At 58.5% G+C, this 57671-nt stretch carries 50 protein-coding genes and 2 tRNA genes (1 of these 52 running past the window's edge); 34 read left to right on the forward strand and 18 right to left on the reverse strand.

The genetic code is table 11. From position 1 onward, the window contains the following. Positions 1-104 precede the first annotated feature (104 nt). Positions 105-962 (reverse strand): SDR family oxidoreductase, encoded by an 858-nt coding sequence (locus AC1RQB_RS10065; protein WP_063343698.1) that lies wholly within the window; start codon positions 960-962, stop codon positions 105-107. 180 nt (positions 963-1142) lie between these two features. Here AC1RQB_RS10065 and trbK point away from each other — a divergent pair, with 180 nt between their 5' ends. After that, on the forward strand, positions 1143-1316 hold the full coding sequence (trbK, locus tag AC1RQB_RS10070; protein ID WP_063343699.1) for an entry exclusion lipoprotein TrbK: 174 nt from the start codon (positions 1143-1145) through the stop codon (positions 1314-1316). Positions 1317-1394: 78 nt separating this feature from the next. Here the strand turns inward: trbK and AC1RQB_RS10075 are convergent, their stop codons facing one another. Beyond that, positions 1395-2549, reverse strand: coding sequence for a MalY/PatB family protein (locus AC1RQB_RS10075; RefSeq protein WP_063343700.1), 1155 nt, complete (start codon positions 2547-2549; stop codon positions 1395-1397). Between the two features lie 306 nt (positions 2550-2855). Between AC1RQB_RS10075 and fdnG the strand changes: the two genes are divergently transcribed. Genes fdnG through fdhE form a run of 4 tightly spaced genes read left to right on the forward strand, consistent with a single transcriptional unit; the run spans position 2856 to position 8447 of the window. Then, positions 2856-5921 carry a formate dehydrogenase-N subunit alpha gene (fdnG, locus tag AC1RQB_RS10080; protein WP_157893832.1) on the forward strand — a complete coding sequence of 1022 codons (3066 nt, stop codon included), beginning with the start codon at positions 2856-2858 and terminating at the stop codon, positions 5919-5921. After that, positions 5922-6866 (forward strand): formate dehydrogenase subunit beta, encoded by a 945-nt coding sequence (fdxH, locus tag AC1RQB_RS10085; RefSeq protein WP_007902318.1) that lies wholly within the window; start codon positions 5922-5924, stop codon positions 6864-6866. It begins immediately after the preceding gene. Next, complete coding sequence (locus AC1RQB_RS10090) at positions 6863-7516, forward strand: formate dehydrogenase subunit gamma (RefSeq protein ID WP_008072171.1); 654 nt, start codon at positions 6863-6865, stop codon at positions 7514-7516. The genes fdxH and AC1RQB_RS10090 overlap by 4 nt, the downstream gene beginning before the upstream one ends. 4 nt (positions 7517-7520) lie before the next feature. Continuing rightward, complete coding sequence (fdhE, locus tag AC1RQB_RS10095) at positions 7521-8447, forward strand: formate dehydrogenase accessory protein FdhE (RefSeq protein WP_063343702.1); 927 nt, start codon at positions 7521-7523, stop codon at positions 8445-8447. A gap of 140 nt (positions 8448-8587) precedes the next feature. On the opposite strand, the gene AC1RQB_RS10100 is transcribed toward fdhE, so the two are convergent. Further along, positions 8588-8950 (reverse strand): DUF6124 family protein, encoded by a 363-nt coding sequence (locus AC1RQB_RS10100; RefSeq protein WP_063343703.1) that lies wholly within the window; start codon positions 8948-8950, stop codon positions 8588-8590. Positions 8951-9516: 566 nt separating this feature from the next. Here AC1RQB_RS10100 and selA point away from each other — a divergent pair. From selA to AC1RQB_RS10115, 3 genes are all read left to right on the forward strand, one after another. Next, the gene (gene selA, locus AC1RQB_RS10105) at positions 9517-10947 is read left to right on the forward strand and encodes an L-seryl-tRNA(Sec) selenium transferase (RefSeq protein WP_063343704.1); all 1431 of its coding nucleotides are present in this window, start codon (positions 9517-9519) and stop codon (positions 10945-10947) included. Beyond that, positions 10944-12863 (forward strand): selenocysteine-specific translation elongation factor, encoded by a 1920-nt coding sequence (gene selB, locus AC1RQB_RS10110; RefSeq protein WP_063343705.1) that lies wholly within the window; start codon positions 10944-10946, stop codon positions 12861-12863. Before selA ends, selB begins: the two co-directional genes overlap by 4 nt. 6 nt (positions 12864-12869) lie before the next feature. Further along, positions 12870-12965: transfer RNA gene (locus tag AC1RQB_RS10115), tRNA-Sec, on the forward strand. Positions 12966-12998: 33 nt separating this feature from the next. On the opposite strand, the gene AC1RQB_RS10120 is transcribed toward AC1RQB_RS10115, so the two are convergent. Continuing rightward, positions 12999-13685, reverse strand: a complete 687-nt coding sequence (locus AC1RQB_RS10120; RefSeq protein ID WP_238543573.1) for a glutathione S-transferase family protein — start codon at positions 13683-13685, stop codon at positions 12999-13001. A gap of 69 nt (positions 13686-13754) precedes the next feature. Next, positions 13755-14501: an SDR family oxidoreductase gene (locus AC1RQB_RS10125; RefSeq protein WP_008072177.1), complete on the reverse strand. Its 747-nt coding sequence runs from the start codon at positions 14499-14501 to the stop codon at positions 13755-13757. Positions 14502-14635: 134 nt separating this feature from the next. Between AC1RQB_RS10125 and AC1RQB_RS10130 the strand changes: the two genes are divergently transcribed. Next, positions 14636-15523, forward strand: a complete 888-nt coding sequence (locus tag AC1RQB_RS10130) for a LysR family transcriptional regulator (protein ID WP_008072178.1) — start codon at positions 14636-14638, stop codon at positions 15521-15523. 225 nt (positions 15524-15748) lie between these two features. Here the strand turns inward: AC1RQB_RS10130 and AC1RQB_RS10135 are convergent, their stop codons facing one another. Then, positions 15749-16621 carry a class I SAM-dependent methyltransferase gene (locus tag AC1RQB_RS10135; RefSeq protein WP_063343706.1) on the reverse strand — a complete coding sequence of 291 codons (873 nt, stop codon included), beginning with the start codon at positions 16619-16621 and terminating at the stop codon, positions 15749-15751. A gap of 159 nt (positions 16622-16780) precedes the next feature. Then, positions 16781-17674 (reverse strand): NAD(P)/FAD-dependent oxidoreductase, encoded by an 894-nt coding sequence (locus AC1RQB_RS10140; protein ID WP_008072180.1) that lies wholly within the window; start codon positions 17672-17674, stop codon positions 16781-16783. A 106-nt stretch (positions 17675-17780) separates the two neighbouring features. Between AC1RQB_RS10140 and AC1RQB_RS10145 the strand changes: the two genes are divergently transcribed. The 9 genes from AC1RQB_RS10145 (at position 17781) to AC1RQB_RS10185 (ending at position 28157) form a co-directional block, all read left to right on the forward strand. Next, positions 17781-18410, forward strand: a complete 630-nt coding sequence (locus tag AC1RQB_RS10145; RefSeq protein WP_008011833.1) for a TetR/AcrR family transcriptional regulator — start codon at positions 17781-17783, stop codon at positions 18408-18410. A gap of 1045 nt (positions 18411-19455) precedes the next feature. After that, the gene (locus AC1RQB_RS10150) at positions 19456-20865 is read left to right on the forward strand and encodes a circularly permuted type 2 ATP-grasp protein (RefSeq protein ID WP_007902297.1); all 1410 of its coding nucleotides are present in this window, start codon (positions 19456-19458) and stop codon (positions 20863-20865) included. A gap of 3 nt (positions 20866-20868) precedes the next feature. After that, positions 20869-21819: an alpha-E domain-containing protein gene (locus tag AC1RQB_RS10155; protein WP_007902296.1), complete on the forward strand. Its 951-nt coding sequence runs from the start codon at positions 20869-20871 to the stop codon at positions 21817-21819. Beyond that, positions 21816-22613, forward strand: coding sequence for a transglutaminase family protein (locus tag AC1RQB_RS10160; RefSeq protein WP_063343707.1), 798 nt, complete (start codon positions 21816-21818; stop codon positions 22611-22613). Before AC1RQB_RS10155 ends, AC1RQB_RS10160 begins: the two co-directional genes overlap by 4 nt. Positions 22614-22693: 80 nt before the next feature. Then, a complete protein-coding gene (locus AC1RQB_RS10165; protein WP_008072182.1) occupies positions 22694-23431 on the forward strand; it encodes a proteasome-type protease in 738 nt (245 codons plus the stop codon). A gap of 193 nt (positions 23432-23624) precedes the next feature. Next, positions 23625-24932: a dicarboxylate/amino acid:cation symporter gene (locus tag AC1RQB_RS10170; RefSeq protein WP_063343708.1), complete on the forward strand. Its 1308-nt coding sequence runs from the start codon at positions 23625-23627 to the stop codon at positions 24930-24932. A 233-nt stretch (positions 24933-25165) separates the two neighbouring features. Beyond that, positions 25166-26131, forward strand: coding sequence for a tripartite tricarboxylate transporter substrate binding protein (locus tag AC1RQB_RS10175; protein WP_008072183.1), 966 nt, complete (start codon positions 25166-25168; stop codon positions 26129-26131). A 1-nt stretch (position 26132) separates the two neighbouring features. Further along, a complete protein-coding gene (locus tag AC1RQB_RS10180) occupies positions 26133-26624 on the forward strand; it encodes a tripartite tricarboxylate transporter TctB family protein (protein WP_063343709.1) in 492 nt (163 codons plus the stop codon). 24 nt (positions 26625-26648) lie between these two features. Then, positions 26649-28157 (forward strand): tripartite tricarboxylate transporter permease, encoded by a 1509-nt coding sequence (locus AC1RQB_RS10185; protein ID WP_063343710.1) that lies wholly within the window; start codon positions 26649-26651, stop codon positions 28155-28157. A gap of 280 nt (positions 28158-28437) precedes the next feature. Here the strand turns inward: AC1RQB_RS10185 and AC1RQB_RS10190 are convergent, their stop codons facing one another. Further along, positions 28438-29331: a LysR family transcriptional regulator gene (locus tag AC1RQB_RS10190; RefSeq protein ID WP_008072187.1), complete on the reverse strand. Its 894-nt coding sequence runs from the start codon at positions 29329-29331 to the stop codon at positions 28438-28440. Positions 29332-29488: 157 nt separating this feature from the next. Between AC1RQB_RS10190 and AC1RQB_RS10195 the strand changes: the two genes are divergently transcribed. Further along, a complete protein-coding gene (locus tag AC1RQB_RS10195) occupies positions 29489-29965 on the forward strand; it encodes a (R)-mandelonitrile lyase (RefSeq protein WP_081235333.1) in 477 nt (158 codons plus the stop codon). A gap of 170 nt (positions 29966-30135) precedes the next feature. Here AC1RQB_RS10195 and AC1RQB_RS10200 read toward each other — a convergent pair whose 3' ends face one another. After that, a complete protein-coding gene (locus tag AC1RQB_RS10200; RefSeq protein ID WP_063343712.1) occupies positions 30136-30915 on the reverse strand; it encodes a carboxymuconolactone decarboxylase family protein in 780 nt (259 codons plus the stop codon). Between the two features lie 259 nt (positions 30916-31174). After that, entirely contained in the window at positions 31175-31606 is a 432-nt protein-coding gene (locus AC1RQB_RS10205) for a nuclear transport factor 2 family protein (RefSeq protein WP_063343713.1), read from the reverse strand. 347 nt (positions 31607-31953) lie between these two features. Here AC1RQB_RS10205 and AC1RQB_RS10210 point away from each other — a divergent pair, with 347 nt between their 5' ends. The 4 genes from AC1RQB_RS10210 (at position 31954) to AC1RQB_RS10225 (ending at position 34264) form a co-directional block, all read left to right on the forward strand. Further along, positions 31954-32595: a hypothetical protein gene (locus AC1RQB_RS10210; RefSeq protein WP_063343714.1), complete on the forward strand. Its 642-nt coding sequence runs from the start codon at positions 31954-31956 to the stop codon at positions 32593-32595. Then, entirely contained in the window at positions 32595-33038 is a 444-nt protein-coding gene (locus AC1RQB_RS10215) for a phage holin family protein (RefSeq protein WP_081235334.1), read from the forward strand. Before AC1RQB_RS10210 ends, AC1RQB_RS10215 begins: the two co-directional genes overlap by 1 nt. Continuing rightward, entirely contained in the window at positions 33035-33865 is an 831-nt protein-coding gene (locus AC1RQB_RS10220; protein WP_063343715.1) for a DUF3618 domain-containing protein, read from the forward strand. The genes AC1RQB_RS10215 and AC1RQB_RS10220 overlap by 4 nt, the downstream gene beginning before the upstream one ends. Before the next feature lie 114 nt (positions 33866-33979). After that, positions 33980-34264, forward strand: a complete 285-nt coding sequence (locus tag AC1RQB_RS10225) for a hypothetical protein (RefSeq protein ID WP_063343716.1) — start codon at positions 33980-33982, stop codon at positions 34262-34264. Positions 34265-34296: 32 nt separating this feature from the next. On the opposite strand, the gene AC1RQB_RS10230 is transcribed toward AC1RQB_RS10225, so the two are convergent. Continuing rightward, positions 34297-34854 carry an ATP-dependent Clp protease proteolytic subunit gene (locus tag AC1RQB_RS10230; RefSeq protein ID WP_007900348.1) on the reverse strand — a complete coding sequence of 186 codons (558 nt, stop codon included), beginning with the start codon at positions 34852-34854 and terminating at the stop codon, positions 34297-34299. Between the two features lie 290 nt (positions 34855-35144). Between AC1RQB_RS10230 and AC1RQB_RS10235 the strand changes: the two genes are divergently transcribed. Both AC1RQB_RS10235 and AC1RQB_RS10240 read left to right on the forward strand, forming a co-directional pair. Beyond that, the gene (locus AC1RQB_RS10235) at positions 35145-35444 is read left to right on the forward strand and encodes a con-10 family general stress protein (protein ID WP_081235335.1); all 300 of its coding nucleotides are present in this window, start codon (positions 35145-35147) and stop codon (positions 35442-35444) included. A 236-nt stretch (positions 35445-35680) separates the two neighbouring features. Further along, positions 35681-36022, forward strand: coding sequence for a hypothetical protein (locus tag AC1RQB_RS10240; protein WP_008072206.1), 342 nt, complete (start codon positions 35681-35683; stop codon positions 36020-36022). 145 nt (positions 36023-36167) lie between these two features. Here AC1RQB_RS10240 and AC1RQB_RS10245 read toward each other — a convergent pair whose 3' ends face one another. From AC1RQB_RS10245 to AC1RQB_RS10255, 3 genes are all read right to left on the reverse strand, one after another. Further along, on the reverse strand, positions 36168-37589 hold the full coding sequence (locus AC1RQB_RS10245; RefSeq protein WP_063343718.1) for an amino acid permease: 1422 nt from the start codon (positions 37587-37589) through the stop codon (positions 36168-36170). Positions 37590-37700: 111 nt separating this feature from the next. Then, the gene (gene ocd, locus AC1RQB_RS10250; protein ID WP_063343719.1) at positions 37701-38726 is read right to left on the reverse strand and encodes an ornithine cyclodeaminase; all 1026 of its coding nucleotides are present in this window, start codon (positions 38724-38726) and stop codon (positions 37701-37703) included. A 51-nt stretch (positions 38727-38777) separates the two neighbouring features. Then, positions 38778-39812 (reverse strand): histone deacetylase family protein, encoded by a 1035-nt coding sequence (locus AC1RQB_RS10255; protein WP_008072209.1) that lies wholly within the window; start codon positions 39810-39812, stop codon positions 38778-38780. Positions 39813-39932: 120 nt separating this feature from the next. Between AC1RQB_RS10255 and AC1RQB_RS10260 the strand changes: the two genes are divergently transcribed. After that, positions 39933-40433, forward strand: coding sequence for an Lrp/AsnC family transcriptional regulator (locus AC1RQB_RS10260; protein ID WP_008072210.1), 501 nt, complete (start codon positions 39933-39935; stop codon positions 40431-40433). A gap of 155 nt (positions 40434-40588) precedes the next feature. After that, positions 40589-41773 carry a patatin-like phospholipase family protein gene (locus AC1RQB_RS10265; RefSeq protein WP_063343969.1) on the forward strand — a complete coding sequence of 395 codons (1185 nt, stop codon included), beginning with the start codon at positions 40589-40591 and terminating at the stop codon, positions 41771-41773. A gap of 9 nt (positions 41774-41782) precedes the next feature. On the opposite strand, the gene AC1RQB_RS10270 is transcribed toward AC1RQB_RS10265, so the two are convergent. Together AC1RQB_RS10270 and AC1RQB_RS10275 are read right to left on the reverse strand one after the other, a co-directional pair. After that, entirely contained in the window at positions 41783-42421 is a 639-nt protein-coding gene (locus AC1RQB_RS10270) for an MliC family protein (RefSeq protein WP_063343720.1), read from the reverse strand. Between the two features lie 101 nt (positions 42422-42522). Continuing rightward, entirely contained in the window at positions 42523-43500 is a 978-nt protein-coding gene (locus tag AC1RQB_RS10275) for an AraC family transcriptional regulator (protein ID WP_241824493.1), read from the reverse strand. Between the two features lie 205 nt (positions 43501-43705). Here AC1RQB_RS10275 and AC1RQB_RS10280 point away from each other — a divergent pair, with 205 nt between their 5' ends. The 4 genes from AC1RQB_RS10280 to AC1RQB_RS10295 all read left to right on the forward strand — a co-directional run bounded on the left by AC1RQB_RS10280 (position 43706) and on the right by AC1RQB_RS10295 (position 48598). After that, entirely contained in the window at positions 43706-45463 is a 1758-nt protein-coding gene (locus AC1RQB_RS10280; protein WP_063343722.1) for an alpha/beta fold hydrolase, read from the forward strand. 174 nt (positions 45464-45637) lie between these two features. Further along, the gene (locus AC1RQB_RS10285; protein ID WP_063343723.1) at positions 45638-46093 is read left to right on the forward strand and encodes a hypothetical protein; all 456 of its coding nucleotides are present in this window, start codon (positions 45638-45640) and stop codon (positions 46091-46093) included. A 118-nt stretch (positions 46094-46211) separates the two neighbouring features. Then, a complete protein-coding gene (locus tag AC1RQB_RS10290) occupies positions 46212-47684 on the forward strand; it encodes a DUF3300 domain-containing protein (RefSeq protein ID WP_063343724.1) in 1473 nt (490 codons plus the stop codon). Positions 47685-47710: 26 nt separating this feature from the next. Continuing rightward, a complete protein-coding gene (locus AC1RQB_RS10295) occupies positions 47711-48598 on the forward strand; it encodes a DUF2950 domain-containing protein (RefSeq protein WP_063343725.1) in 888 nt (295 codons plus the stop codon). Between the two features lie 61 nt (positions 48599-48659). Here the strand turns inward: AC1RQB_RS10295 and AC1RQB_RS10300 are convergent, their stop codons facing one another. Beyond that, positions 48660-53492, reverse strand: coding sequence for a M10 family metallopeptidase C-terminal domain-containing protein (locus AC1RQB_RS10300; RefSeq protein WP_063343726.1), 4833 nt, complete (start codon positions 53490-53492; stop codon positions 48660-48662). Between the two features lie 396 nt (positions 53493-53888). Between AC1RQB_RS10300 and AC1RQB_RS10305 the strand changes: the two genes are divergently transcribed. The 3 genes from AC1RQB_RS10305 to AC1RQB_RS10315 all read left to right on the forward strand — a co-directional run bounded on the left by AC1RQB_RS10305 (position 53889) and on the right by AC1RQB_RS10315 (position 57230). Then, positions 53889-53963: transfer RNA gene (locus tag AC1RQB_RS10305), tRNA-Lys, on the forward strand. 56 nt (positions 53964-54019) lie between these two features. Next, entirely contained in the window at positions 54020-56296 is a 2277-nt protein-coding gene (locus AC1RQB_RS10310) for a hypothetical protein (RefSeq protein ID WP_063343727.1), read from the forward strand. 289 nt (positions 56297-56585) lie between these two features. Next, the gene (locus tag AC1RQB_RS10315; RefSeq protein ID WP_063343728.1) at positions 56586-57230 is read left to right on the forward strand and encodes a dTMP kinase; all 645 of its coding nucleotides are present in this window, start codon (positions 56586-56588) and stop codon (positions 57228-57230) included. Between the two features lie 333 nt (positions 57231-57563). Here AC1RQB_RS10315 and AC1RQB_RS10320 read toward each other — a convergent pair whose 3' ends face one another. Then, positions 57564-57671: the 3' end of a cupin domain-containing protein gene (locus tag AC1RQB_RS10320; RefSeq protein ID WP_063343729.1), read on the reverse strand. It continues 417 nt past the right edge of the window; only the last 108 of its 525 coding nucleotides appear in the window; its start codon lies beyond the right edge, outside the window; the stop codon is at positions 57564-57566.

The raw sequence follows: 57671 nt of genomic DNA on the forward strand, positions 1-57671 counted from the left end.
CCCCCCCCCCCCCCCCCCCCCCCCCCCCCCCCCCCCCCCCCCCCCCCCCCCCCCCCCCCACCCCTGGCTCCTACAGGGGCCGAATGCAGTCTGTGCCAGTTGCGTCAAAGCATCGGTTTGCCGCCGGTGACGCCATACCGTTGCCCGGTGATGTAGCTGGCTTCATCCGAGGCCAGCAGCACATAGATCGGCGCGACTTCCACCGGTTGACCGGGACGGCCGAGCGGGGTTTGCGCGCCGAAGTTTTGCACGTCTTCCTCGGGCATGGTCGAGACGATCAGCGGCGTCCAGATCGGCCCCGGCGCCACGCTGTTCACCCGGATGTTCTTTGGTCCCAGCATCTGCGCCAGGCCGGCGGAAAAGTTGGCAATCGCGCCCTTGGTGGTCGCGTAGGCCAGCAATGTCGGCTTGGGCATGTCGGAGTTGACCGAACTGGTGTTGATGATCGAACTGCCGGGCTTCATGTGTTTCAGCGCCGCCTGACAGAGCCTGAACATGGCCGTGATGTTCACATCGAAGGTCATCACCCATTCTTCGTCCGGGATGTCTTCGAGGTTTTCGTGGGTCATCTGGAATGCAGCGTTGTTGACCAGAATGTCGATTCGGCCAAAGCGCTCGATCGTTTTGTCCACCAGCGCCTGGCAGTGTGCTTTCTGCGCCACATCGCCCGGAAGCAGCAGGCTTTGACGACCTGCCTGTTCGACCCAGCGTGCGGTTTCCTGCGCGTCTTCGGTTTCATTCAGGTAGGCAATCGCTACATCCGCGCCTTCCCGGGCGAAAGCAATCGCCACTGCACGGCCGATGCCGCTGTCGGCTCCGGTGATCAGGGCGATCTTGCCCTCCAGCCGACCCGAACCTTTGTAGCTTTGCTCGCCACAATCCGGGTAAGGGTCCATTTTCGTTTGAACCCCGGGGACTGGCTGGCTTTGTTTCGGGAAGGGTGGTTTTGGATAGTCAGTCATCGGGAAATCTCCTCTGTTCAAGGCAAAAGACCATGGCATTGGGTTGACCCCGGTCTTTTGTCTTGAGTTCGGTTGGACTTGCGACGGGTTTAGCGCCGAGGAAAGTTCGCTGTTCCTGCATACACTCAACTCATGAGTTAGGCTCAATGCGATGCAAGAAAACTCGGTGAGGAGTTGCTCATGAACACTCAATCGCTAATTGCACTGGCACTGTCGTTGGCATGTCTCGCTGGCTGCGAAAACAAATACGATGTGAACGAGAAAAATTGCGAGCCGAAAAACTTCATGAAGCTGCCGGACGATCAGAAGCGGGAAGCCTTCATCAAGGCTTGCCTGGAGCGCATAACGCCTTGAACAGTATTCGATGCTGCGCCTATCGCCCATAAAAAACCCGATGCGCAGGCATCGGGTTTTCGGTGTCAACCTGGGGCGTCAGGCTTGGCGGTTACGCAAACTACGCTCCATCCGCGCGATCCCTTCTTCCAGCAGCGCCCGTGGGCAGCCGAAGTTCAGACGCACGAACTGCCGGGCGTGATCGCCGAAGTCCAGCCCGGCGCTCAGCCCGACCTTGGCCTGTTCAAGGAAAAACTGCTGCGGGTTATCCAGCCCCAGCGCCGTGCAGTCGAGCCACGCCAGGTAAGTGCCCTGAGGGATGTTCATGGTCACACCCGGCAACCGCGTACGAACCGCTTCCACCAGATAATCCCGATTGCTTTGCAGGTAGGCCATGAGCTCGGTCAGCCACGGGCCGCCTTCGCGGTAGGCGACGCGGGTGGCTTCCAGGCCCAGCGGGTTGACGCTGTCGACCATGCCGCAGCGGGCGTTGTTGACCCGATGACGCAGTGCCGCGTCCTGAATGATCATGAACGCAGTCTTCAAACCGGCGATGTTGTAAGCCTTGCTCGCCGACATCAGGGTGATGGTGCGCTTGGCGATCTGCGGGCTGAGCGAGGCGGTCGGAATGTGTACGCGCCCATCGAAGCACAGCTCGGAGTGGATCTCGTCGGAGATGATCCAGGCGTCCTGCTCCAGGCAAATGTCGGCGACCGTTTGCAGTTCCTCACGCGGGAAGACCTTGCCCAGCGGGTTATGCGGGTTGCTCAGCAGCAGCGCGCCGCCCCCTTGCAGCGCTTCGCGCAAGGCATCGAGTGGCGTGGCATACGTGCCATCGGCCAACGCGTCGAAATCCAGTTCGACCTTGTTCAGCTGCCAGTGGCCCGGCGCATGGCGCAGTGGCGGGTAGTTTGGTGTTTGCACGACCACGTTCTGCTGCGGCTGAACCAGCGCGTTCAGGGCCATGTTGAACCCCGACTCGATACCCGGCAGGAATATCAGCTCCTGAGGTTGCACGCGCCAGGCGTACTTGCTCCACAGGTCGGCGACGATGGCGTCACGCAAGTCATCCTTAGCCACGCTGTAACCGAGCATCGGGTGTTCCAGGCGTTTTTGCAGCGCCTGAATGATCGCTGGCGGCGCGGCAAAGTCCATGTCGGCGACCCACATCGGCAACACGTCGGCCGGGTAGCGGCTCCATTTGGTACTGCCGGTGCCATGGCGGTCGAACACCTGATCAAAATCGAAAGTCATGCTCAGTCTCATAAAAGGCAGGGGTTAATCCGGGGGCCATGATAGCGCCAAACCCTGTGGGAGCGAGCCTGCTCGCGATGAGGGCTCACATTCAATATCGATGTCGCCTGACACTCCGCCATCGCGAGCAGGCTCGCTCCCACAACTGTGTGCCTGCTGGCTTGCGGCTACCCGGCTGTCGGTTTTCACACAGCACAAAACAGCATTGTCTACAGTTTAAAGTGGCGGTAGTTTCGTTGCCGTCACCGTGATCGTCCAGAAAAACCCGGCCAATGCACCGGGTTTCCACCTGATCAGGAGTGCACGATGGACCTCAACCGTCGTCAGTTCTTCAAGGTCGCTGGTCTCGGCCTTGCGGGCTCAAGCCTGGGCGCGCTGGGCATGGCCCCGACGCCCGCTTTCGCCGAACAAGTGCGTCATTTCAAGCTCGCCCATACCCATGAAACCCGCAACACCTGCCCGTACTGCTCGGTCGGTTGCGGCTTGATCATGTACAGCCAGGGCGACAACGCGAAGAATGTCGCCCAGAGCATCATCCACATCGAAGGCGATGCCGACCACCCCGTCAATCGCGGCACCCTCTGCCCCAAAGGCGCAGGCCTGCTCGATTTCATTCACAGCCCCAGCCGTCTCCAGTACCCGCAGGTGCGCAAGCCCGGCACCACGGAATGGACGCGAATCTCCTGGGATGAAGCGCTGGATCGCATCGCCGACCTGATGAAGGCCGACCGCGACGCCCACTTCATCGAGAAGAACGCCCAGGGGCAAACGGTGAACCGCTGGCTGACCACCGGGTTCCTCGCGGCGTCGGCGTCGTCCAACGAAGCGGGTTACATCACCCACAAGGTGATTCGCAGTCTCGGCATGCTGGGGTTTGATAACCAGGCACGTGTCTGACATGGCCCGACGGTGGCAAGTCTTGCCCCGACGTATGGCCGTGGTGCCATGACCAACCACTGGACCGATATCGCCAACGCGAATCTGGTTCTGGTGATGGGTGGCAACGCCGCAGAAGCGCACCCATGCGGTTTCAAATGGGTGACCGAAGCCAAAGCCCACAACAAGGCGCGGCTGATTGTGGTCGACCCTCGTTTCACCCGTACCGCCTCGGTGGCCGACTATTACGCGCCGATCCGCACCGGCACCGACATTGCCTTCATGGGCGGGCTGATCAATTACCTGCTGACCGAAGACAAGATCCAGCACGAATACGTGCGCGCCTATACGGACGTGTCGTTCATCGTCAAGGCCAACTACGGTTTCGAGGACGGCTTGTTCAGCGGTTACGACGCGAGCAAGCGCATCTATACCGACAAGTCTGGCTGGGGCTATGAAATCGGCGAGGACGGTTTCGCCAAAGTCGACCCGACCCTGCAAGACCCACGCTGCGTCTACCAATTAATGAAGCAGCATTACAGCCGCTACACCCTGGAGCTGGCCAGTCAGGTCTGCGGCATGCCCGTGGACGCGATGAAGAAAATCTGGGAGGAGATCGCCACCTGCTCGCAACCGGGCAAAACCATGACGATTCTCTACGCCCTGGGTTGGACCCAACACTCGATTGGCTCGCAGATGATCCGCAGCGCGGCCATGGTCCAACTGCTGTTGGGCAACGTCGGCATGCCGGGCGGGGGCGTCAATGCCTTGCGCGGGCACTCCAACATCCAGGGCCTGACCGACCTGGGCTTGCTGTCCAACCTGCTGCCCGGTTACCTGACCCTGCCGGCCGAGGCCGAACAGGATTACAACGCCTACATCGCCAAACGTGCACTCAAGCCGTTGCGCCCTGGGCAGATGTCTTACTGGCAGAACTACGGCAAGTTCCACGTCAGCCTGATGAAAGCCTGGTACGGCGCCAATGCCACCGCCGAGAATCACTGGGGCTACGACTGGCTGCCCAAGCTGGACATCCCCGGCTACGACATCCTGAAAATGTTCGACATGATGGGTAAGGGCGAGGTCAATGGCTACATGTGCCAGGGCTTCAACCCGATCGCCGCGTTGCCGGACAAGAACCGTGTAATGAAGGCGCTGGCCAAGCTCAAGTGGCTGGTGGTGATGGACCCACTGGCCACCGAAACCTCGGAGTTCTGGCGCAATGTCGGGCCTTATAACGATGTGCAAACGGCCGAGATCCAGACCGAAGTCATCCGTCTGCCCACCACCTGTTTCGCCGAAGAAAACGGTTCGCTGGTCAACAGCGGTCGCTGGCTGCAATGGCATTGGAAGGGTGCCGATGGCCCGGGGCAGGCGCGCACGGACGTGAAGATCATGGCCGAGTTGTTCTTGCGCCTGCGCAAGCGTTATCAGGCCAACGGCGGTGCCTGGGCCGAGCCGATCCTCAAGCTCGACTGGCCCTACAAGATCCCCGATGACCCGACGCCGGAAGAGCTGGCCCGGGAATTCAACGGCTACGCTGTCGCCGATGTCACCGACGCCTCGGGCGCGGTGGTCAAGGCCGGTCAGCAGCTGTCCGGCTTCGGCCAACTCAAGGACGATGGCAGCACGGCATCCGGGTGCTGGATCTTCTGCGGCAGTTGGACCGAGCAGGGCAACAACATGGCCCGGCGTGACAACAGCGATCCTTTCGGTATGAAGCAGAACCTGGGCTGGGCCTGGGCCTGGCCGATGAACCGGCGGATTCTCTACAACCGCGCTTCTTGCGACCCTCAAGGCAAACCGTGGGACGCCAACAAGCGGCTGGTGTGGTGGAACGGCAAGGTCTGGACCGGCACCGACGTGCCTGACTACAAGGCCGATGTGCCGCCGGAAGCCGGGATGAACCCGTTCATCATGAACCCCGAAGGCGTGGCGCGTTTCTTCGCCCTCGACAAGATGAACGAAGGGCCGTTCCCGGAACACTATGAACCGTTCGAGACGCCCATCGGCATCAACCCGATGCACCCCAACAACAAGCAGGCGACCAGCAACCCGGCCGGGCGGATCTTCGATTCCGTCTGGGACACCCTCGGGCAGGCCAAGGACTTCCCTTATGCGGCGACCAGCTACCGGCTGACCGAACACTTCCACTTCTGGACCAAGCATTGCCCGATCAACGCCGTGACCCAGCCCGAGCAATTTGTCGAAATCGGCGAGGTGCTGGCCAAGGAAAAAGGCATTGCTGCCGGTGACCGGGTCCGGGTCAGCTCCAAGCGCGGGCATATCGAAGCGGTGGCGGTGGTGACCAAGCGGATTCGTCCGCTGCAGGTCAACAATCAGGTGGTGCACCAGATCGGAATCCCGTTGCACTGGGGCTTCACTGGCGCTACCCGTCACGGTTACCTGACCAACACCCTGGTGCCGTTCCTCGGCGATGGCAACACACAGACCCCGGAATCCAAGTCATTCCTGGTCAACGTGGAGAAAATCTAAATGGCCAGCCAAGACATCATCGCCCGCTCGGCCACCACCACAGTGCCACCCTCGGTGCGCACGCAAGAGGAAGTGGCCAAGCTGATCGACACCACCAAATGCATCGGCTGCAAGGCCTGCCAGGTCGCCTGCTCGGAATGGAACGAGCTGCGCGACGACGTCGGTCACAACCTCGGCACCTACGACAACCCTCAAGACCTCAGCGCAGATACGTGGACCCTGATGCGCTTCACCGAGCATGAAACCGACGCCGGTAACCTCGAATGGCTGATTCGCAAGGACGGCTGCATGCACTGCGCCGAGCCCGGCTGCCTGGCGGCGTGCCCGAGCCCGGGGGCGATCATCAAGCATGCCAACGGCATCGTCGATTTCGATCAGGACCATTGCATCGGCTGCGGCTATTGCATCACCGGCTGCCCGTTCAACATTCCGCGCATCTCGCAAAAGGACCACAAGGCTTATAAATGCACGTTGTGTTCGGATCGGGTGGCGGTGGGGCTGGAGCCGGCCTGTGTGAAAACCTGCCCGACCGGCGCCATCGTTTTCGGCAGTAAGGAAGACATGAAAGAACACGCCGCCGAACGTATCGTCGACCTCAAGAGTCGCGGTTTCGAAAATGCCGGTTTATATGACCCCGCAGGCGTCGGTGGCACCCACGTCATGTATGTGCTGCACCATGCCGACACGCCCAGGTTGTATGCCGGGTTGCCGGATCACCCGGCGATCAGTCCGCTGGTGGACTTGTGGAAAGGCCTGAGCAAACCCCTGGCGTTGCTGGCCATGGGCGCGGCGGTGCTGGCCGGGTTCTTCCACTACGTGCGCGTCGGGCCACAACTGGTCGAGGAAGACGAACATCCAGTCACCCTCGACCCAGCGGTGCATGAGTTCGATCCATCGGTGCACACCTTTGATCCGACGAAACCCGGCGGGGAGGACAGGCCATGAACGACAAACCAATCCTGCGCTACACCGCCAACCAGCGCACCAATCACTGGCTGGTGGCGATTCTGTTTCTCGCGGCCGCGCTGTCGGGGCTGGCCTTGTTCCACCCGGGACTGTTCTGGCTCAGCAACTTGTTTGGCGGCGGTTCGTGGACGCGCATTCTGCATCCGTACATGGGCGTGGCGATGTTTGTGCTGTTCCTCGGCTTGGTGTTCAGCTTCTGGCGGGCGAATTACTTCAGCGCCAACGACCGGTTGTGGCTCAGGCGCGTCGGAACTGTCATGCGTAACGAAGAGGAGGGCGTGCCGCCGATCGGCAAGTACAACCCGGCGCAGAAGCTGCTGTTCTGGGTGTTGCTGATCTGCATGCTGGTGCTGTTGTTCAGCGGCTTGGTGATCTGGCGTGCCTGGTTCAGCGCGTACTTCGGCATCACCGGTATTCGCTGGGCGATGCTGCTGCATGCGCTGGCGGGTTTCATCCTGGTGCTGAGCATCATCGTCCACGTCTATGCCGGTATCTGGATTCGTGGCTCGGTCCACGCCATGGTGCGTGGCCGGGTCAGCCGCGCTTGGGCGAGAAGACACCATGAGCTCTGGTACCGGGAAGTGACCCGAGACGAGACGCCTGAGCGACCGATCACAAAAAAAGGATGACCCCTTGGCGACGATCCTCGAGCCTGGGCAGATAGAAGCGGCGGCGAGTTCACCGCCGTTTCTGTACCTGCCACCGAACAACCTGTTCACCTTGCGTGCGCTGCGTCTGGAACGCTTGGCCGACGGGCATCCCATGGCGGACTATCTGCGCTTGATCGCGGGGCTGTGCCACGTTCAGCAGAACCTGATGGACGATCCGCCCGTGACGACCCTGCCCGATCCCGAACGCCTGCGGGTGTGCATGGAACATGGCTTGCCACCATTCGCCGCCGACAGTCTGGTGCGCGAAACCGTTTGGCTGCCGTATCTCGAAGCCTTGTTGCAACGCTATCAGCCACCGCCACAATCGGCGGTAGAAAACGCCGTGACGACGTTGCGCAGTGCCAACCCGGGGCTGCTCAAAGCGTGGGCGATTGCCTTGGTCAGCGGCCAGTATTCAATGCTGCCGGCAGAGTTGGTGCCGTTCCTCGGTGCAGCGCTGCAAGCGGCCTGGAGCCATTGGCTGTTGAGCACACCCAACCTTGAACTCAAGCGCGGCGACAGCCTCAGCCAATGCCCGGCCTGCGGTTCGCCGGCGATGGCCGGGGTGATTCGTCATCGCGGCAAATACAACGGTTTGCGTTATCTGGTGTGTTCGTTGTGCGCCTGCGAATGGCATGCGGTGCGGGTCAAATGCGTGTACTGCGAACAGAGCAAGGGGCTTCAGTACGTCAGCTTCGAGGATGACCGTCACGCCGCCAATCAGGCACCGTTGCGGGCGGAAGTCTGCCCCGGCTGCAACAGCTACCTGAAATTGATCTACCTGGAAAACGATGCCGAAGCCGAAGCGCTCTCGGCAGACCTGTCCAGCCTGATGCTGGACATGCGCCTGGAGCAGGAAGGCTACCAGCGTCTGTCGCCGAATCTGATGCTGGCACCGGGAGGCGACTGAGCCTGTCCCTACATGATGCCGAGCGCGTAAAGCGATCGCAAAACCGGTGCCTGCGGTAGGTCAGCCTTACCGCGATTACCGGTTTTACGACGGTTGCGCAGCCGAACGAGGGCAAGCCCCTGGCGACAGGACGCCTGTGATTACTTAGGTGGTTCGTGTTTGTCCAGCGCTCGGTTCACCGCCAACTCGCCCTGCATGATGATTTGCGCGATGCCTAGAATGGTATTGCGGTGTGGCCCCTGTATAAGCGCAGCAACATCGTTGAGCATGACGCTGGCCGAAGCCAGTGACTCGCAGGCGTGGGCCAGCAGAGATTCGGTGCCGATCTCTGGGTTGATGATGAACATTTGGCTGGGTTTGTACGGCGTGGCCATGATGTGGGCACTCGGATTGAGGTAGTAATCGAGAGCGCGCTCGGCCGCTTCGTGGAGTTTTTTTGAATCGAGTGATTCATACGGGGATGCCGAATCTGCGGTCGGCGGATTGGGTGTTATTTTGAACATAGTACGGTCTCCATAAAAGGTGGAGCCGTCACCAACTTGCGACTAAACAAGGGGTGGCAGCTGTACGCAGGTTAGTCGACCGGGGAGACGCGAAACCGGCGCACCCGAAGGCGCCCTGCGCACAGCTGCCATCAAGCGCAGGTATAGAAAATACCTGACCATCTGGAGCGCAAATGCGCTTCACGTAACCGCGGGCGACTAAACCCGATCACTGATGAGCAGTGACAGGAACAAAGTTACCGACGGGTCCCAAAGCGCACAAGCCAGCGGATTCTGGCGCACGCGTAGGTAACGACGCAAGGTGTTGTAGCCTTTAGGACGTAACACTGAGTGTCATTAAACACGCCCTCTGCAATGGGTGGATGCACCTCAAAAAAACGAGGAAACCTCTGACAGTTTTTTTGTAGTAGTCGCTGGGAGCGCGGCGTTTAGCAGGGTGTTGCAGTGGGGGCGCTCGCCATCAGCGAGATCATTGCGCGGTGATGGTGATAGTGGGCGGAGAGCATGCCTTTAAAGCTCAGAGGCTACACTCAGACGCGACGGTCACTCGTTTCCGGGAGCCTCTGATGTCCGCAATCTCAGTCAGCCAAGCCTTGCGGCTGCCTTCCATCGACAGCTTGCTGCGCCATCCTGCCTGCCAGGCGTTGGCCGAGCGTTACGGGCGCGATGCGCTGCTGGCCGGTTTGCGGCAACTGCTCGATGATCTGCGCGAGCCGGTTAAAAAGGGTGAACTCAATGCGGTTGAAATCGCCCCCGACGTATTGGCGGGCAGGGCTGGCGAACGTCTGGCGATCCAGCATCGCAGCCAGGTGCGGCGGGTGTTCAACCTGACCGGCACAGTGCTGCACACCAACCTCGGTCGAGCGTTATTGCCAGAGACGGCTATCGAAGCTGTTCAACTCGCCGCCCGCTACCCACTCAATCTGGAATTCGACCTGCACAGCGGCAAGCGCGGTGATCGAGACGACCTGATCGAAGGCCTGATCCGTGAGCTGACTGGCGCCGAAGCGGTGACCGTGGTCAACAACAATGCCGCTGCCGTGTTGCTGACACTCAACAGCCTGGGCGCGCGCAAGGAAGGCATCATTTCCCGTGGCGAGCTGATCGAAATCGGCGGCGCCTTCCGCATTCCCGACATCATGGCCCGCGCCGGAGTGCGGCTCCACGAAGTGGGCACCACCAACCGCACCCATGCCCGCGATTACGAGGCCGCCATCGGTCCGCGCAGTGGTCTGCTGATGCGCGTGCACGCGAGCAATTATTCCATCGAAGGCTTCACCGCCCGGGTGCCGACGGCAGAACTGGCGGAGTTGGCTCACCGCCACGGGCTGCCGCTGCTGGAAGACCTCGGCAGCGGCAGCCTGCTGGACCTGACTCGCTGGGGCCTACCCGCCGAACCGACAGTGCGTCAGGCGCTGCTCGATGGCGCGGACATCGTCACCTTCAGCGGCGACAAACTGCTCGGCGGTCCCCAGGCCGGGTTGATAGTCGGCCGCAAAGACCTGATCGCCAAGATCAAGAAGAACCCGCTCAAGCGTGCACTGCGGGTCGACAAGCTGACCCTCGCCGCGCTCGAAGCGGTGTTGATGCTCTACCGCGATCCGGATCGATTGGCCGAGCGCCTGCCGAGTCTGCGCCTGCTGACCCGCCCCCAAGCCGACATCCTCGCCCTGGCCGAACGCCTGCAACCGTCCCTGGCGCAGGTATTGGGTGACGGCTGGAGCGTCAGCGCGGTGCCGGCGTTAGGCATGATCGGCAGCGGCAGCCAACCGGTGGCTCGTTTACCGAGCGCCGCGTTATGCCTGCGGCCCAACGTTTCCAAACGTCTGCGTGGGCGGCGATTGCTGGGGCTGGAGGCCGCGTTTCGTCGGCTGCCGATTCCCGTGCTCGGTCGCATCGACGATGACGCGCTATGGCTGGATTTGCGCCAACTGGATGACGAAGCCGCATGGCTGGCGCAACTCGATCAACTGCAGGAGGAGGGCCAGGACGAGTGATTGTCGGCACGGCGGGGCACATCGATCACGGTAAAACCTCCTTGCTCCAGGCACTGACCGGCCAGGCAGGCGACCGTCGCCGGGAAGAACGCGAACGCGGCATGACCATCGACCTCGGCTATATCTACGCGGCGCTGGAACCAGGCGCCGCCCTGACCGGTTTTATCGACGTGCCCGGTCATGAGCGCTTCACCCACAACATGCTGGCCGGGGCGCAGGGCATTGATCTGGTGTTGTTGGTGGTAGCGGCTGATGACGGCGTCATGCCGCAGACCCGCGAACATTTGGCGATCGTCGAGTTGCTGGGCATCCCTCGGGCACTTATTGCAATCACCAAATGCGACCGCGTCGACCCTGCTCGTGTGCAAGCCGTCCGTGAACAGATCGAAGCATTGCTCGCATCCGGCCCCTATGCCGACGCACCGCAAATCGCGCTGTCGAGTGTGACCGGCGAGGGTGTCGAGACACTGCGTCAGGCCTTGCTGGATGCGCAACATGAGGTGCTTCAACGCAGCGCCAGCGGCGGTTTCCGCCTGGCGATTGATCGGGCGTTCAGCGTGGCCGGTGCCGGTATCGTGGTGACCGGCACCGCGTTGTCCGGCCAGGTGGCCATGGGCGATACGCTGATGTTGAGTCCGCTGGGTAAACCCGTGCGGGTGCGAGGCCTGCATGCGCAGAATCAGGCGGCCGACATCGCCACGGCCGGGCAGCGAGTCGCGCTGAACCTGAGTGCCGAGCGTCTGGCCCTGGAGCAAATTCACCGGGGCCACTGGCTGTTGGCCGAATGGCTGCATGCGCCGACCCAGCGCCTGGATATCGAGATGACCTTGCTGGCCAGCGAAGCGCGAAGCTTCGAACACTTTCAACCGGTGCACGTGCATCTCGGCACTCAGGACGTAACGGCGCGGGTGGCCTTGCTGGAGGACGCCAGCCTGGCACCGGGGCAGCGAATGTTCGCGCAACTGCTGGTGAACGCGCCGGTGCTGGCGGTGAAGGGCGACCGCTTGATCCTGCGTGATCAAAGCGCCCAACGCACCCTCGGCGGTGGCCGGGTACTCGACCCGTTCGCCCCGGCCCGACACCGCCGCAGCCCCGAACGATTGGCGCAGCTACAAACGCTGGCCACCACCCACAGCCTGGAAGACGCACTGCCGGCGCTGCTGGCCAACAGCGACACCGGGCTTGATCCCCTGCGTCTGGAGCGCCAGTTCAATCGTCTGCGCGATAGCTGGGCATTGCCCGATGATGTGCGCTTGATCGATACGCGGCAGGGGCCGTTGCTGTTCAGCGCTGCCCGCTGGGAAGCCCTGAAAGCGCCGCTGCTGGAACACCTCGCACGCTTTCATCAACTCGAACCGGATCAAATGGGACCGGACAGGGACCGCCTGCGACGCTTCGCCGGCACCGCGCTGGACCGGCCGACCTTTATCAGCCTGCTCGACGAATTACTGGCCAGCGGCGCGATCGTCGCCAGCGGCCCATGGCTGCATTTACCCGATCATCAAGTGCGCTTGAGCGAGGACGACGAGACCCTGTGGCAACAGCTACAACCGCTGTTTGAACAAGCGGGTTTCGATCCGCCATGGGTGCGTGACTTGGCCAAAGTCGCTGGCCGTGAAGAAGCCGCCGTGCGCCTGCTGCTGCGCAAGATGGCGCGACTGGGGTTGCTGCATCAAGTTGTTCGTGACCTGTTCTACACCGACACGCTGCTGCGTCGATTGGCGGCTATGCTGGTGCAACTGGCCAGCGATGACCCGGTGATTCAGGTCGCCGCGTTTCGCGATGCCGTGGGCCTGGGGCGCAAACGCAGCATTCAGATTCTTGAGTACTTCGACCGAATCGGCCTGACCCGACGCTTTGGCGACCGGCGCCACATCCGGCTCGACAATGCACTGGCCCAACAAACAGAAGACTGAGTTCAAGGAAGGCAATCGCGCCCGGTGGCGCGGCCGGGCTTCAAACCCGGTTGGGGACGGCATCCGTTCCCGGGCAGGTTCGACTCCGGCTGCCTTCCGCCATTTCCAACCTTAACGGCGACTGATATTTATGACTCATCTGACTAAAATGGCCTTCACCTCCAGCAGATGTTTGCGTAACCGGTCTGCATAATCCTCGGCGACAGCAGCCTGAACGCTAGCGCGATTGGCCAGTGCATGACGCCACTCGGCAATGCGACCAAGTCCATCAAACAATGAATGACTTTGTTCGAATCCCAGTATGTCGAAGTAGCGAAAAACTGGGGCTACAGCAATATCCACCATACTGAACGTTTCGCCAGCGAAGTACGGCCCCTCCATCTTTTCACCGCCAAGTCTCTCCAGCTTTCCCCTCAGCGCTGAAGACTTACCAAGCGCTGTCTGCTGATCCGTTGCGTTCAAATATCCCCATGCATCAGCAAGCATACCAGTGGCGAATTCGATCCAAGCACGGTGTTGAGCACGGGAAATTGCATCTTTCGGGTGCAAAGCGGGCTCCGGATACACCTGTTCGATGTATTCACAGATAGCCACGCTCTCGAAAAGTACGGTCGCTTCCTCATCGCCTTTTTGCACCATTAGAAGCGGGACTTTGCCCGTTGGCGACATGACCCGAAACCAGTTGGGCCTGTCCTTCAAATCCACATCAACCCGTTGAAATGGAGCCTCTTTTTCGAGGAGTAAAATTGCTACTCGCTGAACAAACGGACAAAGCCCGTGGCTAACAAGCGTGAGCCGTGATTGTGACATTTGAATACCCACTGTTATTTCGACTACACCCGCTTCCGAGCGGGAAGCGGGCTGTATAGAAGTGAAGTTGCGACTAGCCCATTAAAGCGAGCGCCCACCATCAACAATAATTTCCGTTCCGACCGTCCAACGAGACTCGTCCGACGCCAGATACAGAACCGCCTTAGCTACTTCTTCAGGCGTACCGAAACGGCCAAAGGGTATAGTCGCGGCGATATCTTTGTTGACCTGCTCGCGGTAGGCATCGGGGATACCCGCCTTGTCGTACAGCGGCGTGTCGATCGGACCAGGGCTGACCGCATTTACTCGAACACCACGCGGGAGAAGCTCGCTAGAGAGCGTTTTCGACATGTTCAGAAACGCCGCCTTTGTTGCGGCGTAAATGGATGAACGCGCGGCGCCCAGGTGCGCACTGACCGAGGTGTTAAGAACCACCGATGCAGGGTTGGAGAAGACCGGCAGCAGTGCTTGCAGGAGGAAGTAAGGGCCTTTGACATTGATGTCAAAGGAGCGGTCAAACATCTCCTCGTTCCAGTCTTCGATTGGCATCCAGACGGATACGCCAGCATTGAGGAAGGCAACGTCGAGCTGCCCGTAATGAGACTGAACAGCCTGCGCCAGCTCCTTCTGGGCTGCGACACTGGCGGAGTCGGCTCGCAGCACCAGGACTTCGCTACCTAAAATAGCTTGAGCATTTGCCATGGACTCAGGATTAACACCTGTGACGATCACGCGTGCGCCTTCGGCGAGAAATTGCTTGGCGGTCTCCAGACCGATGCCGCTTGTACCGCCAGTGATGAGGGTACGCTTGCCTTGTAAACGGGACATGTAAATTTCCTCTCTTTTGGGGCGGCCAGCCGGACGACTGACCTTCTGAGAGCAACTATGTATTCATGCCAGCGCGCTGATAAGATTGGTAAATAGAATAGATCTCATGCAAAATTTGCATGAAAAGGGGCGTGATGGACCGGTTGTTACTGATGAGCTGTTTTGTACGCGCTGTCGAGACAGGTAGTTTTACTGCTGCGGGACGTGATCTAGGACTAGGGCAACCGAACGTCAGTCGTTACGTCGCGGCTCTTGAAGACCATTTGCAAACCAGGCTGCTTCACCGATCCACACGAAAGCTGATGCTCACGCCCGAGGGTGAACGGTACTACGCAGATGCGCGGCGTATTCTGGACTCAGTGGAACAGTCAGAGTCCTCACTGAGAGGGAACGTAGCGCCGTCTGGGTTACTGCGCGTCGCTTGCCCGACCGCATTGGCTCACACCTTCATCGTACCGCACGTCGCGAGCTTTCTAGGGCGCTATCCCGAACTGTCGCTCGATCTTCAAATCAATGATCGCTACGTCAATTTAGTCGACGAGGGGGCAGAACTCGCGATTCGTATTGGGCACCTGGAGGACAGTGCAATGCGAGCCCGGCCACTAGCGAGGTTCGAGCGTGTGTGCGTTGCCAGCCGTGCGTACCTAGAGAAACGTGGCTCTCCCTCTTCGCCTGATGACCTGAAGGAACACGACTGCCTCATTTATACCCTCCTATCCACTGGAACCAACTGGCGGTTTAAGGATACTGATGTCCCGATCTCCGGACGACTGCGTGTCAACTCGCCTGAGGCGATACGTGAGTACGTCAATGCAGGATTGGGAATCGCGCAGGGGCCTCAATGGCTTTATGAGGAAGGGCTGAGAAGTGGCAATCTTCAATTGCTGCTTAACGAATACGTGGCGCCACCCGTCCCGATCCAAATCGTATACTTAGCGAATCGGCTGCTGCCCCAGCGAGCCATCGTTTTCATGGATTTTATGGCGGATGTTTTTGCTGCATTCCATGAGCGCCCTAAATAGCCTCCTAGCCCACGGCCAGGGTGCGAACGGAGAATCACAGCATGGCGGCCCCTTGGGCGAAAATCGCTGCACACTCACCATTCTTGCTCGTCAACGGGGCTTTAAGTAGTCACACCGGACTGCGGGGCTTGCCTCTCAAAAGTGTCCTGATTTATTGCCAACGCCGATTTGATACATCTCTAAATCAAAGTTGCCCCGCTCTACTGAGCGGGGGCGTCATCCCTGTTAACAGGCGCTAGCTGCCGGATTGCGTGCCATGACGATCCACGCAGCGCCGTCGATCATCACCGACCGCTCGCCGGGGAGGCCTGCGAAGGCGGCGCGAACCGCGGCCGAGGCGTGGGCGCGGATGTCGTCGGGCTGATTAGCGAGCATAAGTGACAGCGGGCCGCCCTCGAACGCCATCCTCACCGCGTCGTCGATCGCCGTGTCCCGCGTCTCGCCTTCGCCGAACGGGATGGAAACATCGAAGGGCGCAATAGTGATATCGGTAAAGCCAGCCTCCGTCAGGATACGTGTCACGCGTCCCCGGTCGCCGAACGAGAATGGTCCGGGCGCTTCGGGATCGGGCGGTGCGGTCGGCGGGACAATGTCCTTGATCGCGCTCATCGGCAGGCGGACCCAATCGTTCTCGGCCACGCCGCGCCAGCAGACAAATGCGACCCGTCCGCCCGGCCGGAGCGCGCGTCGCATATGGGCGAACGCCCCTGTCGGATCGTCGAAAAACATCACTCCGAAACGCGAGAACAGTATGTCGAACGAGCCCTCGGGCAGCTCGACGCTGCTGGCGTCGGCTACCTGGAACTGTGTAGGAGTATCCTCTGGCGCAAGCGCACACGCTCGGCCGATCAACGGTTCAGATATGTCCACACCCAGTACGTGGCCGCCCGAGCCGACGCGGGCGGCCAGAGCCAGACTCGACGCGCCCGCTCCGCAGCCGACGTCCAGCACGCGCTCACCCGTCGCGGGCGCAGCGGCTTCTATCGCGGCCTGGCCGAATACCGCAAACATGGCATCGAGCCGGGCTTGATTGGCGGCCCAGTACTCTCCGCTTTGGCCATTCCAGTCGGCGACCTGATTGGCATTTTGCTCTGTCATGACATCTCCTCGTTTTGATTCGCTCCTAACTAGCTACCTTTGAACTAGGCAAGGGGAGGCTGAACCGATGCCAAGGTGCGCAACGTCTCGACCAAACCCGCCTTTACAATGGCGCGCCCTTCAAAAGCCAGCGACAACCGAAGAAGGGAATCTGTGCTCTCAAACCAGCATCGACTGCTGGGCGAAGATGCCCGCCATCGCGCCTTGCCATGATGCCGTGGTGACCGACGCCATGAGGGGATTGGCGAGATCGCCGGCAGCGTAGACGCCGGGCATACTGGTTTCGCGGCGTTCGTCGACCTTGAGGACGATGCCCAGGGGGGTGTCGATCGTGGCGAGGCCCAGCGATTCATGCAGGCGTGCGGACGGCTTGTTGCGCGGATGCGCGAACAGGATGTCGATCGCAACAGGGGCGCCGGCGTCGAGCCTGACGGTGGTGTTATGGCTCTCTTCATGGTCGATTTCGGTGATCCGGCCATCGACGACAGGGATGCCTCGGCGCGCCAGATCGGTCCGGATGTCGGGTGGAATGTCGTGACCATTGGCGAAGACTGTCAATGTGTCGGTCCAGTCGTGGTATAGCCTGACGTAGTTGTGCGACGGCGGGCCGGACCAGACGAGGCCCCAATCCCGGTCGGCAACTTCAAAGCCGTCACAATAGGGGCAGGGCACGATGGAGGTGCCCCAGCCTTCGGCAAAGCCGGGAACTTCAGGCATCTGGTCGGCGACGCCATAGCTCAGGATCAGGCGGCGCGCCCTGAGGCTTTCGCCATCGCCAGTGAGGATGGAGAAATCGTCAATGGCGCCGGAGATACTCTCGGCTCGGGCAGTGACCAGACTGACCGTAGGGTAGCGCGCCAGTTGCTGCCGCGCCTCGGCAAGAATCTCCAGCGGTGGCTTGTGGTCGTGGCCGAGTAGACCATGCGAGTGGTCGGCGAAGCGATTCCGCGGAAGGCCGGTATCAAGAACGGTGACCTTTCGGCGGGCACGACCAAGCTGCAGGGCGGCGGCAAGACCCGCAAAACTGCCGCCGATGATGATGACGTCATTCATGGTGATAGGCTCCGCGTTGTGGATGAAGGGACATGGGTTTTACTTTTAGGATACTTTTAAGTACCATAATTCTAGAATTAGAATACTGTCAAGTACTGGAATTTTTATGACCGAAAACAGCCAGACCCGGCGCGGCCGGCCGGCCAATGAGGCGCTCAGCCAAACGATCGTCGACGCTGCGGGCGAACTTTTTGTGGAGTTGGGTTTTCAAGCGACGACAATGGACAAGGTCGCCCAGCGGGCAAAAATATCCAAGCTAAGCATCTACCGACACTTCGAGAACAAGGAGGCGCTGTTCAGCGCGGCCATCGCGGCCCACTGCCATCAGTTTGCACCACAGGCCATTATTGAAGGCGTCGACGGTTCGGCTGCGGATCAACTCATGGCGGTGGGAACGTTCCTGCTACGCACGTTGTTGAGCCCGGACGTGCGCAGTGTTGAAGCCATGATCATGGTCGACAAGACGAAGCAAAAGTCGTTGAGCAAGCTCCATTACGAAGCCGGCCCTGCCTATGTCATTGCCCAGATCGAGGCCCTGTTGCGTCAGTTGCACGCGAAGGCGGTGCTGAATGTGCCCGACCCTCTAGAGTCCGCCCGCTTGTTTGCCGCGCTTATCAAAGGGTCCGATCTTCTGATGATCGCCCGCTTCGATGAGGCGAGAGCAGAGGACGACAACGAAATCGAATCCTATTGCCGGTCGGCCGTCGCCATGTTCATTGCCGCGCACGGTGTTTAGTGGATGATTTGAGTGCCTGACCTAAGCCATGGTTAACCATTGTCAATGGCTTCTTTTCCGATACCCATCGCTTCGTTCGTGCGGCGAAACCTCAATGAATAGCTCAATCAACTGACTATCAAGGAAGGTTTGATTAGAGGTGTCCAATGGCAGATAAAAAAATCAGCGCTTTGGACTGTGTACAGTGAGGTTTGAAAATTCAAAAAACAGACGTATCTCACTGCCGCCGAATCGCTGAGCCGGCGCCATGTGATGATTTGCTGGTCGGTGAGACACCGACATCGGTATTAGCCCGTCAAAAATAATGGTTGGCAGCCGTTTGACCGGATAACCGGGCGGCCCGCTCGCAGTCTGTCTCGACCTCTTTCGGCCACGGATCAGGCCCTCTTTGCTCTCTCTTTTTTTTGCCTCACTACTTGGCACTTACGTTCTTCCTGAAATCTTTTGGTGCATTTTTTTGAGCATTAGTAGTGCGTTCGATATTTATCGAGGCGTCGGGTGGGATGCTTTGTATTACAAGGGCAATAAAAATAATGAGTAGAAATTTCCCGGTTATAGGGCAAAAAACGCCCTGGAGTTGCTAATCGCACCATTTTTGCCCGCTCCAGAGTTGTGCAAGTTACAAGTGGGAAAAACGTTTCAGCGGTCGCACCTGTTTCTGTCTCAAAAATGCAATGAAATGTCTCTCTGGTGTCTTTACGGAGGGATTTTTCGTTTTTTATCAGCAGTAACAATACTTGGGCACAGCCCTTGCAAAAGTACTTTCCAACCACCGAAAGTGTGGTTTCCAACGAAAAAAGATAATGGGGAACGTTATAAATGGGGCGCCAGAAATCAAACCGCAGAGGCCGAATCTCTGGCGTCGGGACGCGTCAAGAGATTACCGGAGTCATGAGGAAGTTATTTCCGAATGTGACAGGAAGTTAACGACGCACACTGAGGTGCTCAACAGAAACAGTACTCACTAAAACAACGTAAGGCCTTATTTTATTGAAATAGCAAAGTGATAAGAAAATGCCGTCTGTATCGCGGCAAGGAGTGGGGTATGTCCCGAGCTTTTTTTAACGAAATGTATGATGCGAGTGGTGGCTGCCGCCCACATTACCAGGAGTTCGCGCGTTGGTTGGCGGACACACCTCTGGAGTTGCTGGATCAACGTCGTCGCGAAGCCGACCTGTTGTTCCACCGAGCCGGCATCACCTTCACCTTATACGGGGACGAGCAAGGCACAGAGCGGTTGATTCCGTTCGACATCATTCCGCGCAGCATCACCGCCCGCGAATGGCAAACGGTGGAGCGTGGCTGCATTCAACGGGTCCAGGCATTGAACATGTTCCTGGCCGACATCTACCACGGGCAACGCATTCTCAAGGAGGGCATTATTCCGGCCGAACAGGTGTTGGCCAACGAGGGTTATCAGGTCGCCATGCAGGGCCTGAATCTGCACCGCGGCATCTATGCCCACATCTCCGGGGTCGATCTGGTCCGCGACGGGGATGGCAGTTACTACGTACTGGAAGACAACTTGCGCACCCCCAGCGGTGTGAGCTACATGCTCGAAGACCGCAAGATGATGATGCGCTTGTTCCCCGAACTCTTCGCCGCCCAGCGTGTGGCGCCCATCGATCACTACCCCAATCTGCTGCTGGACACCCTCAAGAGCTCCAGCCCCCTGGACAACCCGACGGCCGTGGTATTGACCCCGGGTCGCTTCAACAGTGCTTACTTCGAACATGCGTTCCTGGCCCGTGAAATGGGCGTGGAACTGGTCGAAGGCGCCGATCTGTTTGTGCGCGACGATCATGTCTACATGCGCACCACCGCCGGCCCGAAACAGGTGGATGTGATCTATCGCCGCCTTGACGATGCCTTCCTCGATCCGCTGTCCTTCAATCCAGACTCCATGCTGGGTGTCCCGGGGCTGGTGGCGGCCTATCGCTCGGGGAACGTGGTCCTGGCCAATGCCATCGGCACCGGTGTGGCCGACGACAAGTCGATCTACCCCTATGTCGACGACATGATCCGCTTCTACCTCAGCGAGGAACCGATCCTCAAGAACGTGCCGACCTGGCAATGTCGCAAACCCGAAGAGCTGTCCCACGTGCTGGCCCATCTTCCCGAGCTGGTGGTCAAGGAAACCCAGGGTTCCGGCGGCTACGGCATGCTGGTTGGGCCGGCCGCCACGGCGGCGGAAATCGAGGACTTCCGCGCGCGTCTCAAGGCACGCCCCGAAGCCTATATCGCCCAACCCACCCTGTGCCTGTCGACGTGCCCGACCTTTGTCGAAAACGGCATCGCTCCACGCCATATTGATCTGCGCCCGTTTGTACTGTCGGGCAGCGAAACCCGTTTGGTGCCCGGTGGCCTGACCCGCGTCGCATTGCGCGAAGGCTCGCTGGTGGTGAACTCGTCTCAGGGCGGCGGCACCAAAGACACTTGGGTAGTGGAGGACTAAGACATGCTTTCAAGAACCGCTTCGGACCTCTACTGGATGTCCCGTTACCTGGAGCGCGCCGAAAACCTGGCGCGCATGCTCGAAGTCAGTTACTCGCTGTCGCTGATGCCCCACGCCGGGCGCACCGATGGCCGCGCCGAGCTGGCGATGTCGCTGCTCGCCGCCGGCACGCTGGACGACTACAACGAACGTTACGGCGAACTCAACACCGAGCGCATGCTGCACTTCTTCGCGCTGGATGAAACCAACCCCGGCAGCATTTATTGCTGCCTGCAGGCCGCTCGGGCCAATGCTCACGCGGTGCGTGGACGCATCACCGCCGACATGTGGGAGAACATCAACGCCACCTGGCTGGAGATGCGCAATATCGCCAGCAATGGCCTGGGTCGCTACGGCATCAGCCATTTCTGCGAGTGGGTCAAGGAGCGCTCGCATCTGTTCCGTGGGGCGACCTCGGGCACGATCATGCGCAACGATGCCTACTGCTTTATCCGCCTGGGTACTTTCCTTGAACGGGCCGACAACACTCTGCGCCTGCTGGATGCGCGCTACGAAATGTTCGGCGAAGAGTCGGAGGAGGTGAGTGACAACTCTGCGCGAGGCTACTACCAGTGGAGCGCCTTGCTGCGCGCCTTGTCGTCCTTCGAAGCCTTCAACGAGATCTACCGTAATGCGCCCGGCGCCGAGCAGGTGTCCGAGATGCTGCTGTTGCGCGGCGATGTGCCGCGTTCGCTGCACGCTTGCATCGAGGAACTGGACCAGATCCTCGCCAGCCTGCCGGGCAACAACGGCCGACCGGCCCAGCGTCTGGCCGCCGAACTGAATGCGCGGCTGCGTTACACCGGGATCGATGAGATTCTCGGCTTCGGTCTGCACCTGTGGCTGACTGATTTCATCTCCCAGGTTCGCCATCTTGGTCAGACCGTGCACGAGTCTTATCTGGAGGTCGTATGAAACTGTCCATACGCCACGACACCACCTACAGCTATGCCGACGAAGTCTGCACCAGCATCCAGTTCCTGCGGCTGACACCGCAGAACAGCGATCGCCAGCGCATCCTCGAATGGCACCTGGAATTGCCGCGCCTGGTCCGCAGCCAGTTCGATCCTTACGGCAACATCCTGCATGTGTTGACGATGGACGAGCCCCACGGAGCTCTGGTGCTGACGGCTTATGGTCAGGTTGAAATCGATCCGGACCGTGAGTTTGAACGCGACAGCCAATCGCCTTTGCCATTTTTGCGCACCAGTCACCTGACAAAACTGGACGATGCCCTGAATGCCTTTACCGTGCAGCACTGCGGTACGCGGCGTGATCGGACGGCGCTGATCGACCTGATGAATGGCCTGGCCGACCACATGGCCTACAACCCGGGTGCGACCACGGTCGATACCACCGCAGCCGAGGCGTTTGCGGGCGGAGGAGGGGTGTGCCAGGACCACACCCACGCCTTCCTTGCGTGTGCCCGCAGCCTGGGGATTCCCGCACGTTATGTCTCTGGCTACCTGTGTACCGAAGATGAAAATCACTTGGCCAGTCATGCCTGGGCCGAAGCGTGGCTCGACGATGGCTGGTACAGCTTCGACGTGACGAATCGGTTGGCCCGGCCCGAACGCCATCTGAAACTGGCGGTGGGTCTGGACTACCTGGACGCCTGTCCGGTACGCGGTATGCGTCGTGGCGGCGGGGCTGAGTCGATGCTGGCTCGGGTACAGGTAACGTCCCTGTTTCAGGTTCAACACCAATAACCCCGAGTCAGTCGCAGCAACTGGCCATACCGTCGTGGAGACGGTATGGCCTCTCATCTCAAATTCACGAGTTAACACGAATGACTTATTGCGTCGCTATGCACCTGGCCGACGGGCTGGTGTTCATCTCCGATTCAAGGACCAATGCCGGTATCGACCAGATTTCAACCTTCCGTAAGCTGTTTATTTTCAGCACGCCTGGAGAGCGGCTGATCGTGCTGCAAACCGCGGGCAACCTGGCCACGTCGCAATCGGTGGTCAACCTGCTCAAGCAACGCGCGAGCGGGTCGGGTACCCATCTGTTGAATGTCCGCACGCTCTATGACGCCACCGTGCTGGTGGCCGAAACCATTCGCGAAGTCGTCGCCCGGGATCGCACCAAGTTGGCGGGCAAGACCGACTTGAGTTGTTCCTTTCTGGTCGGTGGGCAAATCGCGGACGGGCCCATGGACGTGTACAGCATTTACCCGCAAGGCAACTTCATTCAAGCGACGGAGGACACGCCGTTCCTGCAATTGGGTGAAAGCAAATACGGCAGGCCGATCCTGGATCGCAACCTGAAGTTTCGCACCTCACTCGACGAAGGCCTGCGCTGCGGGCTGATCTCGTTCGACTCGACCATGCACAGCAACCTGTCGGTAGGCATGCCGCTGGACCTGCTGGTGTACCGCAAAGACAGTTTTACCCGTGCGAAAAGTTACCGCATCACGGCTGACGACCCGTACTTCAATCGTATCCGTGCGCAGTGGGCTACCGGACTGCAAGACATGCTTGCTGCTCTGCCTGAGCCTCCCGACGTGTACATGATGCCTGCATGACGTAGTCGGCTGAAAACAAAAATAACGATTCACCTCTTGTTCAAGCACCGCCCCGATTCAAGGGCGGTTTGCTTGCTGCCCGGTTCAGCGCACTTGAGCGGATAAAAGTCGTTCAGTGCATGGATCAACCTATTGCGAATGAATCGCTGCCATTGAGGCAATTGGAACTGGGTTAAACCCATGGAGGTGTTTTATGAAGAGCAAATTACCGGCTGCGGCATGGATTCTGATCGCCATGACCCTGGGGATCCTTATCGGTTACATGGTGTTCATCAACTTTCCGGACAAGGAGTCGGCGACCAAAGTAGCGGGGTACATCTCCATTGTCTCGGATGTCTTTTTGCGTCTGATCAAAATGCTGATCGGGCCGCTGGTGTTTTCGACGCTGGTGGTCGGTATCGCGCATATGGGCGATGCCGCGTCGGTCGGGCGCGTATTTGCCAAGGCTCTGGGTTGGTTCGTGACGGCTTCGTTGGTGTCTCTGGTGCTGGGTTTGGTCATGGCCAATCTGCTACAACCTGGCCACAACCTCGGCCTTCCACTGCCCGATATCGGTGCCCACACTAACCTTGCGACGTCAGCCTTCACCCTGAAGGATTTCGTCGTCCACCTGGTACCCAAATCCTTCGCCGAGGCGATGGCCAACAACGAAATCCTGCAGATCGTGGTGTTCTCCATGTTCTTCGGCGTCGCGCTGGCGGCGCTGGGCAAAAAGGCCGAGCGCCTGGTGGGTCTGATCGAAGAGTTGTCCCACGCGATGCTGAAAATCACCGGTTACGTGATGAAGTTGGCACCCATTGCAGTGATGGCCGCCATGGCCGCGACCGTGTCGGTGAACGGGTTGGCAATCCTGTTGAAATTCGCCGTCTTCATGGGCGATTTTTATCTGGGGCTGTTCTTGCTGTGGGGGCTGCTGGTGCTGGCTGGCCTGCTGTTTCTCGGACCGCGGGTGTTCAAGCTCGTGGTGTTGATCAAGGAAGCGTTCCTGCTGTCTTTTGCCACGGCGAGCTCCGAATCGGCGTATCCGAAAATTCTCGAGGCCCTCGATCGCTTTGGTGTAAAGCGCAAGATCTCCAGTTTTGTCATGCCGATGGGGTACTCGTTCAACCTCGACGGCTCGATGATGTACTGCACGTTCGCAGTGCTGTTTATCGCCCAGGCTTACGGCATCGAGTTGTCCATCGGTACCCAGATCACCATGTTGCTGATTCTGATGCTGACCTCCAAGGGCATGGCCGGTGTACCGCGGGCGTCCCTGGTGGTGATTGCCGCGACGCTGAGCCAGTTCAATATTCCCGAGGCCGGGCTGTTACTGATTCTGGGGGTCGATACGTTCCTCGATATGGGGCGCTCGGCAACCAATGCGGTGGGCAACTCCATTGCCACTGCCGTGGTCGCCAAATGGGAAGGCGAACTGATGAGCGAAGAAGAGGCCCAGGCTCACGCCAGAACGCTGGATCTTGAGGACGCGGCGGTATCGGTGGTCCCGGTAAAGGCCTGAAACGCGGGCGTGCAGCCTAATAGAATAATGCCCCTGCGTTTCTGATCTGCTTTTGGTGCCAGCCCCGCGGGACATCAGCTCATTGTGCGGGGCTATCGGTCATTGCCATCCGGTTGATTGAAAGGACACCAACAAACACAACTATGACCTACGCTTATTCCCAGACGCATGTTCAACCAACAGGGGCTCCTCCCTGATCGAAAACAACAAGAACAGCTATCCGGAGACGACTCATGTTTGCATTGGCCCGTCGATTCAGCAGCAACCTCGCCGTTTTAGTTACCGCCGCCGCGCTCGCCTCACCGGTTTTTGCGCTGGATACCGTCAAATTCATGGCCCCAGGTTCAGTCGGTGGTGGTTATGACCAGACCGCACGCGTCCTGGGCAAAGCCATGGTCGAGGCGAAAACGGCAAAGTCCACAACCTTCGAAAACAAGGGCGGGGCAGGTGGAACCCTGGGGTTGGCGCAATTTGCCAACGGCACCAAGGGCGATGCCAATGCCCTGATTGTGGTTGGCGCGATCATGGTCGCGGCCATCGAGCAGAACAAACCGCAAATCACCTTGAAGGACGTGACACCGATTGCCCGGCTGTTTACCGAATACAACGTGATTGCCGTGCGTGACGACTCGCCGTACAAAACCCTGGGCGACTTGCTCAAAGACTTCAAAGCCAACCCGTCCAGTATCAAATGGGGTGGTGGCTCCAAGGGGTCGATCGACCACATTGGCATCGCCGAACTGGCGAGCAAAATGGACGTCCCTGTCAACAAGGTGAACTACGTCGCCTTCGCCGGTGGCGGCGAAGTCGTCGCTGCGGTGCTGGGTGGCCATATCACGGTGATCACCGGCGGCTACGCCGAGCTCGCCAAATACGTCCAGTCCAAGCAGTTCCGCTTACTCGCCATCGGCGCGCCCAACCGCGTTGAAGGCATCGATGCCCCGACCCTCAAAGAGGCTGGCTATGACGTGACGATCGGCAACTGGCGGGGTGTTTACGGCGCAGCGGGCCTGACGCCCGAGCAACGTAAAGAACTGACCGAAGCCGTCCTGACCGCCACCAAAAGCAACGTATGGCAAGAAAACGTAAAAACCAATGCATGGTCGCCGAGTATTTTGACCGGGGATGATTTCGGTAAATTCGTCGAAGAAGAGCACGGGCGCCTGCGCGCGATGCTGGTCAAGGTCGGGCTGCTTTGAGATGGCCGGGCGCTGGAGAGTCATGCCGGCCCAACTGGCGATTGGCTTAGGTGTCGTCGCCATCAGCGCGGTATTGGCGATCGGCGCCTCGCGGTTTCCTCCCGAGATGGGCTTCGTCGTCATGGCAGCGTACGTCTATCCCTACGCCGTCGCGGCGTTTCTGGGCGTCGTCGGTCTGTTGATGTGCTATCAGGCGCTCACGGGTGGTTTTCGCAATCTTGCCGACGACCATGAGACCACGCAGGCTCAGCCCGGCGGCAAGGCCGGGGCGACTTGGGTCACGGCGGGGCTTGTGGGCGTTGCCTTGCTCATTACCTACATCGGCTTCGTATTGGCCGCCTCATTGCTATTTGCCTGCTCGGCACGGGGTTTTGGCAGTCGCAGCCCGGTGCGGGACCTGGCCATCGGCATCGCCCTGACGCTGCCGATTTACTGGCTTTTCACCGCCGGGCTAGGGGTTTCCCTTCCGCCCTTGATCAACGCCTGGATCTGATCCGGGCCCAAGGAGGTCGACAAGGTGGACATTCTCGCAAGTCTGGCAAGCGGCTTCGGTGCCGCGTTGGCGCCGATCAATCTGATGTGGGGTTTTATCGGCTGCCTGCTGGGCACCGCGATCGGTGTTCTGCCGGGAATCGGGCCGGCGCTGACCGTCGCCTTACTCCTGCCGATCACCGCCAAGGTCGATCCTACCGGCGCGCTGATCATGTTCGCCGGCATCTATTACGGTGCTCAGTTTGGCGGCTCCACCACCTCGATTCTGCTCAACACCCCGGGAGAATCGTCCTCCATGGTCACGGCCCTGGAAGGCAACCTCATGGCCCGCAACGGGCGGGCAGGTCCGGCCTTGGCGACGGCCGCTATCGGTTCATTCGTGGCCGGCACCATCGCGACGATCTTGTTGACGTTGTTTGCGCCACTCGTTGCCACGCTGGCACTGAAATTCGGGCCGGCGGAGTATTTCGCGATTCTGGTGCTGGCCTTCACCACCGTGTCGGCGGTGCTCGGTGCGTCGATGCTGCGCGGCTTTGCCTCATTGGGCATCGGGCTGACCATCGGCTTGATCGGCCTGGACTCGACCTCGGGCATTGCCCGCTACACCATGGAGGTGCCCGAACTGGTCGATGGCATCGAAGTGGTGCTGGTGGCGGTGGGCTTGTTTGCCGTCGGTGAGGCCTTGTACAGCGTTCTCTACCAAAAGGAAGAAACGGCCCGCCGAAACCGCTTGAGCTCGTTGTGGATGACCCGTGCCGACTGGAAACGCTCGATCCCCGCGTGGCTGCGGGGCACTTTGATCGGTTTTCCATTCGGGTCGATTCCGGCCGGTGGCGCGGAAATTCCGACGTTCCTGTCTTATTCAACCGAACGCAAACTCAGCAAGTACCCGAAAGAGTTTGCCGCCAGCAAAGGCGAGGGCGCCATCGAAGGCGTCGCCGGGCCGGAGGCGGCCAACAACGCGAGCGCCACCGGCTCGCTGGTGCCGCTGCTGACGCTGGGCATCCCGACCTCCGCCACGGCGGCGATCTTGTTGGCTGCGTTCCAGAACTACAACCTGCAACCGGGACCGCTGCTGTTCCAGACCTCGGGTGAGTTGGTCTGGACGCTGGTGGCTTCGCTGTATATAGGCAACGCCATCCTGCTGGTGCTGAACCTGCCGTTGGTGGGCCTGTGGGTCAAACTCTTGCAGATTCCACGGCCGTACCTGAACGCCGGCATTCTGGTATTCGCCACCATCGGCGTGTACGGTATGCGCCACTCGACGTTCGACCTGTTTCTGATGTTGGGCATCGGCTGGGCAGGGGTGTTGATGCGGCGTTTCGATTTCCCCGTCGCCCCGGTGATCGTCGGCATGCTGCTGGGCCCGATGGCGGAAAAACAACTGCGCAACGCCTTGTCCATCAGCCAGGGCGACTGGATGGTGTTTGTGACGCAACCGATTGCGGCGTCGGTTCTGGTGTTGACGTTGTTGGTATTGCTGGTTCCGTACGTGCTGCATAAACGCGGCATCAAATTGCATGAGGATGATTGAGTGCTTCGCGAGCCGGGCTTGATGATGCTTTGCCCTAGGAGCATGGCTCAAGAATCCCCCACGTAGATCGTTCCCATGCTCCGCGTGGGAATGCCTCAACGGACGCTCCGCGTTCGGCTCCGGAGGGACGCGGAGCGTCCCGGGCTGCATTCCCACGCAGAGCGTGGGAACGATCATCGAGCTACCCACAAAATTTTCGGAAGTTTCTGACAGAGTCGCCGCGACGGACGCCTTCGCGAGCAAGCCCGCTCCCACATTTGATCGCTGTGGGAAACAGTCTTCACCCCCGATAACGCAGCGCATCCACCAACAACGCAAACGCCGGCGATGCCTGACGCCGGCTCGGGTAGTAAAGGTGAAACCCGGCAAACGGCGCACACCAGTCGTCCAGCACTTGCACCAGCCGACCTGCCGCAATATGGGAAGTGACGATGTCGTCGGGAAGGCAACTCAAGCCAAATCCATCCAGCGCAGCAGTCAGAAGCTGATACACGCCATTAAACGTCACCTGACCCGATACCCGGACATTCAGGCTTTCCTCACCTTTCTTAAACTCCCAGGCATACAGCCCGCCATTAGTAGGCAGCCGCAGGTTGTTGCATTGGTGTTCGGTCAGGTCGCGAGGTGTGATGGGCTTTGGACGGTTGGCAAAGTACGCCGGCGAACCGACCACCACCATGCGCATGTCCGGCCCGATGCGGGTGGCGATCATACCTTGGGCTACATCCTCACCCAACCGCACACCGGCATCGAAACCCTGGGCCGCGATGTCGACAAAACTGTAGTCGCAACAGACCTCCACCGAGATGTCCGGGTACTGGAGCAGGAACGGTTTCAACACCGGCCACAGGATAAATTCCAGCGCATGGTCCATCGCGTTGATGCGGATTTTGCCGGCCGGTTTGTCGCGCAGGTTGCTCAGTGCCGCCAGTTCAATCTCGATTTCCTCGAAATGCGGGCCGACCGTTTGCAGCAGGTGTTCACCGGCCTCTGTCGGCGACACGCTACGCGTCGTGCGGGTCAGCAAGCGCAACCCCAACCGAGCTTCCAGCGCTCGAACCGTATGGCTCAGCGCCGACTGGGAAACCCCGAGCTTGGCGGCAGCCTTGGTAAAGCTTCGCTCCCGCGCCACCGCGAGGAAGGCGAGTAAGTCGTTGGCGTTTTCCCGAAGCATTGATGAGTCCCTTTCATAGGTATATTCGAATTCTAGTGGCTAATCCGGAGAATGCTCAGCTGTTAGATTGGCAAAGCATTTGCCCGGCAATGGCGTGTGGTCGCATGACGGCCCGCACATTCGCCACGCTTTCCAAACGACTCGAGAGAGAACTGTCATGAAAAACCTTGCCGCTACAGCGCTCTCGCTTTCGCTTCTTGCCTTTGACGCACAGGCACAGGAAACCCCAATGCTGACGGTGACCCCAAACGGCTCGCAACCTTCAGCGAAAGGTTCGGCTGACTATTTCACCGGCGCGGTTCGTGTCGATGCACCTTTCAAAGGAACTGCACCGGCCCGGGTCAGCGGCGGCACGGTCACTTTCGAACCCGGCGCTCGCACGGCGTGGCATACCCACCCGCTGGGCCAGACTTTGATCATCACCGCGGGCTCCGGCTGGGTCCAGGAATGGGATCAACCGATCCGTTCGATCAAGCCGGGCGACACCGTGTGGATTCCTCCCCATGTGAAGCATTGGCATGGCGCGACCGCGACCACTGGCATGACCCACATCGCCGTCGCCGAAGTGCTGGACGGTAAAGTCGTGGAGTGGATGGAACAGGTCAGTGAGGCGCAATACGGTAAAGCGCAATAACCCTGAACACCTGAAACAGCGAGCTGTTTCAGGCGCGCGTCGATCAATGGCAGTGCGGAACCTGTGGGAGCGGGCTTGCTCGCGAAGACGGCGGCACCGTCAACATGGATCTCGCCTGACACACCGCCTTCGCGAGCAAGCCCGCTCCCACATGGAATCGCGTTAGCCTTTCATCCTTGGGCTTTGCGTGACGCGAATACGTCCTTCAGGACAGGCACAGCAGACATCGCCTTCGGCCAGCCGACATAAAACGCCAGGTGCGTGATGACCTCGGCGGCTTGGGTTTGGGTCAGGCCGTTGTCCATTGCCCGGTTCAAGTGAAAGGGCAGTTGCGCCACCTGGCCCTGGGCCGTTAGGGCCGCCACGGTGATCAGGCTTCGGTCCCTTGGCGTCAGGTCTGAGTTGCGCCACAGATCGCCAAACAGAACGTCATTGGTGTACTCGGCCAGTTGTGGCGCTACGTCCCCGACTGACGCTTCGACGGCGGCTTTGCGTCTGGTTTCGCTGGCCTCATCCAATGTCAGGGGCTCTGATGCCGGGGGCAGGATCTGTTCGGCGGTCAGGCCTCGATCGGTGAATACTTTCTTCGCTACGCCGGCGGCCGATATTGCGTTGGGCCAGCCGGAGTAGAACGCGAGATGGGTGATGAGGGCGCTGATTTCGCTGGGTTTGAGGCCGTTGTCCAGCCCCAGATTGAAGTGCCCCGTGAGCTGCGCGGATTGCCCGTTGGCCAGGAGCGCGGCAATCGTGATGAGGCTTCGATCCCGAGGTGCCAATTCCTGGCGTTTCCAGACCTCGCCGAACAGCAGTTCAGTCGTATACGTGTAGAGCTGAGGTGTCACTTCCTGAACATCCGGGGAAGGTTTGGGCGCGGGTTTGGCGCTCCCCTGATTGCCTTCGACCCAAGCGGAAAAGAACAGCGTGGCGAGTGTGGCAGCGAACAGCTTCATGACATCGACCTCCAGATTGTCTGGCGCCGGATGGCAGCCACTCATCCTTCACATACTAGAGAGGCTGGATAGATCGATTAAGGCCAATAAGCCGAATGGAGTCATGAGGTGGGCTCATCAATTGATCCCGAAAAGATCGCAGCCTTCGGCAGCTTCTACGCCGACCGGATACACCCCAGGAATCGGAGTCGTACGAAAATCCGTAGGAGTTGCCGAAGGCTGCGATCTTTTCGGGCTGCCAATGTTTAACTGACAGAAATCAGAAACGGAACGCTTGTCGTCCTACCAGTAGCCATTTGCCTTTCTGTTTCTGCCAGATCTGGAAGTTCTCGATTTCCGTCGGAACGATTTCTTCACCCTTGATGGCTTGTGCCGAAAAATGATGCCGGACCAACGCCACATCACCCGACAGCGTGATGGTCTGGCCCTGCATCTCCAGTGTCTTGAAAGCGCTTTTTCCGGTTTCGATGTCGGCGATGAAGGCATTCTTGTCCTGGATTTTTCCGCTGGAATGGCCGTAGGTAAGGTTTTCAGCGGTGAGCGCATTCAGTTGGGGAATGTTCTTGGTCAGCATGGCTTGAGTCAGATGGTCTACCGCTACGGCGACATCCTTCTCACCCGAGGAGGGGGCTGCCATCACATAGCCGCTGAAGAGGCACAAGAAGCCGATAAGCAATTTCGTTTTTTTCATGGGTATTTTTTCCTTGTTGTTATGGAGATGACAGACGAGAGACAGTCGCCTCGTCTGTCATCGTACAACTTAACAGGTTTTTGTTGCGAGATGCATTCCGCGAATATCCACCGGAACCTGTGGGAGCGGGCTTGCCCGCGATAGCGATGTGTCAGCCGACATCAATGTTGAATGTGCCGCCGTCATCGCGGGCAAGCCCGCTCCCACAGGTTCCGCAGTGCGCGTTTTATCACTTCATCATCTGCTTGGAACTCCCCGCCAGACACCCTCGTCATCTGCAATGAAGCACCACCGCGGGCACACCGCGGCCACTTCCTGACGTGTTCATTACGAAGGCGAGGGATGACATGACTATTCCAGACAGCAGGACCGGACAACCGGATGCCCCTCGGGATCCCGCAGGCTCCGAACAAAACTTTCAGCATTTAAAGGAGGAGGTTACCGAAGCGATAGGCGGTGCGCGGCATCAGGCCGATGAGCAGTTCGGCCAATACCGCGATACCGCAGCGGATCAGATTGAAGCATTGGCCAGAGGCGCCCAGTCAGTCGTTTCCGAGATCAGGACGAACGATACGTTCGGGATGTCCGACTATCTGGCAGACATGGCCGACAGCATGAGCAGCCTGGCGGGAAAACTGCGCCGCAAAAGTGCCGAAGAGCTTTTGCACGATGGCGCTGACCTGGCACGCGACAATCCAGGGTTGTTCATTGTCGGCAGCATCGCGGTGGGGTTCGGTTTGTCGCGGTTCCTGAAAGCGGGCACGGCGACTCTGCCGACAACCACCGATCGTGAGTTCGCTGCCCAGAGCAGCACTGCCACGTTCACTGGCGATGGCTCGCAAGGACTTTATGAAACGTCGATGCCGCCCGGAGGCGAGCTGTCGCCCGGGTTGGCCTCTAGCATCACGCCGTCCTCGCCGAGCGCGCCCGACCATCGTGGCGACAGTTCCTCAATGCCAGGGTCCAGCCCCTTCTCAGGAGAACGGTGATGAACAGAAACGATCCAGAACTGCAACCCACACCACCCGTCACACCGTCTGTCACGACGGTTGATCATGACGCTTCCGTGGTCGGTTTATTGCGGCAGTTAACTCGGGAAGTACCGGCGTTATTCACCAAGGAACTGGCGTTGGCCAAGGTGGAATTGCAGGCCAGCCTGACGACGTTGAAAGCAGGGATTGCCGGGGTCGCCGGCGGCGCCATTGTGCTGCTCGCCGGGTTCATCATTGTGCTGATGGCGGTCGTCTATGCCTTGAGCCTGGTGATGGCGCCCTGGCTGGCTGCGCTGATTGTCGGCGTCGTGGTGATGGTCATCGGGTTCGTGATGCTGCTGGCAGGCAAAAAACAATTCGAGCCTTCCCACTTCAAGCCTGATCGCACCCTGGGCGCGCTGAATAAAGACCAGGAAGCCCTGCGGAGGAAAGTGTCATGAAGCGAGAATTCGAAACCGAAGCGGCCAAGAGCCCGGAAACCATCGAGCGTGAAATCGATGCGCAACGGGAGAACATCGGGCATATCGTCGACGCGCTGGAAAGCAAGTTTACCCCTGGCCAGATGTTCGATCAGGCACTGTTGCTGATGCAAAGCAACGGCTCGACTTTCCTGACCAATCTGGGCACCAGCGTGCGCAACAATCCCGTGCCCGCGGTGCTGACCTCGGTCGGCCTGATGTGGTTGATGATGAGCCAGAATCGCCCGCCAACGCCCAGGGAATATCGCGTTGAGCCGGAGCCAGATGTCGACTGGACCGATGACTTGGCCGAAGGGCTCGCCGATGGCATGGACAGCGCCCGACAGCGTCTGCACAACACCACTGACTCGCTCAAGAACAGCTATCAGGCAGTCAAGGGTAAGGCCGCGTACCTGAGCGATAGCCTGCATGCGAAGACCGATCACCTCAGTCACGCTGTCCATGACACCGGTGATCGCTTGGCGCGCAGGACTCATGAAATGGGCGACCAGTTCAGTCATCTGCTCAAGGAGCAACCACTGCTGATGGCGGCGATGGGTATCGCGGTGGGAGCGTTGCTGGGCGCGGCGTTACCCACTACCGCAACGGAGCGTCGTTATCTGGGCAGGACCAGCGCAAGCCTCACCGGCAAGGTCAAACAGCAAGCACGGGAGGGCTATGAGGCAGTGCGCGAAAAGGTGATGGAAACCACGGAGCCCCACGCGTCAATCGCGGGAGAAACGGGCGAGATGCGCAAGACCGCATCCGAAACCCCGGCCGATCTGTCGCGTGGCTTGGGGACTTCTTGACAGGTATCAGGGCAAGGCGGGAGGTCTGATGCACAGACGTCCCGTCGAGCCCGGTTTGTCGACGCTTTAAGCAAGCGGGACTCCAAGATCAGGCACCATGACGAGGTACGCATCATGATTGATGAATCCACAGGCATGACCCCAGGTGTGCGTTACGAAATCGAGAATCGGGAAAGGGTAGAACCGTTTGCCGGTTTTTTTCTGGACGGCAAGTATTACCTCGCGCCCGAACTGCACACGGCCATCGGCTGGCTTGAGGGTAATCGCTTTATCTACGATGTACTTGATCCCGAAGACGAGCCGGTGTTCAAGGACCGTGTGGCCGGCACTATCAAGGATTTGAAACTCACATTGAGTGACGGAATGACCTTGGATATTCATCCCATTCCGGGCACCTGACGTATCGGTATCGGGGCCGTCTCGAACGCGCGTCAGCCGCCACTGATTTTCCAGTGTTTGACGTTATCGGCAAACACCATCTGATGCATTTCGTGGGCGATTCCGTAGGCTAGGGATTCATGCGCGGCGATTACTTTTTCTTCCGCTGAAAGGCAATGGAAAATGTCCAGTTTGGTATCCGCGTGGGCGGTTTCCAGGGCAAAGATTTGCACATAGCGCGCGAGGTCGTTATCCAGGCTTGAGAGGTATTCGCGCAGCCGTTGATGGTCGACCGAGCTTTGGCTGAAGTACCAATTCATGGGGTGAATCAGAAACCGCGAATGGGGCGCGGTGATCCGTCGGCCGGCGGCCAGGTACATGATGATGCCCATCGACTCGATGTTGCCGGCATTGATCGCGCACAGCGGCACCGGCAGGGATTTGAGGAAGGTGTAGAGGGCGAAACCAAAATTGGTGCTGCCGCCGCTGGTGGAGAGATTCAGCAGTAAGGAGGAGGCGCCCTGGTCGATGGCGTCGAGGCAGCAGTCCCTGAAGCGTTCCATCGTGCCCTGATCAATCTGGCAATGAAAGTGGACGATGTGCTCGGTCATCGACGTACCTCCACACAGGATAAATTAGAGAGCTGACAGTTCAGCGTAACTGCTTGAATGATGCCAGACCTCAACGCGCTTTTCTTTCATCAATTTGTATAAGCGTAACTCATTTTTATACTCGTTTTACTCACACCCATTAGTCGCCGCATCCGGAGTTTTCTGGAACTAATCATCCCGATCCGCTTGTCGCAAGAGCGACAGATCAGTTCAAACTTTCAATCGCAGAAAACCTCGGAATTAGACGAGCCGACGACGAAGGCTCGTGAATAACAATGAGGAGAACGGAAATGGCTAACACCGGAAACAAGAACCCAGGCAATTTTGCCAATGACCCTGGAAAAGCCTCCGAAGCCGGTAGAAAAGGCGGGGAGTCGGGCGGCGGTATGATGAACGATCCGCAACGCTCCTCCGATGCCGGCAAAAAAGGTGGACAGGCCTCAGGGGGCCGTCAATCCAGTGATACCAATCGTTCTGGCAGCGGACAGGGAGGAGGACGCCCAGACAACTTTGTCGAAGACAGAGAGAAATCATCTGACGCAGGCAAAAAAGGAGGAGGCCAATATCCCGGCGGCGGGCGTAAACCCTGATGCCGAGTGAAATACATCAAGCCCCGCTTTTGGCGGGGCTTGGTTTTATCCAGGTCAGATTCCTGTCGCCGCCAAGTTTCCTGAAATCATCAGGAGTGATCTGGCCGCAACTATTGGTTCAAGTAATAGTGACAATCAAGAAACGCAAGTTCTGGTTTGTTGGGCAAAGGCGGAAAATCGCCCCCATCGAAGACGCTGCTCAATGAACCAGACTTTTTATTTTCAGGACTTCACCGATGCGCCCTTTATTTGTTCCTGCCGTGACTTTCGCCTCCTTGCTGCTGGCCGGTTGCGCCTCCGCACCGAACGACCCGACGCTGACCTTGCAGACGAAAAAAACGCCTGCCGAGTACGCCGACTGCGTGATACCGAAGTTGCAGGGCAGCGCCCTGAACCCGACGGTCTCGCAAACCCAGCGCAGCTACCGGATCGTGGTGCCGAGCAAAGTCGCGGCAGACAACGTTCTCGAAGCCTACAAGGCCCCGAATGGCGGCAAGGTGTTTTTGTATGAGCGCCACTTGCTGGCATCGAACTTCATGCCTTCGAGTTTCGAACGTGCCGCGCAGGAATGCCTGTAACCGGTAACCGCTTTTAAAAATGCTCCTTTGGTTGGCCGCAACCAACCAATTTTTTGTCCCGTGCCGCATTCGGTCACGGGACTTTTTTTTTACGTGCTGGTTTTTGCGTGCAGGTTTTTGCGTGCAGGTTTTGGTGGGCAATGGATCATTCTTTGAGAAGTGACCCTGCCGCGTGACTAGCCTGGTTCCTGCTCTTGAAATGTGAGAATTGGTAGGCGATGGCCAACCAAATGAACCATGCAGGCATCACACACAGTGCAAGACGGGTGTCTGGCCGAAGAGCAAGCAGGCACAACACAAATGCGAGAAATGCGAGGGAGAACCAGGCCATCGGCACGCCTCCAGGCATTTTGTACCGGGATTGCGCATGCAGGTCGGGCCTTGCTTTGCGATAAGCGATGTAGGACGCCAGGATGGTCGACCAGGTAAAGATCACCAGGATGGCCGACACCGTCGACACGATGGTAAAGGCGGTCATGACTTCAGGGATGATGAACAGCAGCAGGACCCCCAGCAGCATCAGAAAGGTCGTGAAGGCCAGGCTGATGAGCGGAACGCTGTTTTTCGACAGCCGTCTGAAAATACCGGGTGCATTACCCAGGTCGGCCAGGCCGAACAACATACGGCTGGACGAGAACACGCCGCTGTTGGCGGATGACGCCGCAGAGGTCAGCACCACAAAGTTCACAATGCCGGCCGCCGCTGGAAAACCCGCGATCAGGAACAGTTCGACAAAGGGACTTTTGTTGGGCGATACCTGCTGCCACGAGGTCACCGCGATGATGCAGACCAGGGACAGAACATAAAAAAGGATGATCCTGAGCGGTATGGAATTGATGGCTTTGGGCAGCGTCTTTTCGGGCGACCTGGTTTCGGCTGCTGCGGTGCCGATTAACTCTGTGCCCGCGAACGAAAAGATCGCCATCTGAAAGCCGGCGAAGAAGCCGAACAGGCCGTTGGGGAAAGCGGCCTGCTTGTCCAGCAGGTGCGTCAGGGAAGCCGTGACTCCCGTGGGTGAGACGAAGGAGCTGGCAATCAGCAGCACACTGACGGAGATCAGCGCGACGACGGCGATTATCTTGATGATCGCGAACCAGAATTCAACCTCGCCGAACAGTTTGACGGTGAGCACATTCAAGGCAAACAGGGTCAGCATCATGCCGATGGCGGGGATCCAGGCCGGTACATCAGGGAACCAGTATTGAAAGAAGCCCCCAACGACTACTGCATCTCCCACAACGGCCACGCTCCAGCTCAACCAGTATGACCAACCGAGAAAGAAGGCCGCACGAGGGCCGAGGTAGGCCCCGGCAAAGTCAGCGAAGCTTTTGAAGTTCAGGTTAGATAAAAGCAGTTCTCCCATGGCACGCATGACGAAGTAAACAAAAAGACCGATGATCATATAGATAAGTATGATCGAGGTGCCGGACAGGGCGATGATCTTGCCGGAGCCCATGAACAGCCCCGTGCCAATGGCGCCGCCCATGGCCATTAGTTGAATGTGGCGATTGCTGAGTGTGCGCTGTAATACGGCTTGTTCAGTTATTTCATGCGTATCTGATTTCATCACAAAACCTCTTGATTTTATGTTTTTTGAGTTTTGGCAGAAAAGTAGTGCGTGTGTTTTATTGTTGTATGTATTGCCTTGCAGGGTGAGCACTCTTGCAATAGCGGTTAATCAGTTAGCGTTACCCTCAATCAGCTGATACAGGTTTTTTATATTGGCGGGTGTGGGAACAAGATGGATTTTTTCACCGATCGCGTATTTGCCAGCTTGGTCATGCAAATAACGAAGTGAAGAAAAGTCTTCAAGCGCAAACCCCACTGAGTCGAACACCGTGACTTGGGTGTCACTTTCTCGGCCTGGTTCGTTATCCCGAACGATGCGGAAATATTCGATGACAGGATGGTCAGCGTTCAGTTGCTGAATGTCGCCTTCAATGCGCGTTTGCGGTTCAAATTCGACAATGATCCGGGCGTTGCGCAGGATATCGGCATGAAGTTCGGTTTTCCCGGGACAGTCACCGCCAACCGCGTTGATATGCATGCCAGGCTCGATCATGTCGGGCGTCAAAATTGTCGCGTAGGCCTTGTCTGCTGTGACGGTGGTAATGATATCAACGCCTTTGACGGCTTCGTGCACCGAGGCGGCTACGGTGACATTGATGCCGGTATAGCTTTCCAGGTTCTGTTTCAATTTCAATGACGCGGCACTGTCGATATCAAATATCCGCACCTCGTTGATCCCGAGCATTTCATAAAAGGCAATGGCCTGGAATTCGCTCTGGGCGCCATTTCCGATAATGGCCATGCGTGTCGAACCCTTGCGTGCCAAGGACTGGGCTACCAGGGCGGACGTTGCCGCTGTGCGAACCGCGGTGGTCAGGGTGAGTTCGCTGAGGACTGTGGGGTATCCGCTATCAACGTCCGCCAAAACACCAAAGGCCATGACTGTCAGCAGATTGTTGCTGGCATTGGCGGGGTGGCCGTTCACATATTTGAATGAATATTGCTTGCCGTCGTCGGTCGGCATCAACTCGATGACCCCGGAATCGGAGTGATTGGCCGTACGTGGGGACTTATCAAAGTCAGCCCAACGGCAATAGTCGGCTTTGATGTAGAGCGCCATTTCCCTGATGGCATTACCGATTCCGATTTTTCGAAAAAGCGTCGCCGCATGATCAACGTCTATGAATAGAGTCATATGTGTTCTCTCTGAATTGTAAGTCGAGGGGGTTATATCGGTCTTCAAAACTCAGGATTGTTTACTCTCATATCCATGAAGTACGTTGACCGCATTGATACCGATTTCATCGACCATGTATCCACCTTCCATGACGAAGAGCGTAGGGGCGCCAACAGTGGCGATAATTTCACCCATGCCAAAGAAGTCATCACTTTCCAGAAGAAAATGGCTGATCGGATCGTCCTTGAAGGTATCGACACCCAAGGAAATAACTAGCAACTCAGGCGAGAAGCTCCGAAGTTTTTTGCAGGCATGCATCAGGGCGTTCTGGTAACTCTGCCACGTGGTATTTTTCGGTAACGGATAATTCAGGTTATAACCTTCGCCGGCACCGGTGCCGCATTCGGAACTGAAACCTGAGTAATAAGGATAAGAAACCGACGGCTCTCCATGCAGAGAGGCAAACATCACATCATTGCGGTTATAGAAGATGTTTTGCGTTCCGTTACCATGATGGAAGTCGACGTCCAGCACCGCGACACGTTTAGCACCTTGGGTGAGTGCATGTTGCGCGGCGATGGCCGCGTTATTCAGGTAGCAGTAGCCTCCCATGTACTCACGAGCAGCATGGTGTCCGGGCGGACGACACAGGGCAAAGGCACTGTTATGGCCTTCGTTGATCAACGATAGGCCGGTGAGGGCAATGTCCGCGCTGGTTTTGACTGCATCCCAAGTGGTCGCGGTGATCGGCGAACCGGCATCCATGGCAAAGAAACCGAGCTTGCCATCAATGAACGCGGGGACGTGTTCATTGGACAGGTCGCGTACCGGCCAGACCAGGGGAAGGGCGTCATGCTCCCGACCTGTTGCCGTCCATTCGGACCACGCGGTTTCCAGAAAGGAAACATAGCGCTCACTGTGTGCATTGACGTAGCACGCCCGGTCAAAAGTTCGCGGGACGATGATATCGCCGAGCCCAACGTGTTGGACTCGGTCGCGAACGGTATCCGCTCGGCTTGGCTGTTCGAAAGAAGGTTTTAGAACGCCGTCCTTTAATTCGGTCCCATGGTGCAAGCGATGGGAATCGCTGAAAACTGTAAGCATTTATACGCATCCGTCATGGTGGTCCAGTGCCAATATTTTGTTCTGGTACGGATGCACTTTCTTTGCTTTTTGTTCTCGCTCTGCTAGCGTAATCGGGAATATTTTTCGGTTAGTTACAGAATGAAGAAAAAAATTACTCATCGCGCCGTGCTTGACGATACCGACCTTTCCATCCTTGCCTTGTTGCAGGAAGACGCCAGCATTTCCAACGCCGAATTGAGTGAACGCCTCTCGCTAAGCCTTACTCCATGCTGGAGGCGGCGCAAGAGACTGGAAGAGGAGGGAGTGATCAAGGATTACCAGGCAAACCTGGACCGGCGCAAGCTGGGGCTGGACATCATGGCGTTCGTGCATATTCGCTTTGCCACGCACACTGACCACACCCCCGAAGCCTTTGAAGCCGTCATCATGCAGCTCCCCGAGGTCTTGTCTTGCCACAAGATCACGGGGGATGCCGATTACCTTTTGCAAGTACTGGCTCAGGATCTTGATAGCTACAGTGACTTCGTCGAGAGCGTATTGCGACGACAACTCGGTATCGCCTCTATCCAGTCAAGTCTTGCGTTGCGTGAGGTCAAAACGACCAGTCGTATCGCCATTCCGGGGCGGACAAAGCAGTAAACGGGCGTTACAGACCGGACGTCCCGCCAACCTCATGACTGCTTTTGCTTGCGCTAGCATGAAAGATGTTCAGGCCACTCGCCATTGAGACTGGTCATTGGTGTGTCGAGTGTGCGTGACGGGCGCTGTCAATTGCAGGGGCCGGAGGAGGCGTGTTGAAACCATTCCAGCTCAGACCTAGCGCCTCAACCCTGAACATGTTGCGTCAAGCATGCCTGCAACGGCGTGATGCGGTGCCGCCAACGTTAACGGAAAAAGCGCTGATCCCGGGCATTCCAGATGCTCGCTACTGGCTGGACCAGGACCTGACGCCGTTCATTCGGGATGTGAGCCTGGCCAACCTTCGAGAGGCTGAGGCGCTCGCCAGCGCAGGGCTACCGAACGACATCCTGCCGCGGGCAAATTTGCTGGCCGTTTCGGGCGGCGGCGACGCTGGCACATTCGCCGGGGGCATCATTGCGGGATGGACCCTGCATGGGACTCGACCTGTGTTCAAAGTCGTCACCGGCATTAGCGCTGGCGCCCTGGTCGCCCCGTTTGCCTACCTGGGGCCACAGTACGACGATGTCATTGTGCGTATCTGCAATGCAGTCGGTCCAAAAGACATTTTCCATGCGCGCAATTTGCTGACCCGTCTTACCAGCGATGGCATGGCGCACAGCAAGCCACTGTCGCGGCTCATTGCACAGCACGTCACTGCCGAGATTCTTGCGGCGATCGCCTCGGAATACGCCAAGGGACGGCTCCTGATGATCGGTACCACCGACCTTGATTCGGGGCGCCCGGTCACCTGGAACATGGGGGCTATTGCCTCCAGCCAGGCACCGGGAGCGCTCGAGCTGTTTCGCAACATCATGGTCGCGTCGATGAGTATTCCCGGTGCCGTCTCACCCGTCATGATTGATGTGGACGTTAACGGCCACCCGTTTCAGGAAATGCACGTGGACGGAGGTGTCCTTACGCAAGTGTTCCTTTACCCACCCGGCACCGTGATGGCGCTGAACCAGGTGCCGGGGGCGCGTTTGCGCCGTGAACGGCATTTCTATGTGATTCGCAACGGCAAACTGGAACTGCAATGGTCCGGAACGAAGCGCCGAACCTTGAGCATTGGCGGTCGTGCCATCAGCGCATTGATCCAGACTCAAGGGATCAGCGATCTGGATCGAATTTACCGAATTGCCCAGCAGGATGGGGCGGACTTCAATCTGGCGTACATCGGCTCCGATTTCCATGTTTCTCGCCTCCATAAATTCGATGGCGAGTACATGAAGCGCTTGTTCAAATACGCCTTTGAACTCAGTGCCAAAGGCTATCCGTGGCATAAATCGCCGAGTACGTGAGAGACGGTCTCAGCCGATCGGCTCGGCCGTACAACTCATTTCCCCTGAGCCCGGCTTCTGGAAAAGCACCGCGTTGCCGTCTTGCCAGAAGCTGTAGTTTCCTTGGGAATCCTTGCCGGTGTATTGGGTTCCCGAAGCATTCTGCACCTGACTCAGGGTGATCGAGCTGTTCGCCCATTTCAGGTACACGACACCAGGCTGCGTGTTAAAGAAAGTGGCCGCAAGCAGCGCATTAAACCCTGTACACCGAAACGCCAGCGGGCCTTCGGTGAGTCTGTCTGGATCCTTGGTTCTTGCAATGACCGAGCCTTGACGCAGTTGGTGCGCGCGCTCGGCATACTGTCGGACCGTACACGCCTTGGGCGCAGGGTCGGAGGCACACTGATTGCGGGCGTCGATCCAGAACTGCTGGTCGATCATGATTTTGTCCGGACGCGGTACTGAATGATTGTCGGTGATCGCCAGGCGATAAAGACGCGTCAGTTCGATGTCCATTTGCAGCAGTTGTGGGTCGCGACAAATCAGCTTTTCGACGGACGCCCTTGCCGTGGCGCAGTCGAAACTGGTGTGGAAGATGGGCGAAGCATTTGCACAGGTGCTCGTCGCCGCGCACACGCTGGCAACGAACAGACAGGTGAGCGTTTTCATGTTGGGCTGATTCATTACCTGATACCCGGATTGCTGTGAGATCTATTGATCCGTTGAACAGTCATTTGTTCGCATTGGGTGTATCGCAGTATAAGGCTGTATTACAGATTGGACTGGTGAGCTCGCCAGGTTGATGGGCTGCAATCGAAGTGCCGGCTGAACCAGCGGGAGAAGGCACTAAGTTCGGAAAACCCCAGAACCCCGGCTATCTCACTCAAACGTTGATTGGAATGTGCCAGGTGACGCATTGCCAGCTCTGCACGCACCTGATCCAGCAGCGAGGAAAATGTTTCCCCCTCCTGCGCAAGCTTGCGATGCAGTGTTCGCCTGTCCCATCCCAAATTGGCCGCCACTTGTTCCACCGAGCAATGGCCCGTGGGCAGCACTATCCAGATCATCTGGCGCACCTTTTCAAGTAAAGCTGTTTTGGATTCTTCGCGGATACTGTCCAGATACTGATGAACATAACGGGCCATGTCCGGATCGGCACTGGGCAGTGCCTTGTCCAGATCGGTACTGCGGCAAACGATGCCATCCATCAGACTATTGAACTGCACGGAGGTGGCGAATATGCGGCGGTGTCGACTGTCGTCCATCGGCGCTGCGTGACGAAAGCAAACTATTGAAGGGTGCCAGTGGTTCCCCAGCAAGGTTTTCAGCAGGCGGTGGGTCACCCCCACTGACAGTTCCATCGCCTGACGCACCGGCAGGTTTCCCACTGTGACCTGTTCCATGCGCAAAACCACCACGCCGCCACTCTCCTCGATATTCAACACCAGCCCCTGATTGTGGAGGAACAGGAAGTCGCGGAACGCTTCCATGGCCGAACGGATCGTCTGTTCGTCACGCCACAGCAGCGCCAGAGGCCCCAGATTGGAGAGCTTGCGGGTTTCGGCCATGCGCAAGCCAAAATCGTCCACACCCGCTTCACGCGCCGAATTTTCGAGCAGACGTGCTACGGCTTCGTTGGGAATCTTCAAATCCGGTTGAAGCAGGCATCGGTGGTCGAGGCCGACGAGGCGCAATTGCTCCAGGTGATCAACGTGTAGCGATCGGGCTATTTCAGCGTAGTTGGTCAAGCTGGCACTGCGAACAAGGCCACTCATGAATGATGATTTCTCAATTCGGGACAGCGATTTATCAGCTTAGCAGGAGGATGTCCCGCAAAGTCAAGGTGAACGCCGGCAGCTGCGCGACACTGCGTCACGTCCCATCGTGCCTGCATCGTCAGATGGGGATTGCTCGTTGCCCTCAAGGCTTGTGTACAAAAACAAGAGAATGGCTATGAATAAAACACCTCGTATCGCTCGATCAACGGATACGCCTGCCAAACGTCGCCGCGCGCCAAAAGCTCTTCAAGAGCAGCAGAAACAGGAGCTAGCGGTCAAGACAGCACAGGTTGCTACACCATTGCTCAGGGTGCGCCCGGTCGATCTGCTTAGCGCCTCCGGTTCCCTGTTCAAGGCCGTGGGCAAGACGCCAGTCAAGGCCGCGCGGCATGTTGGCAGTTTCTTCAAGGAGCTGGGCAATATTGTCGCCGGCAGCTCCAGCGTGGCACCGAATCCCAAAGACAAGCGTTTTTGCGATCCGGCCTGGCAATCCAATGCCTTGTTGCGCGGCCTGTTGCAGAGCTACCTGGCTGGCAATGACGAGCTGAGCCGTTTTATCGAGGAGGCCCATCTCGATGCCAGAGACAAGGGCCGCGCCCGGTTCATTGCCGCACAGTTGTTTGATGCACTGGCGCCGAGCAACCTGCTACTGACCAATCCGGCAGCGTTGCGCAAGTTGCTCGATACGGGTGGCATGAGCCTTGTCAAAGGGATCGGGCAGTTCTCCCGTGACCTGCGCCACAACGGCGGGATGCCGATGCAGGTGGACAGCGCGCCATTCAAGGTGGGAGAAAATGTCGCCACGGCGAAGGGCGAGGTGGTGTTGCGCACCGAGATGTTCGAACTGCTGCAATTCGCCCCAACCACGAAAAATGTACATGCCCGCCCGTTAGTCATGTCACCGCCGCAGATCAACAAGTACTACGCCATTGACTTGTCGCCAGACAAGAGTCTGATCAAATGGATACAGGACAGCGGTATACAACTATTCGTCGTCAGCTGGCGCAATCCGACCAGCATGCACCGCGACTGGGGCTTGTCCGAATACGCACTGTGCCTTGACCAGGCGGTTGATGTCGCGCGGCAAATCACCGGTAGCGCGGATGTCAACATGTGGGGTTCCTGTTCAGGTGGCCTGACGCTCGCGGCCTATCTCGGCTGGCTGGCGGCGCGCGGTGAAGGCGCCAAGGTGGCGAACACCAGTTGGGCGGTGTGCGTGCTCGATATGCCCGCGCTCTTCGGTGAGACCGCCATCGGCCTGTTTGCCACCCCGGCGGTACTGCGCGCGGCGAAGACCAGCTCGCACTGCAAGGGAACACTCAGCGGCCAGGACATTGCGCGCATGTTCGCCTGGATGCGACCCAACGACCTGATCTGGAATTATTGGGTCAACAATTATCTGCTGGGCAACAAGCCGCCGGCATTCGACATTCTGGCATGGAACAACGACTCCACGCGTCTGCCGGCAAAGCTGCATGCCGACTACCTCGATCTGGCCCAGCACAATCCCTACAGCAACCCGGGTGTATTGCAGATTGCCGGCGAGTCGATCGACATGAGCAAGATCAAGGTCGGTGCCTATGTGATCGGCGGCACCACCGACCACATCACACCGTGGCAGGGTTGCTACGGCACCGCCCGACTGTTCGGCGAGGACAGCACCTTCGTTCTCTCCAATGCCGGCCATCTACAGAGCTTGATCAATCCGCCGGGCAACCCAAAGTCGTATTTCTACGCCGCCGCTGCCACCGCCTCAGATCCGGAAAGCTGGCTGCAAGATGCAGGCGAGAGCCACACCGGCAGTTGGTGGCCGCATTGGCGGCAGTGGATTGAACAACGGTCGGGCGCTAGCCGGCCAGCACCACGCAAACTTGGCTCACGCAAATATCCGCCGTTATATGCAGCCCCGGGCCATTACGTCCTGGAGCGTTGAGATTGGCTGTATTGCGGTGTAAGTCAGTGCTCAAAACTACCCACACCCGTTCGAGGGGTGCACACGTACAAAAGGAATTAGAAGTTGCACCCTAAGAACATTGTTCCAGGGCTAGTCGCCAAACGCTGAACTAGACTCAAAGATCCAAAGCACACTGATAGCAGTGGAGGCTTTATGAAGAAATCCATCCCCCCCTGCCTGGCTACGCTTGTCTCGGTGTTCTGCCTTTGCGCTTCAGCCGAGACCGTAACGCCGCTCAAAGGGCAGTCCCCCGAAATGATTCAACAGGACATTAGCTCATGCCAGGCTCAGGCCGGGAACGCAGCAAGCACCAGCACAACGCCTCAATCAGGTGGACGTGCCCGTGGTGCCGCTACTGGCGCAGTAGCAGGTGCGGCGGTTGCCGGAGCGCGCGGTCGTCAGTATGACGAGGTTTATGACAAGGTAGACGACGACGTTAAACAGGAATATCGACAGAACCAGGCCAAGGATGCTGCTGTGGCAGGTGCGGTTGTAGGCGGATCCCGGCAACGTCAGGATCGTCGACAGGATCGCCGGGCAGAACCGGCTGCAACTGCTTCCGCCTACAGCAGTTGCATGCAGCAACGGGGCTACCAGATAACCCCTTGAACCTGAACAACAAAGAGTAATTGCATCAAGATCTGTATCGTCTTTGACGGGCGCGACGGTGCAGGGAAGGGCGGAACGATCAAGGCGCTCAAGCCTGCCTGACCACAGAGGGGGTGCAATGCGCATTCCATTGTTCTACGCGGTGTCGGTTGTATTGTTTTTGAGCGGATCTTCCTGCCTGGCGCAGCCATTGGACGCGAGCGCGACCACCAGCGCTTCCAGTACAGCACCTGTCACCTCGGTGGCCAAAGATGCCGTGTTTACCCAGGAGCAGCTGGATCAAATGCTGGCTCCCATTGCGCTTTACCCGGACCCACTGCTCGCACAGGTGCTGATGGCCACCACGTACCCCGGGGAAATCGCCGAGGCGGTCACCTGGTCTAAAGCACACCCGGACGCCAAGGGCGATGATGCGGTCAAACAAGTGGCGAACCAGCCCTGGGATCCGAGCGTGCAGGCGCTGGTCGCTTTCCCACAAGTCATGGCAACGCTGGGACAGGATCCCGTCTGGGTGCAACGCCTGGGTGATGCCTTCCTGGCGCAGCCCGACGATGTCATGGGGGGCGTGCAACGCTTGCGTCATCAGGCTCAGGCAGCAGGCAACCTGCAGAGCAACCAATATCAGAACGTGACGGTGCAGGCGGCACCGGCATCGGCAGCTCCGGCTCCGGCTCCGGCCACCAGCACCTCCACGATCATCATTCAGCCCTCCGATCCGCAGGTGGTTTACGTACCCACTTATAACCCGACCACAACCTACGGCACCTGGCCCTATCCGGCGTCGCCGCCCGTGTACTATCCACCGCCGCCAGCCTATTACCCCGGTTCGGCATTGTTGGCCGGGCTGGCCTTTGGTACCGGTGTGGCTATCATCGGCTCGTTATGGGGTGATTGTGACTGGGACAACAACGACATCGACATCGACGTCGACCGCTACAACAACATCAATCGCAACAATCAGATCACTCGGAATCAGAACAACTGGCAGCACAACGCTGTTCATCGCGACGGCGTTCCCTATCGAGACAGTAAGAGCCGCGAACAGTACGGCCGACAACTGGACGGTGCCCGTCAGCGTGAAGCCTATCGAGGGGACAATGCCCAGCGAGCCCAGGCTCGTGAAAAAGCCCGTGGTTCAATGGACAAGCACGGTATCGAGCGACCCGCCACCAGCAACCGCGAAGCCCGTGATTCGGCGCGCAAAGCCCAGTCTGCAACATCGCCCGGCAATCGGATGCAAGCAGGTACAGACAGACCGAAGGCGTCTGACAGGAGCCAGGGCACTGCCAGAAGTACTCGGGAGAATCAGCAACCCAGGAAACAGACCGCTCAGGTAAATCAGCGCGGGCAGGGCGATTTGCAAGGGCGCCAGACTGCGCAAAAACGGCCGGCTGCCAGTACGGGCAGTGCGGGCAGTGCGCGCAACAATGCATTCGCCGGCGTGCGCTCACCGTCCCAGGCCAACGCACAAGCCAGTCGTGGCCAGGCCAGCCAGGCATCCGCCCGGCGCCCTAGCGCCTCGCGTCCCGCCGGCCATCAGGTCAGCCGGCCGTCCAGTCCACCCGCGCGCCAAAGAGGGGGCCGTCGTTGAAAAACAATGCTCGAGTGAAGGCTCTCATGGGCTTGCGCTTTCATGTCATGGCGATCGTTGCCGGCTTGACGTGGTCGTGCATGGTTACGGCACAGCAGGCATTTCCAACCCCGGAAATGGCCGCCCAGGCGTTCGTCGAAGCACTGGGGACGAAATACGCCGATCAGGCACGCCTGACCGATTTGCTGGGTAATGAATGGCGCAGTTTCATCCCGCGCGAAGGCGTGCAGCGCAGTGATGTGGATGCGTTTTTGAAGCAATATCGCGAGCAACACGCCATTGAAAAAACCAGCGATAGCAAGGCGGTCCTGTCGGTTGGCAGTGAACACTGGACACTGCCTATCCCCATGATAAAAGCCGCGAACGGTTGGCGCTTCGACATCGACGCCGGCAGCGCCGAAGTCCGTGCACGTCGAATTGGCCGCAACGAACTCGCCGCGGTGCAATCAGTGCTGACTTATCATGACGTCCAGATGGAGTATGCATCAGTGGATCATGACGGGGACGGCGCACTCGCCTACGCGCAAAAAATCTTCAGCACCGCCGGCAAGCACGACGGCCTTTATTGGGAGGACGACGATAGCGGTCAGATCAGCCCGCTGGGTCCTTTGTTCGGCAAAACCATTGCCGGCGAAGACTGGCAGGGTTATCACTTCCGTATCCTTGATGGCCAAGGTCCTTCGGCACCGGGCGGCGCCTATAGCTACCTCATCGGTGACGAGATGAGCCGTGGCTTTGCACTGATCGCCTGGCCGGCGAAATACGCTGACACCGGGGTGATGAGTTTCATGATCAGTCATGAAGGGGAGGTGTTCGAAAAAGACTTGGGACCCGGTGGTGACAAGTTGGCGGAATCGATGAAGCGCTTTGATCCAGATGACAGTTGGAAGGTGGTTACCGTGGGGCAGGAATAGATCTGCCTCGGACTGCAAATCCCTTTGGGAGCGGGCAAGCCCCGCTCCCGAGGATGTGAGCCTAACCCAAGGCTGTGAAATCGCTGGCGTGCAACTCCTGGACACCCACCAGCTGGATTTCGAACTCCGGAATGGCGTCGGCATCGACACTGCCGTAAAGAATGCCATCGGCAAAGCGCAGTTGGCCGGTGGCGTCGGCAGGGTCGAAGGCGTTGCTGCCGACGAAGGTGAAGGCGTCGACAGCGGTGGTCAGCGGGTTGGCGTCCAGGCCGGTGAAATCCAGAAGATCGCCCTCGGTGCTCTTGAATCCGTTGATCACATCGCGCAAAGCCCCGATGCCCATGTCCGACAGCGCACCAAACGCGTAGGTGTCCGTACCAGTGCCACCGGTGAGGTTGTCGGTGCCTGCACCGCCGATCAGCCGGTCATTGCCCGAACCGCCCACCAATGTATCGTTTCCCGCCCCCGCGTTCAGAACGTTTGCGGCGCTGTTGCCCGACAGACTGTCGGCGTAGGCGCTTCCCGTCAGGTTTTCAACGAACTTCAAGGTGTCGAGCCCGGAACCCACGGTGTTTTGTTGCGCTGACGTCGAGAGGTTGACGGTAACGCCGGACAGGGCCCGTTCAAAGGACACCGTGTCATTGCCATCGCGCCCATCCAGCACATTGTTGCCGGCGCCGGCGAACAGTGTGTTGTCCAGCGCGTTGCCCGTGCCATTGGCGGCGCCAGTGCTATCGACATACAGATGCTCGACGTTGTTGGCGAGGGTATAGGCCGCCAGGCTGCTGTGCACACTGTCGCCCCCTCCCGGCGCCGCATTGCTGTTGATCTCGATCACAGTGTCGTTGGCGTTATCGACATAATAGGTGTCGTTGCCATCGCCGCCGCTCATGCTGTCGTCCCCTGCGGCACCATCGAGCACGTTATTGGCGGCATTGCCGGTGATGAAGTTGTGCCGCTCATTGCCGGTGCCGTTGATGGCCGACACGCCGGTGAGCAGCAGGTTCTCGAGGTTAGCGCCCAGGGTCCAGCTGACCGAGGCCTGCACCGTATCGATCTGCGAGGTCGAGGTGTTGGTTTCCACCACGCGGTCGGACGCGTTATCGACCACATAGACGTCGTTGCCATCGCCACCGGTCATGGTGTCGGCGCCCAGTTTGCCATCCAGTGTGTCGTTGCCCGGACTACCCACCAGGGTATCCGCTTGGTCGGTACCGGAAATCATGTTCTGAGCGTTGTCGAAAATGTCCTGCACGCTGTTGTTGTCGTTGGAGTTGCCCTGGAAGCCAAGGTCATTGGCAATGTAGTCGGCCAGGCGCTGGCCGACGATCTCGGCCGACTCTTCGTGCAGATGCCAGACGTCGTCGGGATACGCCAGCGGGTCGATTTCGTGGCGCAAGGGGAGATCGGTGTAGTCCACCGCCAGCTTGACGTCGGCGCGCTCGGCGGCGATGGCTTCCTGGGCGGCGCGGACATAGCCAACCCCCTCGACGATGGAGGCAATTTTCTCCTCCGAATAACCACGGGCACGCGCCGCGTCCTGTTCGTAGTGACCGGTTTCCATCAAGTACACGTTGAAGTTGCCGAACTGGGCATGCAGGTAATCGAACACCTTCAGGGTCGCGGCCTTATAGGCCGCTGCTGCCGCTACTTTGTCCGTGGCGCGGGCGATCTCCTGGGCGGCTTCCTCGCCCTGGCCCCAAATGATGCCCATGGTGACGTTATCGATCGATTGCAGTTCGGTGAGCTGGTCGCGCAGCAGCGTCACGGCGCGCAACAGCGCAGCCCCGGGTTGGTTGGTGTCGGTCAGCCACCAGCACAACTTGAGTTCCTCGGCGCTGAGCGTCGAAAGGCCGGTGACCGTGCTGCCGCCCACCGCGATGTCGATGCCGTTGCCATTGGCATCGGTGAACTGGCTGCGCACGTCATAGGCGGTGTAGCGGTCCAGGTCGTTGACCAGCATCGACGTGCCGGACTGATTGTCGTCCTCCGTCATGCGCAGCAGGCGCGCATTGGATTGGCCGAGGGTGGGCAGGTAGAGAATGTCCTGCTGGACGCTCTCGCCGAACACGAAGTCGCTGGCGGTCAGGGTGTTGAGGTAGTTGCCGCTGAGGGCGATTTCAAAACGATTGCCATCGGCATCCGCTTCGGCGGACTTGATGTAGGTCTTGTCGCCGGCCGCGTTGAGGGTGACGTACAACGTGCCATTGCGGCCATCGCCGAGGCCTTCAAAGCCCGGGCCCGAAACATCGATCTTGTCGACGCCTATGGTGAAGTCATAAATCGTGTCGGTGACCGTGACACCACCGGTGTCGTAGTCGCGGTAGCTGTCGAGCACGTTGGTGTAGCGGAAGGTGTCGGCACCGTCGCCGCCGTACAGCGAATCGCGTCCGGCACCGCCGTCAACGATATCCGCGCCGGTGCCGGCCTTGATTGTGTCGTTGCCACCGAGGCCGAGGATCAGGTCTGCACCCGCCGTGCCGTTGAGGGTTTCAGCATTGTTGGTGCCGGTGATGGTGTTGGCGGGCGCGTCGGCCACGACCAGGGCGAAGCTATCGCTGACCGATGCACCGGCCGGGTCCGTGGCTTTGACCAGCACGTTGTAATTGCCGGACGCGGTGCCGGTCGGCGTGCCGGTGAAGGTCAGGTTGGTGGCGTTGAAGCCCAGCCACGCGGGGAGGGCGCTGCCATCGGCCAGGGTCGCGGTGTAGCTGAGGCTGTCGTTATCCGGATCGGTAAAACTGGTGGCCGGCACCGCGTAGCTGAACGGGGTGTTTTCGGTCGCGTTCTGATCCAGCAACGCCGTTGCCACCACCGGCGCATGGTTGACCGTTGGCGAAGTGGCAAAGACGAAATTGGCGCTGGTCAGCGTGTTGAGGTAGTTGCCGTCCAAAGCCACTTCGAAGCGGTTGCCATTGGCGTCGGCGGTCAGGGATTTGATGTAAGTCTTGGTGCCGGCACTGTTGAGCACCACGTACACGGTGTTGTTCTTGCCATCCCCCAGGCCGGTGAAACCCATGGCCGAGAGGTCGATTTTGTCGGCGCTGATATCGAAATCGGTGATCAGGTCGCCAAGGTTGGCACCGCCGGTGTTGTAGTTGCGGTAACTGTCCAGGCGATTGGAGAACACAAAGATGTCCGCCCCGGTGCCACCGGTGAGGGTGTCCATGCCTGCGCCGCCGTCGAGCTTGTCATCGCCCGCGCCGCCACTGAGGCTGTCGTTGCCCGCCAGGCCGAGCAGGGTGTCGGCCGAATCGCTACCCAGCAGCGAGTCGCTGCCGCTGGTGCCGGTGACCACCCGATTGAAGATGAAATTGCTGGCGGTGAGGGTGCTGGCGAGGTTGCCCGAGAGAATCAACTCGAAGCGATTGCCGCTGGCGTCGGCATCGTAGTCCTTGATGTAGGTGCGGTCGCTGCTGGCGCTGTAGCTGACCTGCAGGGTGCCGCCACGGCCATTGCCCAGGCCGGTGAAACCGAGGCCGGCGAGGTCGATCTTGTCCTGGGTGACGTCGAAGTCGGTGATGGTGTCGTCGAAGCTTGTGGTTGCGTTGCGGTAACTGTCGGACTGAGCGACGAAACGGAACGTGTCGGCGCCCGTACCGCCGGTGAGTTTGTCGATACCTGCACCACCCACCAGAATGTCGCCACCGGCACCGCCATTGATGGTGTCGTTGCCAGCAACGCCGTAGAAAATCTCGCTGGCGGCACTGCCCAGCAGGGTGTCGTTGCCAGCCGTGCCTTGCACGGTGGTCATCGGCACCGTGGCGCTGACGTAGCTGCCGTCGCCATAGATCAGCGTGGCACCGTTGCTGGTGTGGCTGATGGTGTTGCCGATGATGGCGTTGCGATCAGTGCCGTCTTCATTGCGCTCCGCAACGCCGTAGGTCGACAGGTTGCTGCCGGTGATGATGTTGCCCTGGATCGTGTTATCGCTGCCGTTGAAGTACTTGCCGGACACGCCCAGGGTGTCGTTGTAGGACTGGATGATGATCTCCGGTACGGGGCTTCCCAGGGAGTTGTTGTTGAGCGTGTTGTCGATGATCTCGACGTGGTTACTGCCGTAGATGCGTATCCCGGCGCTAGTGTTGTCGTGAATGTCGACACCGCTGACCGTCACCTCGCTGGACATTTTGATCAGCACCCCTTCGGCGCCGTTGCCGTACACCTCGCCACCGGTGATGGTGATGTTGCTGGGGGAGGGGATGTCCTCGCTGCCACGCTGGATCACGATGCCATTGCCGCCGTTGTCGTAGGCGACGTTATTGGTGAGCGTGAAATCGTGGGTGCTGGTGACGATGTTGAAACCGTGGCGGTCGTTGTCGTAGGCGATGTTGTTTTCGAAGGTGCTGTTGCTGAGGAAGTCAGCCACGAAGCCGTCCAGGCCGTTGCCGTGGGAAATGCTGTTCTTGATGACCATGTTGACGGTCTGCTCGTGGGGGTCGAAACCGTACCCGGAGCAATCCTTTATCTCGACGCTGTCGAGGGTGACGTTGGAGTCGTAGCCTGCTTCGCCGGGAATGTAGCCATTGAACCAACCGTCGATCTTGCCCGTGGTGCTGTCACGGTTGCCATCGATGGTGAGGTTGCTGACGCCGAAGTCGTGGGTTTCCTCGCCATAGGCGGAGCGGATGACCCCCGTGATCTTGGTGTCGGAGCCGTCAGCCACCTTGACGGTGGTTGCTCCCATGCCGTCGCCGTACAGGTAGACGTTGCTCTTGAGCATCAGGCAACCGTCGGAGGGCTCCTCACCTCCCGAAACGATGTAAGTTCCGGACGGCATATACACCTGCCCACCGCCTGCAGCGGCCGCCGCATCAATTGCACTTTGTATTGCCGCTGTGTCGTCAGTGATGCCATCTCCTTTGGCGCCAAAATTTTGTACATTGAAAATCATGAGCTTATCTCCGTATCAGGCGAAAACCTCGAAAGATGCCAATATTCCATCGACAGCTACCGTGTTATGACCCAGCGGAGGGCAAAAGTTGTGACCGCGTATCGGGGGAGCGTCAAAAAATCGGACTAACTGATTAACGGTTGCGAGGGTTTTTGAGGAGTTTCTGAAAAGTAACGTTCTGTTGACGCTTGCTGGGGTGGCGAGCGATGCCCTGTGGGAGCTGGCTTGCAAGAGGCAGCATTGATGTGACTGACACAGCGCTTGCGCGAGCAAACCTTAAATAAACCGTCGCCCGGTGGAGACGGGTGGCCTAGTAGGCTCATGAGTTCGCGTCACGAGCGGCAACGTTTTCAATCTTCACATCCTTTCGTTGCTGGTAGACAATGCGCCCTCTGCTCCGGGGTAGTTCAGCGGTAGAACACTCGGCTCTTAACCGGGTGGGCGCTGGTTCGAATCCAGCCCCCGGACCCACTACATAGCAGGGTCATAAGGACCACATGTCCAGGCACGATAGGGAATCGGATGCAATGGAAGGCCTAAACGCCGGTTATGCGGTCTTTCAGTTGTCTCAAGCATTGACTGCACCCAATCACGGCGATGAGCCGCAAGCGAGCAAAAGGATTGAGCGTTGGCAACAGGTGGTCGAACACTTTTTATTGGGCAGCGCACTGTATGGCTCACGCACCCCGTTCGCGGATGTGCCTGAATGGGTCACGCTCGAAGTCACCACAGGCGGGTTTGCCACTGGACAGCATCTGGCCGGAGGTGCGCTGACCGAAAATGAGCGCCTGCTGGCCGCCACAATCCCAAGCATCCGCTCTGACTTTGAACGACTTGATCTCAATGCCTGGCACCTTACGGATGAGGGGATCGAAGCATTGCAAGAGCGTCTGGTGAACGGCGACTATCGGATCGACGTACCAGAAGAGGCCGCGCTGCTGACCGTGGCCTGGCTATTGGGGCGGCAGCGGACGGAAGAAGCGAGGAGATTGATCGAAACGATCGCGCCTTTTTTTGAGCGGTTGCGTTTCTTTCCTGTGACTTCTGACGGGATTCCGCTCGCAGTAGCAGAAGTGCATATCTTCGATGCCGGTGAAATCAAACAGCAGCTTTCAAAACTCCCGGAACAGCCCCGCCTGGCAGTGCAGAAACAGGTGGTCACAACTCGTTTGCCGCTCTACGATGCGGCCATCTCGCACTTCCTTTTAACGTACCAGTATGACTGGCCTTGCCGGCAGTATCCTGAAGGCTGGCTCGAACAGGCGACTGCGCTCAACACCCGGTTCGAGGCCACCTGTGGCACTGACATCTGCAGCGCTGAACCTTTCCGGGATCGGAGAGGGGAGTTGTATGCGCTGCTCAAACAGTGTTCTCGTGATCCAACTTCGCTCACGGGGCGTCAAGTCGGACGCATTCGGCGGATCGTCGATGATTTTGTTGGTAAACATGGGCATCCTGAATCTGAAACTCATCTAGAGAAGCGTGCAAAGCAGCGCCGTGACGTTGCCGCACCCGACCATCATTTGATCGCCAAGGCGGTGTCTGCGCGCCTGGCGAGCTATTCGAGCTTGGAAGGCATCTCTGATTTTGCGCCCCTGTTGGAGGCGATCACCAATGAGGAGGAGAAGACATATGCGCTGACAGCAGGCGTCGCCATTCCTCCGGCGGTTCGTCGACGGCTCGAGCGTTGTCGAAAAGGAACCATCGCTGAGCTGATTGACCAGGGAGTGATCACATCCGGAGATACTGTGGCACGAGTGCTGCCGGCGATGACGGCCGAAATCTGTAGTGCTGGATTTCGCGACGCCACGCTACGTACGTTGTCTATCGCAACGTATCGTGCTTTCCGACGACGCCGTTCATTGTTGCTGCTCAACCTGCAGAGCCAGGTCAAAATTAGTGAGCTACCTTGGGTGGCGGCTGTCGAAGGTGACCGTCAGGCAGACGTAGCCGCTGTTGAGGGGGCCAGACAGGCCTTGGTCGAATCCTCGGCAATGACCCTCTCGGCTTTCCCGCAGGCAATAATTCCGAACAAGTTGCTTCAGGAGTTTCGCTCGCTCGCTGTAAGCGCGAAGCTGGATCTTCCATTTGTGGAGGAGGTCGCGGCTGACATTTTCATGGGGGCCTTCTCGAACAAATTCGCGGAAGCGGCCAGGCGAACGGCCCGGTTTATGGCGGGGACCCTTTATGCCCGTTACTACGACATCGACACAGACCGGCTGGCCGTCCTTCCTGATCAGTCGGAATCAAGGAGTAGAAACCATTACCGGCGTCGCCTGGACAGTTCCAGCGATGCATTAACGAGCCTGTGCGCGCAACGGGCTAATGTCCCCATGGGCACATGGCATTCCGCAATCAACGGAACCATCATTGAACAACAACAGATTCTAACGACACAAAACCTCTCGACTCTGTTTGGTGAGCTCGGTCTGAAAACGCTGCTGCAGCGTCGTTTGGGCTCACTTGCTCAAGCGTGCTTCGAATGGATCTGCAGGCGGCAGCAGATGCAAATAAAGTTCTATCATTCGCGCTTGGTGATGCTCAAAAATACGGCTTATGCCTGGCGCCAGATGGTGTTTTATTTGTCCATGATGGATGACGCAGAGATGCGTTGCGCTCTCGACAGCATCGAAGCACATTTTGCCACGCGACCCGCTGCGTTTCGTGAGAGGTTTCTACCAGCGATTATCGGGTTGCGTGTGGCAGCCTCCGGGCGCCCATTGACTCTGAGCAATCAGAAAAGTGAAGGGGCTCAGATTTTTCTCGGATGGACCACCGAGCGACATTGGTTAATGCCGTCGTAAACGCTTGCTAGAAGCAGGACGTTCTGATCGCTCTAAAACTCGGTGTCGGGACGGATAGGGAATGGCTTATGGAAAAGTTCCGCCCTGACACATCATTTAACTTATGGGCGATGACCGATGTTCATAAGCGGCTGTAACCCTGGATTTTGGGACCCGTTAGCCAGAAACTGGGTTAGAGTGTTCACCAATGTCTGTTCATAAGGACCCTCCACTCGATTCGCGTAGTCGCGCCAAGCGGTTCCAGCGAACGAACCGGGCAAAAAACCGTATATCAATCGTTATGTGAAGAATGAATCGTCCGCTTTTTGTTTCTCTAGATGGGCCCAAAGGAGCCGGCAAAACCACACTGTTGGAGGCCGTTACAAAAGTACTGAGGGCAGATAACAAAAAGGTGATCCGACTTTGCGAGAGTAAAAGCGATCCCTATAGGGGTGAAACAATGGCCCTCGTTAACAAACTCGTCAGAAATCCCACCCGGGATTTGGAGTTGGAGATTTGTGAGCGCTTTGCTGATAGCCGTACCTGGATTTCCCAGCACGTGCTGCCTAAACAACCATCAGGCAGCATCATCTTGATCGATCGCTGGTACCCGTCTGATGCCGCGTTTCGCCGGTTAGTCCCGTTTGCAGAGATTCTACAGTTGAACATTGATCGAAACGTGCGAGTGCCAGACCTGCATGTCGGGGTTGTCACCACCCCTGAAATTTCATGGGCGAGGGCCGCGGCACGATCTCGTGGGTTGGGCAGTACCGTGATCCATAACCTGGAAGAGCATGTCGCTTGTACCCGGGCGTTCGAGCGAGCGATTGCAGATCACGGCTGGGTTTTATGCCGTAATGAAGGAACGATCGAAGACGCAACGATGCAGGTGATTTCTGAGATCTATAGAGTCCAGGCGAAGTTCGCTGCGCCGGCCTTGATGCGGTTGAGATAGCTGTAGCTATAGATCGTTAGCAGGATCGAAGGAGTGATTTGTCGCTGTAGCGTTAGCCGGCTGATGCTTTGATCTGGGTGCCTGTTATCGAATTATGAGCCGAGGCTTTCCGGGGTGGGTCATACATGATCAGACGGTTCGAGCGTCGATTGCTGGAACCGGGGTATTGAGTTGGCTCAAACAGGGAACGGGGATTGGTAGCTTGAAAGAACCTTTGGTAGAAGTTCCGCTCTGACACATCATTTAACATAATATACATTACACGTAACTAGATGTTTCAGGATTAGCCCCGGTTGCACGCAGATTTGGAAGCCCTCAATCCATCCACGCCCTTCATCCTTGCGTCAGCTTTCCAATCAGCTCTGAATGCTCGGGAAACTGCTCTCTGAGCTTCTGCCGACTACCCATCTCCATATCTGCAAAATCAAATCCTGGTGAAAC

It is taken from the genome of Pseudomonas sp. GW822-FHT02E03, assembly GCF_058802325.1.

Coding starts and splice junctions, on each gene's coding strand:
- AC1RQB_RS10065 (WP_063343698.1), bottom strand. CDS start 962: ATGACTGACTATCCAAAACCACCCTTCCCGAAACAAAGCCAGCCAGTC.
- trbK (WP_063343699.1), top strand. CDS start 1,143: ATGAACACTCAATCGCTAATTGCACTGGCACTGTCGTTGGCATGTCTC.
- AC1RQB_RS10075 (WP_063343700.1), bottom strand. CDS start 2,549: ATGACTTTCGATTTTGATCAGGTGTTCGACCGCCATGGCACCGGCAGT.
- fdxH (WP_007902318.1), top strand. CDS start 5,922: ATGGCCAGCCAAGACATCATCGCCCGCTCGGCCACCACCACAGTGCCA.
- AC1RQB_RS10090 (WP_008072171.1), top strand. CDS start 6,863: ATGAACGACAAACCAATCCTGCGCTACACCGCCAACCAGCGCACCAAT.
- AC1RQB_RS10100 (WP_063343703.1), bottom strand. CDS start 8,950: ATGTTCAAAATAACACCCAATCCGCCGACCGCAGATTCGGCATCCCCG.
- selA (WP_063343704.1), top strand. CDS start 9,517: ATGTCCGCAATCTCAGTCAGCCAAGCCTTGCGGCTGCCTTCCATCGAC.
- AC1RQB_RS10125 (WP_008072177.1), bottom strand. CDS start 14,501: ATGTCCCGTTTACAAGGCAAGCGTACCCTCATCACTGGCGGTACAAGC.
- AC1RQB_RS10130 (WP_008072178.1), top strand. CDS start 14,636: ATGGACCGGTTGTTACTGATGAGCTGTTTTGTACGCGCTGTCGAGACA.
- AC1RQB_RS10135 (WP_063343706.1), bottom strand. CDS start 16,621: ATGACAGAGCAAAATGCCAATCAGGTCGCCGACTGGAATGGCCAAAGC.
- AC1RQB_RS10140 (WP_008072180.1), bottom strand. CDS start 17,674: ATGAATGACGTCATCATCATCGGCGGCAGTTTTGCGGGTCTTGCCGCC.
- AC1RQB_RS10145 (WP_008011833.1), top strand. CDS start 17,781: ATGACCGAAAACAGCCAGACCCGGCGCGGCCGGCCGGCCAATGAGGCG.
- AC1RQB_RS10150 (WP_007902297.1), top strand. CDS start 19,456: ATGTCCCGAGCTTTTTTTAACGAAATGTATGATGCGAGTGGTGGCTGC.
- AC1RQB_RS10155 (WP_007902296.1), top strand. CDS start 20,869: ATGCTTTCAAGAACCGCTTCGGACCTCTACTGGATGTCCCGTTACCTG.
- AC1RQB_RS10160 (WP_063343707.1), top strand. CDS start 21,816: ATGAAACTGTCCATACGCCACGACACCACCTACAGCTATGCCGACGAA.
- AC1RQB_RS10165 (WP_008072182.1), top strand. CDS start 22,694: ATGACTTATTGCGTCGCTATGCACCTGGCCGACGGGCTGGTGTTCATC.
- AC1RQB_RS10170 (WP_063343708.1), top strand. CDS start 23,625: ATGAAGAGCAAATTACCGGCTGCGGCATGGATTCTGATCGCCATGACC.
- AC1RQB_RS10175 (WP_008072183.1), top strand. CDS start 25,166: ATGTTTGCATTGGCCCGTCGATTCAGCAGCAACCTCGCCGTTTTAGTT.
- AC1RQB_RS10180 (WP_063343709.1), top strand. CDS start 26,133: ATGGCCGGGCGCTGGAGAGTCATGCCGGCCCAACTGGCGATTGGCTTA.
- AC1RQB_RS10190 (WP_008072187.1), bottom strand. CDS start 29,331: ATGCTTCGGGAAAACGCCAACGACTTACTCGCCTTCCTCGCGGTGGCG.
- AC1RQB_RS10195 (WP_081235333.1), top strand. CDS start 29,489: ATGAAAAACCTTGCCGCTACAGCGCTCTCGCTTTCGCTTCTTGCCTTT.
- AC1RQB_RS10200 (WP_063343712.1), bottom strand. CDS start 30,915: ATGAAGCTGTTCGCTGCCACACTCGCCACGCTGTTCTTTTCCGCTTGG.
- AC1RQB_RS10205 (WP_063343713.1), bottom strand. CDS start 31,606: ATGAAAAAAACGAAATTGCTTATCGGCTTCTTGTGCCTCTTCAGCGGC.
- AC1RQB_RS10210 (WP_063343714.1), top strand. CDS start 31,954: ATGACTATTCCAGACAGCAGGACCGGACAACCGGATGCCCCTCGGGAT.
- AC1RQB_RS10215 (WP_081235334.1), top strand. CDS start 32,595: ATGAACAGAAACGATCCAGAACTGCAACCCACACCACCCGTCACACCG.
- AC1RQB_RS10220 (WP_063343715.1), top strand. CDS start 33,035: ATGAAGCGAGAATTCGAAACCGAAGCGGCCAAGAGCCCGGAAACCATC.
- AC1RQB_RS10225 (WP_063343716.1), top strand. CDS start 33,980: ATGATTGATGAATCCACAGGCATGACCCCAGGTGTGCGTTACGAAATC.
- AC1RQB_RS10230 (WP_007900348.1), bottom strand. CDS start 34,854: ATGACCGAGCACATCGTCCACTTTCATTGCCAGATTGATCAGGGCACG.
- AC1RQB_RS10235 (WP_081235335.1), top strand. CDS start 35,145: ATGGCTAACACCGGAAACAAGAACCCAGGCAATTTTGCCAATGACCCT.
- AC1RQB_RS10240 (WP_008072206.1), top strand. CDS start 35,681: ATGCGCCCTTTATTTGTTCCTGCCGTGACTTTCGCCTCCTTGCTGCTG.
- AC1RQB_RS10245 (WP_063343718.1), bottom strand. CDS start 37,589: ATGAAATCAGATACGCATGAAATAACTGAACAAGCCGTATTACAGCGC.
- ocd (WP_063343719.1), bottom strand. CDS start 38,726: ATGACTCTATTCATAGACGTTGATCATGCGGCGACGCTTTTTCGAAAA.
- AC1RQB_RS10255 (WP_008072209.1), bottom strand. CDS start 39,812: ATGCTTACAGTTTTCAGCGATTCCCATCGCTTGCACCATGGGACCGAA.
- AC1RQB_RS10260 (WP_008072210.1), top strand. CDS start 39,933: ATGAAGAAAAAAATTACTCATCGCGCCGTGCTTGACGATACCGACCTT.
- AC1RQB_RS10270 (WP_063343720.1), bottom strand. CDS start 42,421: ATGAAAACGCTCACCTGTCTGTTCGTTGCCAGCGTGTGCGCGGCGACG.
- AC1RQB_RS10280 (WP_063343722.1), top strand. CDS start 43,706: ATGAATAAAACACCTCGTATCGCTCGATCAACGGATACGCCTGCCAAA.
- AC1RQB_RS10285 (WP_063343723.1), top strand. CDS start 45,638: ATGAAGAAATCCATCCCCCCCTGCCTGGCTACGCTTGTCTCGGTGTTC.
- AC1RQB_RS10290 (WP_063343724.1), top strand. CDS start 46,212: ATGCGCATTCCATTGTTCTACGCGGTGTCGGTTGTATTGTTTTTGAGC.
- AC1RQB_RS10295 (WP_063343725.1), top strand. CDS start 47,711: ATGGGCTTGCGCTTTCATGTCATGGCGATCGTTGCCGGCTTGACGTGG.
- AC1RQB_RS10300 (WP_063343726.1), bottom strand. CDS start 53,492: ATGATTTTCAATGTACAAAATTTTGGCGCCAAAGGAGATGGCATCACT.
- AC1RQB_RS10310 (WP_063343727.1), top strand. CDS start 54,020: ATGGAAGGCCTAAACGCCGGTTATGCGGTCTTTCAGTTGTCTCAAGCA.
- AC1RQB_RS10315 (WP_063343728.1), top strand. CDS start 56,586: ATGAATCGTCCGCTTTTTGTTTCTCTAGATGGGCCCAAAGGAGCCGGC.